The organism is Paenibacillus sp. JGP012 (assembly GCF_014203995.1).
Classification (GTDB): domain Bacteria; phylum Bacillota; class Bacilli; order Paenibacillales; family Paenibacillaceae; genus Paenibacillus; species Paenibacillus silvae.
In genome coordinates, this window is the sequence record NZ_JACHKG010000007.1 from 169,164 (window position 1) to 226,834 (window position 57,671).

Here is a 57,671-nt window from a genome sequence, read left to right on the forward strand (position 1 = left end):
ATGAAGGGCGATGAGCCCTCATTGGCCCCCAAAAAAATTGCAGGGCGAGGGTATCGGGATGGAGCGACTTTTGGATTTGCGGAGCAAACCAAGGGAAGCGAGAGACCGAAACCTGAGCCTACCGAGCGGATGGAGGGACATTAACCATGACCAACTTAAAAGTTTATCAATATAGCAAGTGCGGTACATGCCGCAAAGCGGTAAAATGGCTTGAAGCCAAAGGACATGAGCTGGAGCTGATTCCTATTTTTGATACACCGCCATCACAGGATGAATTAGCCAAACTGATCCAGAAGAGCGGACTGGAAGTGAAAAAGTTTTTTAACACCAGTGGTGAAGTATATAAGGAGCAGCAGCTGAAGGACAAGCTGCCGGGCATGTCCGAGGAGGAGCAGATCAGTTTGCTCGCTTCCAACGGCCGCCTGATCAAGCGCCCTATCGTAACCGATGGTGAGCGAGTGACGGTTGGCTTTAAGGAAGAGACGTTTGAGCAGGAATGGAATAACGCATAAATCCATATTTTGATCATGATATGTGCAAATTGCGCGATCCAAGAGTAAATACCGGATTAGCCTTGAATTGTTCAACATTCAGGGCTTTTTTGCTGAATCCGAGCAGGTGTAACTATGCTATAATGAGGGTTGGCGTAACCTTGCCAAGATGATAGAATTAGTTTCGATATTTTATACATGCTATTGGAGTTGGACATTGAATGTATGTGTTCAGCTTGCATAGATCAAGGAGAGAGTAAATTCAAGTGAATCAACGTAATGAACCTACTTTGTTACTGGTAGACGGTATGGCAGTGTTGTTCCGTGCGTACTATGCAACAGCTGCAAGCGGATATATCAGACGCACAAAGGCAGGGCTTCCAACCAACGCAGTCTATGGGTTTATCCGTTATTTCTGGGATGCAGTTCAGACCTTTGGACCAAGCCATGTGATCTGCTGCTGGGATATGGGAGGCAAGACGTTTCGCGGTGAAGAGTATGCGGCGTACAAAGGGAATCGGGCCGAAGCACCGGATGATCTTATTCCACAGTTTGCTTTGATTAAGGAAGTGATGGACAGCCTGAACATTCCAAATATCGGAGCTGCGGGATATGAGGCAGACGATTGTATTGGCACGCTTGCGAAGCATTACACCGAAGAGACCGATCTGAATGTGATGGTGCTTACCGGTGACCATGATATGTTACAGCTGATTAATGACCGGACGAGTATTATTATTATGAAAAAAGGTCACGGCAACTACATGGTGTACAATCCGGAAACGCTGATGGCCGAGAAACAGCTAACCCCGCGTCAGATTATTGACATGAAGGGTTTGATGGGGGATGCCAGCGACAATTATCCCGGTGTACGAGGCATTGGTGAGAAGACGGCTTTGAAGCTGGTACAAGAGTACGGCTCGATTGAAGGCATTTTAAACCATCTGGATCAACTAACCCCTTCAGTACGCAAAAAAATCGAGAGTGATCTCGATATGCTTCATCTGTCCCGCAAACTGGCAGAGATTCATTGTGCTGTTCAGGTGGCCTGTACGCTGGAAGGCTGTGAATTACGTCTGGACCCCGATACGGTGATGGACAAGTTTGAACAACTTGAGATGAAGAGCCTTGGCTCTTGGATGGGAGTGGCAATTGGATGACGAGCAGCAGGAGAATGAACAGAGTGAGTAAAAAGTGGTGGACCGGGGCGTTGGCCCTTGTCCTGGCTTTGCCCGTATTGCTTTCGGGGGCCGTAAGTGCACCGCAGACGGCGGAGGCCAAAGCCGCGATTAGTTCCAAAGTACAGAAAGTGAATGCAGCAGGACGAAGCTTTAGTGTGCAGACCGTAAGTATTCCCAAAGGTACACCCGTTACAGTAGGACTTGCCAAGAAGCAGGTGGGCCAGACAGCAACGTTGCCATCCATCGTGAAGGCATATGGCGCGCAAGCCGCAATCAACGGAGCTTTTTTTGAAGCCTATCAAGGAGCACCAGACCCATACGGCATGTTAATAGCAAATGGAAAAGTTATACATATAGGAAGATATGGTACTTCAATCGGATTTAAAGCAGATGGTTCAGCAATTATGGATTCACTTCAAGTAAGCTTGACTGGAAAGGTTACGGATGCGAACGGAAAATCACGCAGCTGGTATGCAACGTTTATTAATCGCACGCCTTCAGCAACTTCAAACATCAGCATTTTGTATACGCCAGAGCGCGGTGCAAACGTTGGTTTTAAAGGAGGCACCGCAGTGATTATGGAGAAAGGGGTAGTTACCAAAAAAGTACCGAACTCCAATGTTGCTATTCCAAAGAACGGTTCTGTGCTTGTGTTTACAGGCAATGAGAAATCCATGTCGGACCGTTTCACTGCAGGTTCCACCGTAGAGATGAATTACAGATACACCAACGCAGCCGGGCAGGATATTCCCTGGCAGGAGGTCGTTACGGCGGTTGGGGCTGGCCCACGTCTGGTCAAGGACGGCAAAATTGCTGTAAATCCGGCAAGTGAAGGCTTCAAAGACCCTAAAATTCTGAATGCATCCGGGGCGAGAAGTGGAATCGCAATTATGGCGGACGGTTCAGTAATGCTGGCTACCGTTTCCGGTGCTACAATAAAAGAATGGGCAGCAGTGATGCAGAAGCTGGGGGCCAAGCAGGCTATGAATCTCGATGGCGGTGCATCCTCAGGTTTGTATGCCAGTGGCAAGATGCTGACGTCTCCAGGTCGGCTGTTGAGTAACACATTGGTATTTGGCGGTTCTGTCCGATAAAAATCAGTACAGGAGGTATGATGCAAATGACACCTATATCCGATCTGACAACAGAAAAGGACAACACATCGGTTCTGGCCATTAATGTGGGACAGCCCAGACCGTTACCCGGTCAGAAACATGAGGTGCTGAGCGGAATCATGAAACATCCTGTCTCCGCCCCGGTGTTCCTGTCATTCACAGGAATGACAGGGGATGCTCAGGCGGACCTTGTTCATCACGGGGGTCCGGACAAGGCAGTTTGTGTATACGATTACAGCCATTATGCTGCACTTGAACAGCTGATGAATCGCAAGCTGGACTGGGGAGCTTTTGGAGAGAATCTTACGGTCACAGGCTGTGCTGAAGAAGAGGTGCGCATTGGGGATATATTCGAATTAGGCGATGCGCAGGTGCAGGTCAGTCAACCAAGGCAGCCGTGTTTCAAGCTGGGAGCAAGGTATGACTACAAGGAGCTGCCCGTTTATTTTCAGGAAAGTGGACATACAGGCTTTTATTTTCGAGTGCTGCAGGAAGGGCAGGTTGCTCCGGCATCCCGTTTCAGAAAAATACACACGGATCAGACCTCGATGACGATCCTTGATGCGAATCGAATTATGCATCAGGGGAAGCAAAATGTGGAGGGGATTCAGACATTGTTAGCCATTCCGGCACTTTCGGAAAGCTGGAGACAGACACTGCTCAAGCGACTGAACAAGCTGGTGAGTGACTGAGACGCAAGTCTACAATTCTGTATGTCTGAATCCGCAAATTGAACTTGTACCCACGAACCATTCAATCCACAAACTCAAGAGAGCAGCGCGCTAATTAAAACCAACCTGGGAGTGAAGCAAACATGACAGTTTTAGGTGCAATTGAAGCAGGCGGAACCAAATTTGTATGCGGCATTGGTACGGAGCACGGAGAGGTGTTAGAGCGTGTAAGCTTTCCTACAACCACGCCAGAGGAGACGATGGCGCAGGTCATTGCTTTTTTTGAAGGCAAAGGCATTGAAGCATTGGGTGTAGGTTCTTTTGGTCCGATTGATCCCATTGAAGGAAGCCCAACGTATGGTTATATCACGACTACGCCTAAGCCGCACTGGGGGCAGTACAACATGATTGGCGAACTCAAGGAACATTTTGATGTGCCTATGACGTTTGATACGGATGTGAATGGTGCTGCTCTGGGGGAAGCGACCTGGGGAGCTGCTCAGGGTCTTGATAGCTGTCTGTATATAACTGTAGGTACAGGTATTGGTGCGGGAGCTGTGGTTGGCGGTAAAATGGTTCATGGATTGTCTCATCCCGAGATGGGGCATATCATTGTACGCAGACATCCAGAGGATGCTTACGAGGGCTTTTGTCCTTATCATGGGGATTGCCTTGAAGGTTTGGCAGCAGGTCCGGCCATTAACAAGCGTTGGCGGCAGCCCGCCTATGAGCTGCCGTCAGATCACAAAGCGTGGGAGATTGAGGCGCATTATCTTGCACACGCATTGATGAATTATGTGCTGATTCTGTCACCACAGAAAATCGTGATGGGCGGCGGTGTTATGAAGCAGGAGCATTTGTTCCCGATGGTGCGAAGCAAACTGCAGGAACTGCTCGCGGGATATGTACAGCATCCGTCTCTTCATGCCGGGATTGATCAGTATGTAGTGCCCCCAGGTCTGGGAGATAATGCAGGATTATGCGGTTCACTGGCTTTGGCAAAATTGGCCTTGTCCAGATAGATAATATAGGGATTGACGAATTTTACCATTATGGTTATGATAGGTGCAACAGTATAGCACGGTTAATGAGGAAGCACCTCTCTTGCGGCATTTTCGCAGGAGGGGTGTTTTTTTGTGCTGTCCGGAGACAGCCGATGCTTTGTTAATCGAGCATGCTGCAACGTTATAAGGAGGGGAATACACATGGAAGTCATTTTCATGAACAAGTTATCCAGAACATCAGATCAACATGAGGACATTGCCCAGCTGTGGATCGGGGAGGAGGAGAGCGTGTGGCATCTGGGGTGGAGCCGGTACGAGGCCGGAGATCGTGAGGATACGATCTGGTATGAAGGCACGTCATGGGAGGAATTACTGCATATTTACCGTCATCAGCTTGCGATGCAGATGAGCGAGGGATATCGTCCATTGCTGCATGGATTGTATCATGAGAACGAAGAGATGAAACCTCGCAGTTATGCGGGGCAGCGGCTGCATTGCTTTAGCGAGCTGTATGGGAATGAGCAATTATATGATGATCTGTGTGCATGGCGGCGGCAGAAGGCTGCAAGTGACCGGAAAGCTCCTTATTTTGTAGCAACCAATCGTCTGCTCCGGCTGATCAGCGCTTTTGTCCCCCATACGATGGATGAACTCATGCAGCTGCCTGGTGTTGGTGAGAGCAAGGCATCGGAGTACGGGCTGGAATGGCTGGAGATGACAAGCGGGATTGAGCGTTCCAGATCGTTCCCGCTGGATTGGGTGTATACCGTTTTGAAGGAGGAAGAGTACGAAAGCTGGTTGTACAAGCAAAAGGAGCAAAAATACAAGCAGGAGCTGGATCAATTCCTCACGCGCAAGCATGTGCTGCAGGGGATGAAGGATGGTCAGACTTTGGAAGAGATTGTAATTCAATCTGGCTTATCCCGCCGTGAGTTAATTGAACTGCTGGAGACACTGGATCTGGAAGGTTACGATACGGACTCTCTGCTTGATGTCGAGCTGGCTGTGATGCCTGAGGCTGAACAAGAGGCGGTCTGGAGTGCATATGAGGAATTGGGCGATACGTTTCTGAAGCCTGTCTTACATAAAGTTTATGGAGGAGAGCGCCCGGAAGCAGGTAGCCTTGAGCAGGTATATGAACGATTGCGTATGATTCGCATCCGTTTCCGCAGACATGTAGAAACGGAACGTAATGTTGGTTAGCTCGGTAGTGCTTAGGAAAAATAGATACCAAAAAGACGAAGTCGTTCCCGGTGAGGGGCGCTTCGTCTTCCATTTCAAATCCAGTCTTTTTTGCGAAAAATAAAGAACATCGTCAGGCCGAGTGTAATCATGAGGCCAATGACAGCGTAATAACCATATCTCCAGTGCAGCTCAGGCATGTTATCAAAGTTCATCCCGTATATTCCGGTAATCACGGTCAGCGGCATGAAGACAGTTGTAATGGCCGTAAACACGCGCATGATCTCATTCGCCCGGTTTGCGATACTGGATTGATAGGCTTCTCGCAAGTTGCCCATCAGGTCGCGGTACGTTTCGAACGTTTCCGAAATTTTCACGGCATTCTCATAAATGTCACTGAAATATTTTTGCAGCTGATCATCAATCAGACGCAGGTCTTTTTTGTTCAGGGTGTTGATAACCTCTTTCTGAGGCCCAAGCACTTTTTTCAGCCACAATATTTCACTTCGCAAACCGATAATTTCATTCAGATGTGATTTCTTGGTGTGCATCAGAATGTCTTCTTCCAGCTTCTCGATGCGAGCTTCAATTCGGTCACCAACGGTGAAATAATTGTCTACAATCAAGTCAACCAGCAAATAGAGAAAGCGATCGGGACTGTTGATCTCCTGTTCCCACAGGATCGGCTTCAGCATCCGTAATTCACTGACCTTCTGTTTCGTTACACTGATAATGAAATGTCTGCCGAGAAACAGATTGACTGCCCGCAGAAAGATCTCTTCATCATCAAAGCGAATGCTGTTGATCACGATAAAATAATGATTTTCATAAATTTCAATCTTTGGACGCTGCTCCTCATCACTCAAGCAGTCCTCCACAGCCAGATCATGCATGGAGAACAGGGGCTGCAGCACAGCCAGATCATCTACGTCTGCATCGATCCAGTAAAAACCTTCAGCCGGTGGAGTCAGCGCTTGCTGGATGTCATCCACCGGAATAAATACACCGTTATTAACCAACCGGATTTTCATGTAATCTACTCCTTCTGCACCCGCCATCAAGGCGGATTTCATCATTAATATGGGCGCAAAAGAACAGATCAGCCGGTCGGCAGCGAAGCCCGATGTACAGGTCTCCGCTTGTTTACGTTCAATCTATAATCAAACGGAAAAAACGGCCCGCTGCCGATGCTGATATCCATTCTCTATGCAGTTGTTCGGAAATCGACTGCCAATTGGGCCTCGGGTCGCCATCCATTTAATATGTCACCTCTCACATAAGGGCTTATAAACACTTGTCTAGTATACCGCTGGTCCAGAGTGCTTTCAAGCGCAAAATGTGTCTATTTCGCGCTCTGAGGCAGTGTATGATTACGGAGTAGAATCGGTTCCGAATTCGGTATCAGAAACACCTAACTGCATCTTGACGTGAGGGCCTGAATGTTTTAAAGTAAAAGTTAATAAATTTGAATTATAATTGAATACAGCGAAATCTTATCAAGAGTAGGTGGAGGGACTAGCCCGATGAAACCCGGCAACCGGCGATATACCGCACGGTGCTAATTCTTGCAGCGACCAAGCATCCTTGTGGTGCTGTTGTAACTGAGAGATGAGAGAGGCGCATATCTGTTTACATATGACCTTTCTCGGAATCCGAGAGAGGTCTTTGTTGTATGCCCCAACTTCTCAGCAGTGATTTTCGCGGCAAATGTGATCTATGACGACCAAGGAGGAATCAACTCACCATGCCAATTAAAATTCCGGACACACTACCAGCTAAAGAAGTGCTTGAAGGGGAGAATATCTTTGTCATGGACGAATCGTCCGCATACAAGCAGGATATTCGTCCACTGCGCATTGCTATTCTGAATCTGATGCCTACCAAAGAGACTACCGAAACACAATTGCTGCGTCTGGTGGGGAACACACCCATTCAGGTGGATGTGGTGCTTGTGCATCCCAAATCTCATACCTCCAAAAATACGTCTCAGGAATATCTGGACATGTTCTACAAAACATTTGATGAGATCCAGCACCGCCGTTTCGACGGCATGATTATTACAGGTGCGCCGGTGGAGCAATTGGATTTTGAGGACGTTAATTATTGGAAGGAGATTCAGGAAATTTTTGAATGGACCAAAACCAATGTAACGTCGACCATGCATATCTGTTGGGCATCCCAGGCTGGTTTATACCACCATTTTGATGTACCCAAAGTTCCGCTGGATGAAAAATGTTTTGGGGTATTCCCGCATACGATCAACAAACCCCATGTTCCACTGCTCCGGGGATTTGATGAGGTGTTTAACGTGCCTCACTCTCGCCATACAGACGTAAGACGTGAGGATATCGAAAAAAACGACAGGCTTGAAATTTTAGCCGAGTCCGAGGAAGCAGGCGTATTTCTGGTAGCTACGAAGGATGGGAAACAAATTTTTGCTACAGGACATGCCGAGTACGATCCGTTCTCTTTAAAATGGGAGTATGACCGTGATGTAGCCAAAGGATTGGATATCGCACTGCCTAAGCATTATTATCCGAACGATGATCCGTCCCAAATCCCTCCGGCTACCTGGCGTGCACACGCCAACTTATTATTCTCTAACTGGCTCAATTACTATGTGTATCAGGAAACACCTTATGATATTGGTCCGCAAATCTAATCGTGATTACAGGAGGATGCAGTAATGGAAGATAACAAGTTGAAGATTGAAAGCCGTTTAGCTCAGATTGGGTCCATCAATGAACCGGTTACAGGAGCCGTTAACTTTCCGATTTATCAATCCACTGCGTTTCGCCACCCGAAGCTGGGACAAAGCACCGGGTTTGATTACATTCGTACAACCAATCCAACACGTAAAGTGCTGGAGGAGGCTGCAGCGGCACTGGAATCCGGTGATGCAGGCTTTGCCTGTAGCTCAGGCATGGCGGCGTTGCAAACGATCTTTGCGATGTTCAGTCAAGGAGATCATCTGATTGTTTCACTTGATCTGTACGGCGGAACATATCGACTGCTGGAGCGAATTCTGTCTCGCTTTGGCGTAACGGCAAGTTATGTAGATACGAATGATCTGGAAGCGCTGGAGAAGGTGTATCAGCCGAACACCAAAGCTGTATTCATAGAGACCCCAACCAATCCGCTCATGATGATCACGGACGTACAAGCCGTAGCCACCTGGGCCAAAAGCCATAACCTGCTGACGATCGTGGACAACACATTGCTCACGCCGTTCTTCCAGCGTCCGATTGAACTTGGCGCAGACATTATCATTCACAGTGCTACCAAATATCTGGGCGGACATAATGATGTTCTCGCTGGACTTATTATTACCAAAGGTGAAGCTTTGTCTGCGGAAATGGCTTTCCTTCATAATTCGATTGGTGCGGTGTTGTCGCCGAGTGATTCCTATCAATTGATGAAAGGCATGAAAACCCTTGCGCTTCGCATGGAGCGTCACGAATATAACGCACTGACCATCGCGAAGTTCCTGCTGGAGCATCCGGCGGTTGCGGAAGTATTCCATCCGGGATTGTCCGATCATCCGGGATACGACATTCAGCAGAAGCAATCTTCAGGCAATACCGGCATCTTCTCATTTAAAGTCAAGGATGCACGTTATGTGGAGCCATTGCTGCGTCATATTCAATTAATTGCGTTTGCCGAAAGCCTTGGCGGTGTAGAATCCCTCATGACTTACCCGGCAGTGCAAACGCATGCGGATATCCCGCTGGAGATTCGTGACGCTGTAGGTGTAGATGACCGTTTGCTGCGTTTCTCTGTCGGAATTGAACATGCGGAGGACTTGATTGCCGATCTGAATCAGGCGCTGCTGGCAGCACAGCAGGAAGTGGAAGGAGGCGTAATTTCATGAGTGATGCAAACCGCAAAAAAACGGAATCAGGATTGAAGTTTGAAACAAAGCTGCTTCATTTCGGGGATGAGATTGACCAGACTACGGGCGCATCCAGCGTGCCGATTTATCAGGCATCCACATTCCATCACTTTGATATTTTTAATCCACCACAGCATGACTACAGCCGTTCGGGTAATCCTACCCGTCAAGCTCTGGAGGACTATATCGCTTTGCTTGAAGGCGGAGTGCGTGGTTTTGCCTATTCATCAGGCATGGCTGCCATCTCCAGTGTATTTATGATGTTCTCTGCAGGAGATCATATCATTGTTACGGAGGATGTATACGGAGGCACCTATCGACTGCTGACGACCATTCTCAGCCGCATGCAGATCGAGACTACATTTGTAGATATGACGAATATCGAGGAAGTCAAGGCGGCCCTTAAACCGAACACCAAAGCTGTTTATATGGAGACTCCCTCCAATCCAACGTTAAAGATTACGGATATTGCGGCCGTGACGTCCTGGTCGAAGGAGCATGAACTGATTACGATTCTGGATAACACATTTATGACACCGTATTATCAGCGTCCGATTGAGTTTGGCGTAGATATCGTTGTACATAGTGCTACGAAGTTTCTGGGCGGTCACAGTGATGTGCTGGCGGGGCTGGCTGTTGCACGTACAGATGAGCTGGGCAGACAGTTGAAGCAGCTGCAAAATGGATTGGGTACGGTGCTTGGGGCTCAGGAATCCTGGCTTCTGATGCGCGGTATGAAAACACTTGGTGCACGCATGGCTCACAGTGAACAGAGCACAGCCAAGCTTGCGGCCTGGCTTAAAGGGCGCAAGGATATAACGGCTGTCTACTATCCAGGACTTGAGGATCACCCGGGTCGTGAAGCACATGAGCGTCAGTCTACGGGCTACGGAGCAGTTGTTTCTTTTGACGTAGGCTCGGGAGATCGTGCCAAAGCAGTGCTGAACCGCGTGAAGCTGCCGATTGTTGCTGTAAGTCTGGGTGCGGTGGAAAGTATTCTTTCTTATCCTACAATGATGTCACACGCGGCCATGCCGGCAGAGGTTCGACATGAGCGCGGAATTACCGATGGATTGCTGCGTTTCTCGGTAGGGCTTGAGGATATTGATGATCTGATTGCCGATCTGGAGCAGGCTTTGGATACCGAATAAAGTTAAAAAGAAAGAATATATTGAACTATTCTTTTGCACAGAAACTTGAGTTTATATGTAAAAATTTTAATTGATTTTTAAAGCACCTTTGTATAAGGTGCTTTTTTTCACATGTAACCTGTGTTACGATATGTATAGTAGACCATTACGATGTTGCCGACAGAAGTTGCTTATTGCAAACCAGCCGGATGGAGCATCGTATTATTTTCTCTTCATGAGGGAGGCTTTTTACGATGAGTACGGTGGACCGTATCTTAGATAAAGCCCTTAGGGGCGAACGTTTGGACCTGGAAGACACGATTCAGTTATTTGAATCCGACGAAGTGGACAAAATCGGGGCAGCTGCCAATGTGATCATGAAGCGTATGCACCCTGAACCATACAGAACCTTTGTAATCGGGCGTAACGTTAACTACACGAATGTATGTGACGTATACTGCCGTTTTTGTGCTTTCTATCGCAGACCTGGTTCTGAAGAAGGGTATGTACTGCCAGATGAGGTCATTTTCCAGAAGATTCAGGAGACAGAGGATGTTAACGGCACCGAGATTCTGATGCAGGGAGGAACTAACCCGAATCTTCCATTCAGTTATTATACTGATCTGCTGAAAGCCATCAAGGAGCGTTTCCCGAATATTACGATGCACTCCTTCTCGCCAGCCGAGATTATGAAAATGGTGGAAGTATCCGATGGGCTTACGCTGGAAGAGGTTGTACGTGCCATTCACGAGGCTGGACTTGATTCTCTGCCTGGTGGTGGTGCCGAAATTCTGGATGACCGTACACGCCGCAAAATCAGCCGCCTGAAAGGCTCATGGCGCGACTGGATGGACGTGATGCAGACAGCTCACCGGATCGGGATGAATACAACAGCAACGATGGTTATCGGTCTCGGAGAATCCATGGAGGAGCGTGCACTGCATCTGATGCGTGTTCGTGACGCACAGGATGAATGCATTGCAAACAAGTATGATTCCGAAGGTTTCCTGGCCTTTATTCCGTGGACTTTCCAGCCGGATAACACGAACCTCAAGCTGGAGCGTCAAACCCCGGAAGAATATTTGAAAACCGTAGCGATCAGCCGTCTGGTACTGGACAATATCAAAAACATTCAATCCTCCTGGGTAACGATGGGTCCCGAGATCGGTAAAAAATCGCTTGAATTCGGCTGCAACGACTTCGGCAGCACGATGATTGAGGAGAATGTGGTATCTTCCGCAGGCGCAACATACAAAGTAAACATTGAGTCTATTCTGCGTCTGATTCGCGAATCCGGTTATATTCCGGCGCAGCGCAACACTCGTTATGAGATTTTGCGTATGTTTGACGAAGAGAGCAGTGTGCCTAAAGATTTTGTAATGCAGAACTAATTGATATTTTACTAACAAACGACCATGCTTTTTGCTTGAGGAATAATAAAATAAGTAAACAAACAAGCTTACTGGCTCTTTCATCAGGAGAATAGGATACGCCCTTTAGAAAAATATTGGATCAAGTCTTGGTTCGGTCCAATGGATTCCTAGAGGGTGTATTTTTTTTAGCATTTAGAGGAATATACATAACGAAGATTAATGCATTTAAATTCAAAACGGAAATAATTACGTATATAATGGATTTAATACTATCTAAATTTACTTTTAATTATTATGAAACTTATATTTTTAAAAAAAAAACAAATATTTTTTCTCAAAAACAAAATAAATAGATTTACAAAGTTATTTGATTTAGCTATGATAAATATCATCAAATCAACAACAATAATACCTGGAGGAGGAATGGAATCTATCTAATGATGTCCAATGATTGTGTGAAAAAAAGTTGAGTGACGCTAACATTAGGGGGTTAAAGAATGGTTAACTTGCAGAGCGAGGAAATCAAGAAAAGAGTCATCAAGTGTATGCCGTGGATCTTGCTCTATGAATTTTTTCAAGTGTTTAATGAAAACGTATTCAATTTGATAACACCTAATTTATCTCAGGAATACGGTGTGAGTCCATCCACTGTAAGTTTGATTGTCACGCTGGGGAAATTGTTCCTGGGTATTGCCTCCATCGTATTTTCGGCTTTATCAGATATTGTGAGTACTCGTAAATTGATGTTATTTACCTGTTTTGTATTTCCTGTCGTAACCTTGATCGGTTTTTTCTCGCCGAACAGCTTCTCATTGTTAATTACAGCACGGATAATGTTTGCTTTAACCATTGCTATTCCACTTGCACTGCAAGTTATTATTGCTCTTAAGTATTTTGACAAGCTAACTGCGGCCAAATATTTTGGCTACAATACAGCAATATTTCAGCTTGCTTCTGCAGCAGGACATTTCTTTGGCGGTTATATAACCGACTATTTCCACTGGAATTATATTTTCCTTTTCCCGCTTCTTACACTACTAGGAATACCTACACTTATGAAAAATTTACCTAAAGATGCAAGTAAAAAAGGGTCCTTTGATTTTGTAGGAATGTTGCTAGTCACAATCATTTCAACGTTGTTAATCACATTCATGACCTTTAAAATGCAGTATCCTTTATTACTTATTTCTGCTCTTGTGTGCTCCGCCATTTTTATGATCTACACAAGGAAAAGCAAGAACCCCTTCATCAAACCTGAGTTATTCAAGGTTAAAGGGATTGTTTGGTCTTTGATCGTCTGTGGGCTGTTCTATGGAACACAGGTAGGATTCGGATTTATCTTCCCGTTTATCGTTCATAAGGCTTATGGCTTTCCAGCGAGTACAATTGGCTTGTTCTACTCATTAACCAATATTGCGGCATTTATTGCTGGGATCAATTCTGGGCGTATCATCAGTAAAATTGGTTATCGAAATATTGCACTGCTGGGTGGCTTGTTTATTTTCTCGGGACTAGCTATGGTTGCTTTTTTAGTGGGCTTTTCAGTCGTATTTGTATTCGTAGGAATGGCATTCTTTAACATTGGATACGCGTTGTTCTTCTCAGGATATCTCAGTAACTACACTCAGTTGCTTCCGAGTCATCAGCATGGATCAGGGGTAGGGGTTGAGAGGCTTGTACTTAATATCGGGAGCTCGCTCGGTGGGGCATTAATTGCTATGTTGTATGGTCAACCTTACATGATGAACAAGATAGTTGATCTCTCATCGAATCCATTATCGGCTCAGTACAGTAATCTGGCTCTGTTACTTATGATGATGATTGCTCTTGCCACGTTCATTTTCACCAAAGTATTCCATAAAAATTTTAATCGCGTTGAATGATTGGAACGGACACCAGAAACCTCCCGATACAGGTACAGGGAGGTTTTTGGTAATCCTGATTTAAACACGCTTGGGTTCGGCATGAGCCGGCTTTTCTTCCAGAAAATAATCAAATATCATACAGCCTGCTCCTACAGCGACAGCATTATAACCAGTTGATGCTCTAATGATTTTAACCTGCAGGTTTTTATAGTGCTTTGTACGCTCCTGCACTGTTTTTAAAGTCATTTCATAGAAATCAATATTACCTCCCAGTCCACCCCCGATAATGACAATATCCGGGCGGAGTAACTGGACCAGATTGGTAATGCCAATACCATAATAATAGGCAGCATCCCGCACAATATCTGAACACAGCGGGTCCCCCTGCTTCAATGCATCCAATATATGATGGAATTTAATCTCATCTGCTTGGAGAGGTATGTCCAGAAGTGAAGAGGGTTTCCCGCGTTTTATTTGACGAATCACTTCATCTCTAACAGCAGGTAAACTGCTGTATGCTTCCAGACATCCATATGCTCCGCAAGCGCATTTTCTTCCGTGGACATCTACAGTGATGTGACCGAAAGATTCATCCATATCCAGTTTGCTGCCTACGACTTGTCCTTGCAGAATAATGCCACTTCGGATGCCAATTCCCGAGGAGGTATACACAAGATTTTCGGTTTCTCTCCAGTAATTGCTTCGATATTCACCCAAAGCAGCTAAATTAGCTCCATGATCAAGGAGAACCATTGTCGAGAAGCGTTTTTCTAAACTCTCAATGATCTTTAACTGATTCCATTCATTCGAAACTTCGTTTTTGAATTGAATCGCTCCACTCTCACGTTCAATTGATCCAATAGCACCTACTCCGATTCCAAGCAAGTGCTGTTGCTGCACCTGGTGCTTGAAGAGTATATTCTCGATGCTTTCATTGACTAGATCTAGTGTAGATTGAGGGGGAGAATTAAGGTCCATCTTAAACTTAACTTCATCTAAAACCTGTAAATTCAAGTCCAGGAGTAAAATAACAATAAATAAGCTGGATATCTCGACACCGACTAAATAATAAGAATCAGGTGTAATGACATAAAAGGCAGGCTTTCGGCCAACTTTGGGTTCAGCTGCTCCGCTATCGTAGATCAGACCTGCTTGTACTAATTCTTCAATAAGTCTCGAGCAGGTTGAATGTTTATATCCGCTTAGTTCAACCAACTCATTAATGCGAATCGGACCATGTTTGCGGACTAATGAGTACAAATTTTTTAAACTTTTGGTCTTGGGAGACATTAGACCTACAAATTCCTGTAACATAAAAGTCCTCCAATAATTAAAATATACGATTTATCTCTATTTTACCTTATTGTTTGTCACTCTCCTATATAGATTACTCTGCTTATATAAAATAAAGGAATAAAAAGGAAAAATCAAGTTGTTTATTTTTATAAATGAGAAAAAATAAACCGTTTTTTAAGTTTTTTTAGTATTTTTTTAAAAATAATTTCTTTTATGGCTCTATATTTTAATTTATGAATAATATTTTTTATCATTTTGAATTTAATTGTATTTACAAACTATAAAATGTGATCTATGATGTGATTATGAAAGCGATTTAAAAAATGGAGAGGGTGCGTGGCATGCAAGATGTAAAACGGAAAATTCAAGAAGCTGCAAGATTCATTGAGAATGAAATAGATAGCCTCCCGGAGATCGGTTTAATTCTTGGTTCAGGATTAGGTATACTTGCTGATTTAATTGAAAATGCAACAGTGATTCCATATCAATCCATCCCGCATTTCCCGATGTCTACGGTAGAGGGTCACGCAGGAGAATTGGTGTTTGGAAAAATTCATGACAAAAGCGTTGTGATGATGAAAGGACGTTTTCATTTATATGAAGGGTATGAGGCTCAGGATGTGACACTGCCAGTCCGTATTTTGAAAGCACTAGGCATTAATCATTTAATTGTAACCAATGCAGCTGGAGGAGTTAATGCAAGCTATGAGGTAGGAGATTTGATGCTGATTGTGGATCATATCAACAATATGGGGAAAAATCCACTGATTGGTCCAAATGATGCAGATCTCGGAGAACGTTTTCCAGATATGAGCGAAGCGTATAGCCGACGACTGATTCAAATTGCTCAAAGTGTAGCGAGAAAACAACAGTTTACTTTTAGGGAAGGCATCTACATGGGGAATTTGGGCCCAACTTATGAAACACCTGCTGAAGTAAGAATGGCACGTTTGGTGGGTGCGGATGCTGTGGGGATGTCTACGATTCAGTTATTGTTGCGAGACATGCGGGTATCGAGGTGCTGGGTATTTCATGTATTACAAACAAAGCAGCAGGGCTACTGCAACAAGCACTTTCTCACGAGGAAGTAATGGAAGCAGCAGAACAGGTAAAGCCCACATTCCTGAAGTTGGTACTCGAAATTATCAAGGAAATGTAATATGCATGGGAGGGTCTATGAGCGATAAAAACTATAAACGTGTATGTTTAATTGTACTGGATAGTGTGGGGATTGGTGAACTCCCTGACGCTAAACAGTTTGGAGATCAAGGTGCGCATACATTGGGTCATATTGCAGAGCGTGTACCGAAGTTCTTGCTTGAAAATTTGCAAAGTCTGGGGCTAGGAAATATAACTCGTATGTCTGGAATTGAGCCAATGGAAAACCCTAAGGCCTGTTACGGTAAAATGGCTGAAGTTTCAGTGGGGAAGGACACGATGACAGGACATTGGGAGCTCATGGGCCTAAAGATCACTTCGCCATTTAATGTTTACCCAAACGGATTTCCAGCAGAGCTAATCCGTTGTTTTGAGGAACGAACCGGGCGCAAAGTAATCGGCAATAAAGCAGCGTCTGGTACAGATATTCTTGACGAATTAGGTGAAGAGCAGCTCCGGACAGGAGCATGGATTGTGTATACTTCAGCGGATAGCGTGTTTCAGATTGCAGCCCACGAGGAGACAATTCCATTAAAGGAATTGTACGAGGCGTGCGAGATTGCCCGCGAACTGACACGGGATAGCGAGTTTAGCGTTGGACGTGTCATCGCAAGGCCATATACTGGAGAACCAGGTCATTTTGTGCGTACGGCAAACCGTCACGATTATGCGATATCTCCTCCGGCTCCCACTTTAATGAATGCAATGAAAGATGCTGGACTTGATGTCATAGCTGTCGGAAAAATCAATGATATTTTCTGTGGTCAGGGCGTTACAGAGGCAATTTCAACTAAAAATAATCTGGATGGCGTTATGAAAACAATCTCTGTACTAAACAAAGAGTTTACAGGTCTGTTGTTTACGAATTTGGTCGATTTCGACTCACTGTACGGGCATCGCCGTGACCCCGAAGGTTATGCAATGGCCCTGGAGCAATTCGACGCTCTTTTGCCTTACATTATGGAACACATTACAGCAGATGATTTATTAATTATTACAGCTGATCACGGTAATGACCCGACACATCCGGGAACGGATCATACACGTGAATATGTTCCTGTGCTCTTATATAGTCCTGCAATCAAAAATCCATCCAGTGTAGGGATTCGTGAAGCATTTTCTGACCTGGCAGCTACGCTGGCTGAGAACTTCGGTGTTCCGAGTACAGGTCAAGGCACATCCTTTTATAATTATTTGAAATGATATCTAATCCGATGGGGGATATTTTAATGTCTGATAAAAAAACATTGACGATTGTATACACAAACGACTTTCATGCTCAAGATAAACCCGTTCGTGCAACTTGGATTGAAGGCAGTCCGATGATGGGCGGTGCTGCTTATATGGCCAGCTATATAAACAAAATTCGCAATACGGAGCCGAATGTACTTGTGCTGGATGCAGGGGATATTATTACAGGGCCACCAATCAGTTTTTTGACGAATGGGGAAGCGCCGCTCGATCTTTATAATACCATTGGATTTGACGCTTCTTGTGTTGGAAATCATGAATTTGATCATGGTGTCCCCAATGCAAGGAAGTTGATTGCGCAAGCTCAATTCCCATTTTTGTCTGGAAGTATTTTTTACAAAGGAACGAATATCTTGTTCGCCAAGCCTTATGAAATGATTGAAAAAGATGGATTAAAGATAGGTATTATCGGCATACACGGAAAAAAGGCTGGTTACGAGACGATTCAGGTAGATCTCGTGAAAGAACTTGAATTCCGCGAACAGGAGTCGTTGCTTCAGGAATACGTTCATCTTCTGCGTCCTCACGTTGATTTAGTTATCGTACTTGCTCATGAGGGAGTCCCCGCTGAGCAATCAACGACAGATCGCGTTGTTGACGTGGAAGAGGATTTTGAAGAGGATGTGCGCATGTGCAACAACGTGAAGGGGATTGACTTGATGATTACGGGTCATGCACATAAATCCATCATCAAACCTTACGTAGCTTCAGAGACAGGTACATTGCTCTGTTCTACACGTGGTTTGGGGACTTTTGTGGGCTATTTACAATTACAAGTGGATCAGACCGAGAAGAAAATTATATCTTATGAAGGTCATCTGGAACCGATTTATACTGATCTTATCGAACCTGATCCTGTTGTCGCTGCCCGAGTGGAGTATTGGGATAACCGATTGAAAGAGCTGATTGAAGAGAAAATAGGATATGCGGAGTACGATTTGTCCCGTAACTATTTTGGAGAATCATTACTCGGCAATATCGTTACAGACGCTGTTCGTTTATATACAGGAGTGGATGCAGTGTTTACTGCTCCAGGTGGTTTGCGTGCCGATATTGATCAGGGAGAGATCACGGTTGGACATGTTATTAATGCAGTGCCGTTTAATAACAATATCCTTGTGATCGAAATGACTGGACAGGAACTCAAGGAGGTACTTGAGCAGAGCGCAAGCATGACAGCGGGTATATTGGAGCAATCAGGCATTGAATTTGTTATTGATCCTGAAGCTGAGAAAGGTTGTCAAGTGTCTGGTGTTATGATCAATGGTCAGCCTCTTCAAGAGGACCGCATTTATAAAGTGGCTTCCGATGATTTCACTTGCAAGGGTGGAGATGGTTTCACAGCTTTTCTCAAAGGGAGCAATATACGAGACACGTCCATGATTATGCGTGATATTGTAATTGACTACATTCGTAAGACGGGGCAAGTCAAGCCGCTGATCGAGAAACGTGTCAAATTTAAAGATTCTGCGGTCTCTTCTTCATAGCTGAGGGTACTGGAAGGAAGGTTATATCGCGTGCTCGAGAACGAAGAAAGGTCGATCGTAAAGGTGAATTCACTTAAAAAGGAAATTCTTTCAGGAGTTATATCGTTTTTTACTGTTGTATACATTATTGCCGTTAATGCATCTATACTACATGACGCGGGGATTCCGCTGGAAGCTGGTGTTATTGCCACAGTGCTTACATCATTTTTAGGCTGTCTTGTTATGGGAATTTGGGCAAATGCTCCAATTATTCTTGTACCCGGCATGGGTATCAATGCATTATTCACGTATACTATTGTTCAGTCTATGGGACTCTCTTGGCAAGAAGCACTGGGTGCAGTTTTTATTTCGGGACTACTGTTTATAGTTGTAGCATTTACACCAGTGGCAAGGTGGCTTTCGGTTTCGATACCTGATGCATTGAAAGAGGCAACAACAATAGGTATTGGTCTTTTTCTCACCTTCATCGGGTTGCAGAAAAGCGGCATTGTTGCTGCGAGCTCTACTACGTTTGTAACCCTTGGTGACTTTAGCAAACCCAATACCATCCTTACACTGGGAACTCTGGTTATAGCATTAATATTGTTTATTCGGAAGGTTCCTGGCAGCTTCCTAATTACAATTATTGCAGGAACAGTCCTTGCAATGGCTTTTGGTCAAGTGCACATCGATTTCCAGGAGACCAACTCATTCTCGATACAATCCTATTGGAATGTTGTCGGTAGTATGTCCTTTAATGCAATAGGTTCAATGACATTCTGGGTCGCTACCTTAACGTTAGCCTTGGTCATTGTTTTTGAAAATATTGGTTTGGTATATGGACATTTGAATATGATTGAGAAGCCTGAGAAATTTGAACGGTCATTACAAGCGAATGCATTATCATCAATCTTTGCAGGTATTTTTGGCACAAGTCCTACGGTGTCCACAGTAGAAAGTGCCGCAGGAATTACAGCAGGTGGCAGATCAGGGATCACTTCCGTTGTGACCGGATTAATGTTTCTGATATCCCTGTTTTTTATTCCCCTGATTAAACTTATTCCGGACAGTGCCATTGCCCCTATCCTAATCATTGTTGGGGGGTTGATGATTTCCAATGTTCAACGTATCAATTTCAAGGAATTCGCCGAAGGCTTCCCTGCCTTTCTGATCATTGTGCTGATTCCTCTCACTTACAGCATTGTAGATGGTATGGCCTTTGGCTTCATCAGTTATACCATCCTTAATCTGGCTGCTAGCAATAGAAAAAAGGTACCGTTCGCTTTATATATGATTTCGACTTTATTTTTAGTTAATTTTATCGTGCATTGGGTTTGAAGACTGGAGCTGGTGCAATGAATTGGTTCAGATACATGGATGTCCGTAAATTAATTCCTATCTTCGTCGTTTTTTTCAAATTGGGGCCTTCCACTTTTGGCGGGGGATATGCGATGGTGGCTGCGATAGAGCGCGAGGTTGTTGACAAAAAGCAGTGGCTAACCTCTTCAGAGATGAGTGATATGATCTCGATTGCAGGCTCCGCACCTGGCGGGGTAGCCGTTAACTCCGCTGCTTTCGTTGGATACAGGCTGGCAGGAATATCAGGTGCAGTCACCGCTGTATTGGCGATTACACTGCCCACGTTTTTTATCGTATTTATATTAAGTATATTTGGGATGATGTTTAAAGATGTTCCTAAAGTAGAGGCTGCTCTGAAGGGTGTCCATGCAGCAGTTGTGGCTTTAATTATTGTTGCTGCCTATAAAATGGGAAAAACCTCGATTATGGATTTTGCTACGTTAACGATTACGGGAAGCTGTATTGCCATGCTTTTATTTACTAACATCCATTCTCTCATTCTTATTCTAGCTGGGCCAGTTGTCGGTATTCTAATTATTGTTATAAAACGAGTCATTGGCATTGCAGCACCTACAGAAAAGGAGAAACAGGTCCAAAAAACGAATCTGAATTATCCTGAATACTACATTTAGAAGGTGATGATTGCATTGCTGTGGGAGCTATTTTTTGTATTTTTGAAAATAGGGGCGTTTTCCTTTGGTGGCGGATATGCCGTTATGACTCTCATAGAGCAGGAGGTCATAGCTCGGGGGTGGATCAGATCAGAGGATTTCCAGGAAATTGTTGCGATCGCAGGTATGGCGCCAGGTTCGATTGCCACCAATACAGCGACTTTAATTGGATATAATCATCTAGGAATCCCAGGTGCAATCATTTCAACAGTTGGCATCATTTTTCCATCGCTCGTTATTGTTGTTGCGTGTTCCTCCATATTTTTAAAACTACAGAAAAATGTATGGCTACGTTCATCCTTCTATGGGCTGCGTCCCGTTGTTACTGGATTAATAGTTTATGCAGCAATTCATTTCGGGATTGGGAGAGATGAAGGAGCGATTTTTAATTGGTCCACCTTTGGAATGATCGTATTATGTGCCGGCAGTCTGATTGCTGTAATGAAATATAAAATCCATCCATTTGCAGTTATTTTATTGGCTGCTGGAGGTGGCATTATTCTTTTTTGAGAAAAAGAACGAAAAAACATCTTAAAGCTCCTGATTTAAGGCAGGTAGCGTTAAGGTGTTTTTGGTTTGCGGTCGCATTCAAGATCATTAAACAGTACATATTACGCATTTGACGATATGTTATATAGATTTTTAACTGATACAATGAAGGGACAGTTGTGTAGTAAAACCGCTGGGAGGAACGAAGGAATGGAAAAAAGGAAACTGGGAAAGACATCGCTGGACGTACCTGTTTTGAGTTTTGGGGCATCTTCGCTTGGTTCTGTATTTCGTGATATTGATCGCGAGGAAGGCATTCGGACCGTTCATGCGGCTGTGGATGCAGGCATGAATTATATAGACGTTTCGCCGTATTATGGCTTGACCAAGGCAGAGACGGTGCTTGGTGAGGCGATCCGCAGCTTGCCGCGCAGCTCATATACGTTATCCACCAAAGCTGGACGTTACGGTGAGAACGAGTTTGATTTTTCACGCAAACGTATTCTGGGTAGTGTGCAGGAAAGCCTGGCTCGACTGCATACCGACTATATTGATATTTTATTTCTGCATGATATTGAATTTGTGGAACCTGAAATTATTGTTGAAGAGGCTTTCCCGACGCTGTTGGAGCTGAAAGAGAAAGGCATTATTCGTTATGCCGGTATCTGTGGCTTGCCGCTGCAGTTGTTCGAGCAGATGCTGCCGCAGGTCAATGCGGATGCGATTATTTCTTATTGTCATTATGCCTTGAATGATACTTCGTTGTTATCCCTTCTGCCTTTGCTGGAGGAAAAAGGGGTTGGACTTGTAAACGCTTCACCTCTATCGATGGGATTGCTTAGCACACGCGGGACACCCGAATGGCACCCGGCGGGTGATCGGGTGAAAGAGCTCTGTCTGAAGGCAGCTCGCTTCTGCCAGGAGCAGGGGAGCGATATCGCCAAGCTGGCCGTGCAATTTTCCACAGCCAATGAACAGATTCCGACAACGCTGGTGAGCAGTGCAAGTCAGCGTAACATTATGAATAATGCGAGCTGGATTGAAGAGCCGATGGATCATCAGCTTTTGGAAGAGGTGCTGCGTATTCTGGCTCCGTTGAACAACGAAACGTGGTCAAGCGGGCTTGCACAGTATAATACGAACATAAACACAACGCTGAATGCAACCAAGGAGGAACAGGCATGAGAGCTATCGTATGTGAAGAAATAGATCGTTTGGTGCTGAAAGAGCTGCCGCAGCCAAAAAGAGCTGAAGGAGAAGCGCTGGTCGCGATTCAACGTATCGGCATCTGCGGTACAGATCTGCATGCGTACAAAGGCAATCAGCCGTTCTTTACGTATCCACGTGTGCTCGGTCATGAGCTGGCTGGTATTATTGAAGAGATTGGCCCGAATGCGGCGGGCTTGCAGCCTGGAGATCAAGTCAGCATTATCCCTTATCTGCACTGCGGACATTGTATTGCTTGTCGTTCAGGCAAGACAAATTGTTGTGCATCGATGCAAGTGATGGGAGTACACGTTGATGGGGGCATGAGAGAACGCATTACAGTACCTGTTTCTCATCTGCTGAAGGCAGATGGTTTAACACTGGATGAGACAGCCATGGTGGAACCGCTTAGCATCGGGGCTCACGCCGTTCGCAGAGCCGCACTCCAGCCGGGAGAACGTGTAGTCGTCATTGGTGCAGGGCCTATCGGACTCGGTGTGATGGCTTTTGCCAAGCAGGCAGGTGCTTACGTTATTGCAGTAGATCGTAATCTGGACAGGCTGGAGCTTAGCCGAACCTGGGCCGGAGTAGACGAGACGGTACAGGCGGATGATCAGGCATTACAGCGCGTGTCCGAGATCACTGACGGAGACTATGCGACGGCTGTATTTGATGCAACAGGTAATGTTCATTCCATGAACGGCGCTATTCCCTACGTGGCACACGGCGGGCAATTAATCTTCGTTGGTCTGGTTAAAGCAGACATCACGTTCCATGACCCGGAGTTTCATAAACGGGAGATGAGTATGCTAGGTAGTCGGAACGCAACACGTGAGGACTTTGAACTGGTGCTCTCCACGCTGCGCAGCAAAAAATTAAGTATGGATGGCTATGTTACACATCGTGCTGCATTTGATGAGCTGCCAACAGCAATGGATGCCTGGCTGTTGCCCGAAACTCAAGTGGTGAAAGCTATTGTTGAATTATAATTTCATATAAATTTATATTTGCGGCAGGTTAAACGAAGAACGCTCTCTTCCCATGTGATGAGTATGGATATTAATCCATCTCCTCATCAGGGGAGAGAGCGTTTTGTTATAATGCTTGTGTTTTTTCAATCCGTACAATGCAATGTTATTTTTCCGGGTTATTTTTCTGGATTCGCTACAATGCCTGCATACGGATCAATATGGCGAACGATCGTTTTCAGCCAGATCATCTCCAGGAAATGCACTTCGTAATAAAGTGCTCCTGGAATCTGACCGATCCAGCCTGCTGCTCCAGCGATGGGGGAGGACTCCGCAGCAGGGAGGCTCTGTGGTTCCCTGCGCAGGCGCTTGCGCACAGCTTTTTCAACTTGAGTGCTTTGTATCGTGAGAATGCATATGCTGCGTTTCGTGGAGAATCCCCGGAATGCAAGGTATACCATTTCATAGGCAATCAGATAAGCGATGACAGAATACATGGCCTGATCCCAGCCAAAAACAACACCAGCAGCTGTCAGGATGATCAAGTTAAGCAGTAAGATTATTTTTTCGATAAGCAGCCGTTTCCCGCTAAAGACACGTTCAGGCGGCCGGGAGGACGGATCACCGATTTCCAGCGTATCCAGTGTCCCGCCATACCGAACGACCAGCCCGATTCCGAGCCCCAGACATAAACCGCCAAACATGGCAGCAGCCAAGGGATGCTCGACGAGCGGCGGCATCGGATGTAGCACAATGGCACCGATCGAAAAGACAACAAGACCCAGAACAGTAACCAGTACAAATTTTTTCTTCACAATTCTGTATGATAAAAATATAAACGGAACGTTGAATAGAAACAGGAATAATCCGATTCGAAGCTCAGTCCAATGTGCAAAAAGGGAAGAGATTCCCGTTATGCCGCCAATAATGATTTTATTGGGATGCAGAAACAATTCAAGTCCCACGGAGGCCAGAATCCCGCCAACAATGACCAGAAACAGGTTTAACCAGCGGTGAGAAGGCGATATGCTGGTCTTCTTGGCAGTGTGTGGCGCCGGATTAGCCGATATCAGAGGTGCTTTCACAGGTCATCCTCCTTATGTGCGGCTTTCGAGCCATTCTCCCTGGGGTGTTCACAGAAAGTTCGGCGTGCAGCCACTTAGTTACTTGATTCGTTCAATTGTCTGCTCTGTACAAACATGGAATTTATCCTTCTTTCTGCAGCACTTTAGGTTCCTCTTTCTTTTTGCGTGCATCTTTGAACTTAAATATTTTATTCAACAAATTAAATACATGTTTGGATTCCTTGGTTAACAGTGGTCCAAGTATAGCCAGAATCAATACATATAGTGCAGCAAACGGCTGAAGTAATGGTAACAGTCCGCCCGCTTTACCCATGTTTGCCATAATAATTGAAAATTCTCCACGAGATACAATCGTTAATCCGATATTAGCGGATGCCTTCGGTGACAGACCTGCGCTTCGCCCAGCCAGCATGCCTGCAAGGAAGTTACCAAACAATGTGATCACAACGGCAATCAATGCGAGCCATACGGCTTCACCACCCAGAGATAACGGGTCAATAGAGAGTCCGAAGCTGAAGAAAAAGATCGCTCCGAAGAAATCACGGAATGGCAGGATCAAATGTTCGATCCGTTTCGCATGCTCGGTTTCGGCAAGCACAAGACCGACCAGCAAAGCACCGATCGCTTCAGCAACATGAATCGTTTCGGAGAAGCCGGCAACCAGGAACAATGCACCGAAAACAACAAGTGAAAATAATTCGTTGGAACGGATTTTGAGCAGTTTATTCAGGAGCGGTGTAGCTTTGCGTCCGATAATGATAACAATCAGCATGAAGCCAAGAGCGATCAATGCAGACAGGATTACACCTCCGATAGAGGATGAATCACTGAGTACTAGTCCGGAAAGAATCGAAATATATACCGCGAGGAAGACGTCCTCAAACATAATAATGCCAAGAATCATTTCCGTTTCCGGATTCGCAGTTCGTTTCAGATCCACCAGCACCTTGGCGACAATTGCACTGGATGAGATCGTGGTAATCCCTGCAATCACAAGAGCTTCAGCTGCCGGGAAGCCGGAGGCGAAACCAAAGACTAATCCCAATGTAAAGTTAATCCCGATATAGATCGAGCCGCCGACTACTATGGAGCGACCCGACTTGACCAGACGGCCTACAGAGAACTCCAGCCCCAGATAGAACAGGAGGAACAGGATACCGATGCGGCCCATAAAATCAATAAACGGCTGACTTTCAATGAAACGGAAGTCCAGATGCCAGATTTGCATGGCATGTGGCCCCACGGCCATACCGATCAGAATATAAAAGGGTACAACCGAAAATCTCAGTTTTGCGGATAAAAGGCCGGCTGCTGCAATGAGCACCAGTGCCAGACCTACTTCAAAGATCAAATGATCCATCGAGTTACCCCCTTCCCGTCAGGAGGAGGGACTTGAAAAGCTTCTGCTGGTTGCGTTCGCCAACGGCAACAACCGTCGAATCTGCACTAATCACAACCTCCGGACCTGGGCTGATGTGTTTTTTGTGATTTTTCTCCACAACAGCAATGACCGTTGCGCCAGAGTTTTGACGTACATTCAATTCTCCAATGGATTTGCCAATGCATCCGAACGAGGCTTCAATTTTATACCACTCGATAATCAGGTCGTCAAACGTTACTTCAATATTTTCAAGCTGTTTTGGTTTATAGGTTAGTCCACCCACGATGGCTGCAATTTGTCTCGCTTCATTGTCGTCCAGCGTAATCATGGAGATGCTTTGATCCGGATCTTCATATTCAAAATGATACATCTCCCGGCGTCCATCATCGTGAATAATAATAACGATTTTGTCACCGCTGCTTGTTTCAATCTGAAATTTCTTGCCGATTCCCGGCAAATCTGTTTCGCGTACATCCATGGATAGTATGCCTCCTTAGTAGTTGAGGCTGGCCATAGAAGGAAGCCTTGCTTCCCGATATCAGGTCATCTGCTGCTCAAGCGGAACATCAAATGGTGCGGGGAAACAGAGCCAGTAATTCCTGACGCAGCCGAATATATGATGTAAAAAGGATTTAGTTTGCAAATTAAGGTACAGCAAAATAAGAGCTGCAATTGTGTGTTTCCGATGATCGTGTGTTTCAAATCTAACGTTCACATAAAGGGTTGTAGGTTATGCACGAGAACACCGTCTTCATGGAAGAGGTGGCTCCATGCGCAGGCATCCGGTAAAATACGGCAAACAGGCTCTTATCGAGCGCTGGCGTATTTGGGTGCCATTGGAGAGAGGGATAAATACATACTGGTATACTTGATTGGCAGCAGAAATAATCTGCGTTTGAACAAACAATACCACGGTTTGAAAGACAGACCTGCAGTGGGAATTCGCAGCACAATCAAGAGTGCGAGGACAAGAAATACAGGCTTGGTTTGCGTTACAGCAGCAAGCTTGGACATGACTTGTGTATTTTTGCGAATGGCAGGTTTGTGCTGTGACTCGGGTATTTGAACCAGTACTTCGAGCACTTCTTTATTCGAAGTGGCGTCAACGGATACACCAACGGCAGATTCAGACTGCATTGGAATGGGGAAGCACAGCGCCTGAAAAACGCACAAAATGATGATAATCGCGTGATGAAGCAGTCTAGGATGTGGTCTCATTGTTGGCTTCCCTCCTTCCGTGAAACATACTGTTATAAAAATAATAACACATTTTTGTCTTAACTCCAAACCATTCATTGCATGTTTTCAAAACGTTCATTTTATGCTGAGAAATCATGACACCCTTTCCATCAAACCGCTTCGTATATCCCTGTAGGCCTTGCCATATACTTTGAAGAGAAAGGAAAGGAGTGATTTGAATGGAACTGTTTGCAGTATGGACCGATGTGTCTGGACAGGTGGAGGCAGATCGCTTTTATCAGTGCATCAAGGAAAAAGTCAAAGGTTTACATATAAGCAAGAGAGGTTTTCGTCTCAGCTTCAAACAAAAAGATGGCAGAGCAGTCTGGATATGCAGGGGCAATGAAAATCACGAGCATTTTCAGCAGTGGCTTCCCCAAATCAGTGATCTGTTATCCTATGGCATTGCGGATTTTATTATGGAGATGCACGAACGAACCATTGTAGAGGATATGATTGCCAAAACATGTTCAGTTATGGATGAGCACGAAGTGGAAAAGGTTCATCGGATCTGTATGCCCCTGCTGTTTAACGGTGATCTGGATCAGCCCGGCCTTCGCGAGCGGCGCCGTGAAACACTGGCCAAAAGTCTGCGCCAGGATCTGGAGGAGGTTCACTTTTTTCCTTTGGAAGGTCTGATGAATTTTCGTATCCGTTCCTACAAGCAGGAGCTTCAGGAGCTGGTGGAATACGCGCTGGATGAATTCTGGATGGATCGGCAGTACGAGGAGTTCATGGGCCTGCTTAAATACTTTGTATTTTTCCAGGAGGCAAAGGTTCCCTTGATCCATCTGATCCATAAAGACAAACATGAGTTCCAGGTGCTTGATGCAGGTTTTAATCTGCTGCCGGTCAAGAAGGATGAGCAGGTAGTCGTTGAGATGCCGGGCATCGAACTGGAGATGGATATTGAAGATATGATCGTGAGTACGCTTATTTCGATATCACCGGAAAAGGTCATGCTGCATACCAGCACACCGGAGCTGCCGATCATCTCCACGATATGCCAGATTTTCGAGGACAAGGTTGAGATATGCCATCAATGTCCCGAGTGTGAAGTGCTTCGGTCGGTATTGCTGACAGGTCTTGACGCAGGCGATCTCGGCAATTATAATAACTGTTGATCCGTGATTCGTTCACGGAAAGGTGCAATACAATGAACTTGATAAGCAAAAGCGATGACAAAGACAAGAGCCACATGCCTGATCGGTGCAGAGAGAGGAACCTGGGCTGAAATTTCCTCCGGATATCACATATGGTTTACCCCTTTGGAGCTGCAATTTTGAAAATAAAACCGGATTATTCCACCATCTCAGTAGATGGGCGTGTTTTGTGAGTAAGGATCTGCCGGGTCATGCCCGTTAACGACATGCCAATGAGGGCTGCTTTCCTTCTACAGGAATAATCAGCTGAATTAGGGTGGAACCACGAGTATAACACTCGTCCCTTGACCGGGACGGGTGTTTTTTGCGTTCCTGCCGTTATGCTGGGCATCGGGAGGCGCATTAGATGACTAAGTCCAAAATGAAAGACAATGAAGATGTACGATGTTTATTTTACAGGAGGATGAGACAAATGGCAGTTAACATTAAACTACCGGATGGTTCGGTACGTGAGTATGCGGATGGCAGCAGTATTGAGGATGTAGCCGCTTCGATCAGCAGCGGTCTTCGTAAAAATGCGGCAGCAGGCAAGCTGGATGGCATCGTTGTGGATTTATCTACTCCAATTCATGAAGGCGCACTGGTGGAGATCGTTACGCTGGATTCCCCCGAAGGTCTTGAAGTGATGCGTCACAGTACAGCGCACTTGCTGGCTCAGGCGGTTAAACGTTTGTACGGAAACAAAGAGGTGCATCTGGGCGTAGGACCCGTCATTGAGGATGGATTTTATTATGATATGGACCTTGAACATCCGCTGAACCCGGAAGATTTGCAGAAGATTGAAAAGGAAATGGAACGCATCGTCAATGAAAATCTGCCAATCGTGCGCAAGGAAGTCAGCCGCGAGGAAGCGATTAATATTTTCAATGAAGTCGGTGACCCATACAAACTGGAGTTGATTAATGCTTTGCCGGAGGATAGCGTAATTACGATCTATGAGCAAGGCGAATTTTTTGACTTGTGCCGTGGACCACACGTGCCATCGACAAGCAAAATTAAAGTGTTCAAGCTGATGAACGTAGCTGGCGCTTACTGGCGTGGAGACAGCAAAAACAAAATGCTGCAGCGTGTATACGGTACGGCTTTTGTGAAAAAAGCACAGCTGGACGAGCACCTGCACTTCCTCGAGGAAGCACGTAAACGTGATCACCGCAAACTGGGTAAAGAGCTTGAAATGTTCACCTTCTCCCAGCTTGTAGGTCAAGGGCTGCCGATCTGGCTGCCGAATGGTGCCAAGCTGCGCCGTACCTTGGAGCGTTACATTGTGGATCTGGAAGAAAGCCTTGGATATCAACACGTATATACGCCGGTTCTGGGTAATGTTGAGCTGTACAAAACCTCTGGTCACTGGGAGCACTATCAGGAGGATATGTTCCCGAAAATGATTATGGATAACGAAGAACTGGTTCTTCGTCCGATGAACTGTCCTCACCATATGATGGTGTACAAATCCAACATGCACAGCTACCGTGATCTGCCGATCCGTATTGCCGAACTCGGCATGATGCATCGTTATGAGATGTCAGGTGCGTTGACAGGTCTGCATCGTGTCCGTGCGATGACATTGAATGATTCTCATATCTTTGCACGTCCAGATCAGATCAAGGAAGAGTTCGCTCGTGTCATTGAGTTGATCCAGACGGTGTATAAAGACTTCGGTATTCACGAATATCGCTTCCGTCTGTCTTATCGTGATCCGAAAGACACCGAGAAATACTTCCAGAACGATGAGATGTGGGAAATGTCCCAGCGCATGCTGCGTGAAGTTGTGGAAGAGCTGGATCTTCCATTCTATGAGGCCGAAGGCGAAGCGGCATTCTATGGTCCGAAGCTCGACGTTCAGATCAAAACAGCACTGGGCAAAGAAGAGACATTGTCTACGGTTCAACTGGACTTCCTGCTGCCTGAGCGCTTCGAACTTGAGTATGTTGGTGATGATGGACAGAAGCATCGTCCAGTTGTTATTCACCGTGGCGTAATCAGTACAATGGAGCGTTTCACTGCATTTTTGCTGGAGAACTTCGCAGGTGCATTCCCGCTCTGGCTGTCTCCTGTTCAAGCCAAAGTCATTCCGGTATCCGGCAACTATGACGAGTATGCGCGTGAAGTTGAAGCGAAGCTGAAACGTGCAGGCATCTCGGCCGAAGCGGATCTTCGCAACGAGAAGCTGGGTTACAAAATCCGTGAAGCGCAGCTGGAGAAAATGCCGTACATGTTCGTTGTGGGCGAGAACGAGAAAAATGCAGCATCGGTATCCGTTCGTAAACGCGGAGAAGGTGATCTGGGTATGAAGCTGGTGGACGAGATCGTTGCCCAGTTGAAAGAGGAAATTTCTTCAAGACAAGTTTAATGCCTAATGCCTTGTGAAACAAACGTAATATAAATATGTATTTTCAAAATAAAACGGAAGCCGTCTGAGAAACAGGGAAGCACCCCTGTGTATCAGACGGTTTTTTGACGTGTAATCATGCGCTCTATATTGGACAGGGTATAGAATACATGTTTTTTGGTAACCCTTTGCAAGTGAGGGGGAGGTTATACCATGAACATGAAAAAGTATGTTTCAAATGTGAATGAAAACAAGTTCATCATCATGTGCTGCTTTATCTTTGCTGGAATTTTGATGAGTTTCAATCAGGCCCAGGCCTATATATTTGAAGAGGAAAGTACGGTCCTGCATGTACAGCCAATTAAAACGGATGAAGATCACGAAGTGGCCCAAGGTGCAGCATTGGAGCGACCATCCAGGTTAGGCCAGGCTCAACCGCTGCATACGGACGAGGCCCAATTAACGACTTTAGCATACATGGCTTTGATGTGGTCGCCGCAGCCGATTGTGCTTCCAAAGCCCGAGCTTCAGGCGAAACGAGTGGTTGACCCGGTTGATCCGGGCATGCCAGTGCTTGCGCCGCGTTCGGAACAAATTTTGGGCACGAAAAAAGTGACTGCAACGGGGTATACAGCAGGTGTTGAATCAACTGGCAAAACACCGAAGCATCCTCAATACGGCATCACATATTCAGGTGTAAAGGTACGTCGGGACAAGGAAACGGTCTCTACTATCGCTGCTGATCCGAAGCTGTTTCCGATGGGCTCCATTTTGTATATTCCCGGTTACGGTTATGGAATTGTTGCAGATACCGGGTCGGCGATCAAAGGAAACAAAATTGATCTTTACTTTCCAACGACAAAGCAGGTATACAAAGAATGGGGCAAAAAGGATGTAGAGGTTCAAGTGATCAAGCAGGGCGGCGGGAAATGTACGGAGGAAATGCTTAAAGAGCTGTCCAAAGCCATTGATGTCTACAAAACCGTTCCGGATTCCTGGCTTGATAAGGCCATCTGATATGGAATGTGTTGCCTGAATAACAGCAAGCCGCTCTTCACATAATATTGACTGGGGACGAACCCCGCACTGCCATGTGCAGTGTAAATATGAAGAGAGAGGTGATTCGTTGTGGCTAAAAAATCACAAGGGTACCAAACGCCTAACGAGAAGTATGATGCTGAGTTTGGTCAGGAGAATGGAAGTGCTGCTTCTAAAGTGAAGCAAGCTGCTCAAAACAAAGTACAAGACAATTTCCAAACACCTGATGAAAAATATAATGCCGAGTTTGGTGTGGAAAACACAGGTCAAACGGGCCGTGCAGGCAAACTGAAAAAGTAAGTTTTGCCACTCATCTAATGGGATGCAGTGCAAAACGAATGATATTACGAAGTACAAAACATCTAATGGTATGAAATGCAAAATGGAGTCGGTATAACACCCTGGGGCAGCAGCTCCGGGGTGTTTCTATGTATTCTTTTCTTTATTGTGTATTCGAACAAATATTAATAATTATTTAACATAATGTTCCTCCAGGCTCGGTCTCGGGACTGAGACAACTTCCACCTGTCGGCGCTGTTAACATCATCTCGTCTGATGTACACTGGATTTATAATAACGACGAAGGAGAAATGAGTGATGAAACGATCTACGCTTGAACGCTGGTGGGTTGGCATACCTCTTATCGCTATTGGTGCAATGATCTTGCTCAAACAATTGGGATATGACATTGATGTAGGATATATTTTCAGAACATATTGGCCGGTATTCCTGATCTGGTGGGGAGTCAAAGGGTTGACGGAGATTCGGCGTCATGGTGGATATGCTGCTTTTGGGCCAGTAATCGTCTTGTCCATAGGGGGATTTTTCCTTGCACGCAATTTGGGTGTGATCGGATACTCGATCGGAGAATTCATTCGTTATCTGATCCCGATTCTGTTGATCGGTGGCGGTTTGTATGTATTGATCGGACCTGGGCAGCGTGACCGGAAACATCATGGAAAAGGAAGTATGACCCCGCCTTCACCGCCTGAGCAGCCATATCAGCCTTTGTCTGAGAAGGATTTGGAGATGCCTTCGTCATTTGACGAAGAGTTCGAGAAAACGTTTGGCAAGCCAAATCAGGAGTCCATTTCAGGCAAGCAGCAATCGTTTCATTCGGGTGAGCAGCAGAATGTAAACAGCGGTGGTAAGGATTCGTTTGACAAGCACTACAATACCCATTCGGGAGAACAGAAATATGGAGGTTTCGGTCACTCCCATAGCTATGGTTATCATGAAGATTACGGGACCAAAACATTTAATAAATCTACGTTTATTGGCGACTTTCATATGGGTAAGGAAGTATTCTCGCTGAAACCGATGAATATCTCCTCATTTATTGGGGACACGGTGATTGATTTAACCAAGGCGCAAATTGCTTATGGAGAGACCAAAATTGTCATTTCACATTTTATCGGTGATGTGAAGGTATTTGTTCCAGAGGATATGGATCTGGGCATCTCGTTAACAACGAATTCGTTTATCGGAGACATGAAGCTTCTGGATCACAAACGTGGCGGTTTTATGAGCAGCGCGCAGGAAGAAACTCCACATTATATGGAAGCTGGTAAAAAAGTGCGAATTATTGCCAGTGTGTTTATCGGTGACGTCAAAGTGAATAAGGTGGGTTAACACATGATTCGAACGATTCTCAAAGCGAATAAATGGGAACTGATGACGTATTTTGTGTTAACCGGGTTGATCACACTGGGCGGATTCTATCTGTTATATGGGGATGTGCTTGCAGGTACGAATCGCAATCGGGCATGGACCTTTATTGGAATTGTCGTTGCAGGCACGATTGTTACGGGATATATCGCGGCGCTTCGCCTGCAACGGAAAATTGATCTGCTCGATCTGAACATGCTTAAAGTGTCCAAAGGCAATATGGCCGTACGTATGCCGGAGGCTGATGATGCTTCATTTGGGCGGGTGTATCAGGAATTTAATGTGATGATGGAATCCATTGAAAATAAAATGAGATTGCTTCAGCGGCTGGGCGAGCAGGAAGTCATTGAGAAGGAGCAGGCTTCTGAACGTGCAGTGATCGAGGAACGCAAGCGAATGGCAAGAGACCTGCATGACACCGTCAGTCAGCAATTGTTCGCCATGCATATGTCGGCTTCATCGCTGCCGCGTCTGATGGAGATGAATCCTGAGCATGGACGCACTGTGCTGCACCAGTTAATTCAGATGTCTCATACTGCACAGCGTCAGATGCGCGGATTGATTGCCCAGCTTCGCCCGGTAGAACTGGAAGGGCGTGATCTGGCAGCTGCGCTGGACAGCTGGTTCCCTGACTACTGCCGGCAAAACGGACTTAAAGGTGTGAAAGAGCTGGAACTGGATGGCGGAGTCTCGGATGCCATTGAGCACCAGCTGTTTCTCATTATTCAGGAGGCTGTAGCGAATGTTGTCAAACATGCGGAAGCCGGACTGGTCAGCCTGGCGATTCGGGAATCTGAGCATCAGATCAGCATGAGCATCAGTGATGACGGGCATGGTTTCCTGCAGCAAACCGAACGTCCAGGGTCATACGGTTTGTCTACGATGCGGGAACGTGCGGAGAAGCTCGGCGGACAGGTACAGATTATATCCAAGCCTGGAGCCGGTACAACGGTACGGGTGCTCATCCCGAAATTTCAGAATGTGTCAGAGGGGGAAACGGAATGAACGGCAAAGTTAACGTAATGATTGTGGATGACCATGATATGGTTCGGATGGGTTTGAAAACATATCTGATGCTGGAGCCTGCTTTTCATGTGATGGCAGAAGCGGGGAATGGTCAGGACGCGCTGGAACAGCTTCGTCAGATGAAGGATACGGATAAGCCGGACCTGATTCTCATGGATCTGATGATGCCAGTCATGAATGGAGCTGAGGCGACTAAGGCCATCATGTCCGAATTTCCAGGTATGAAAATTGTGATGCTGACCAGTTTCCTAGAGGATGACCTTGTTGTTCAAGCGATTGAAGCAGGAGCGGTCAGTTATGTGCTGAAAACCGTCTCTGCCGAAGAACTGATCTACGCTCTTCAAGGTGCAAACAGGGGCATGCCGGTGATGACGGGAGATGTGTCACAGGCGTTGACGAGGGGAATCCGGCAGCGTACAGCAAGAGAAAGCGAATCTGGACTTACGGAACGGGAAAAGGAAGTGCTTCTGCTTGTTGCAGAGGGAAAAACCAATAAAGATATTGGAGAAGAGTTACATATCAGTATCAAAACCGTCAAAACTCATGTAAGCAACCTGCTGATGAAATGTGAAATGGATGATCGCACGCAGCTGGCCATCTATGCTCATCGACAGGGCTGGGTGAAGAAAAATAGCTGAAAATGCTGCTATGACGGGAAAAAACAGCAAATATTGCATGCTTTTATCTCCTTTTTAATTGTTTTTAAGGTGCGATTAAGGTTCAAAGTACAAAATAAGGACAGTTAAAGAATATCTCTTGCGAATAAGAGATTGGGAGGTAGAGAGGCATGGACGACCGTAATTATAGATCAAACCGACAAGATGAGGAAAAGGAAACAACACAAGCGGAGAATCGCAATTCTGCCGGAAATAATGATTCCTCTTATTATTATTCTTATGGACCGTTTCAGTCCGTGAATCAGGAAGATACAGCTGGCTCCGATGGGGCACGCCAAGAAGGAAATGTGGAGATTACCAGACCAGATCCGGTCAAGCCTGTTCCGACCTACTATAACAGCGGAGCTTCGGATCAGGCAGGCAGAATCTCTGGTGGCAGCGGTTCCGGGACTGGTGGCGGTCAGGGGAATGGCGGCAATAATGGTGGATGGAATTACAACAATCGCAGACCAAGGTCTTCTGTAAGATCCCTTCTGTTCTCATTTATTGCCGGTATGTTGGTCATCACGGTGCTGATGTACACAGCAGACAGAACGAACATGTTTACACCACAGGCCGCATTGACGAATAACGGAACAGAATCTGCTCAAGAAACACCAAGCAATACAGGTGGAGGTAACAATGTGACGGCGTCCTTGCTGCCAACAGGTAAAGAGGATGTATCCTCTGTGGTGAAACAGGCTAGTCCGGCTGTCGTGAAAATTGAAACGTTGGCAAAACAGTCCACACGTGGTTCCGGACAGGGTGGAGCCAATACCAATGATCCGCTGTATCAATACTTTTTTGGCGGCGGTAATGATAACGGGCTTGGTGGCAATCAAGGTCAGAGCGAGCAGCCTCAGGCCAGCAATCAACTTGTTCCGATGGGGATCGGTTCAGGATTCATTTTTGACAAAGACGGTTATATCCTGACCAATCAGCACGTTGTTCAGGGTGCAGACGTCATTCAGGTAACACTTGAGAACAACAGCAAGCCTTATGAAGCTAAACTTCTGGGCAGCAGCTTTGATCTGGACCTTGCGGTGCTGAAAATTGAGAAAAACAGCGGAGATAAAGACTTCCCGGTTGCGCCGCTGGGCAACTCAAACAATACCCAGGTTGGTGAATGGCTCGTAGCGATTGGTAACCCGGAAGGTTTTGAACATACTGTTACTGCGGGTGTTCTGAGTGCCAAAGAACGTACGATCAGCATTCCGGATCAAGAAACAGGAAAAACTCGTGAATACAGCCATCTGCTGCAAACAGATGCTTCGATCAACCCAGGTAACTCTGGTGGTCCATTGCTTAATCTGAATGGTGAAGTTATCGGCATGAACGTTGCTGTGAGTGCGGATGCACAGGGGATTGGTTTTGCAATACCATCCAGTGTGATCTCTGAAGCTGTGAAATATCTGAAAGAGAATAAGGATGTTCCCAAAGAACCTGTACCGTTCATTGGTGCTTCCCTTATGAATCTCACTCCAGAAGTAGCTAAACAAATGGGAACCAACATTACGGAAGGTTCGGTTGTTGCTAGCACGGTGTACCAATCGCCAGCCTATCAGTCTGATCTGAGACCATATGACATTATTACCGGCGTAAACGGTACTCCAAAAGCAACAAGCCAGGATCTGATTGACTTTATCAAGACTCAGAAAGTCGGCGGGGAAGTTACGCTGAATGTCGTTCGTGACGGCAAGAAGATTGATGTGAAGGTGAAAATTGGCAACAAGAACGATTTCAATACAACACAAACACAGCAGCAATAAGAGTGCATGATGCAAAAGAGCAAGCATAAGAACGGAAGGGTTTGACCGCCCTTCCGTTTTTTGCACTGTGCCCTTATTATAGCTTCGAACCACGCTTGAGATGGAGAAGGTGCGAATCAAGCCTGGGCCTGTTACAATGGGAATACAAACGTTAGGGTAAAGGAGAAAGACCATGCGCTCAACTATTTTGATTGTAGATGATGACGAAAAAATTGTGTCTATGCTACGCCGGGGGCTGGCATTTGAAGGATATGATGTACAGACAGCTTCCAACGGGGCAGAAGGCCTTAGCAAGCTGATGGACAAAGAACCCGATATTGTGGTGCTTGATGTGATGATGCCACAAATTGACGGCTTTGAAGTATGTCGCAGATTAAGGGAAGCTGGAAGCACAGTTCCGGTCTTGATGCTCACGGCCAAAGATGAGATTCAGAGCAGAGTCACGGGACTGGATACCGGCGCTGATGATTATTTGGTAAAACCGTTTGCGCTGGAAGAGCTGCTCGCTCGTGTCCGTGCTTTGCTGCGCCGCAAAGCCGATATCAGCAGTGTGGCCGATAACCGTCTGGTATATGAAGATATCATTCTGGATAATGATTCGCGTGAAGTGCTCCGGGATGGAAAACGTCTTGAGCTGACTGCAAAGGAATTCGAATTGCTGCATCTCTTTATGCAGAATCCTAGGCGAGTGTTGTCTCGAGATCTGATTATGGACAAAATCTGGGGATACGATTACAGCGGAGAATCCAACGTTCTGGAGGTCTACATCGCTATGCTGAGACAGAAGACGGAAGAGCATGGCGGTAAACGTGTTATTCAGACGATCCGGGGGGCCGGTTATATTTTGAGAGGTGACTCCTGACATGTCCATCCGGTTGAGACTAACCGCATGGTACTCTGGGATTCTGGCAGCCGTGCTGATTTTTTGGGGTGTCGTCATTTATGCGTTTGTATATTTTAATACGTACAATGAAGTAGAGCAGCAGCTGAGGGAAAAAAGTCTGAGGATCACTGAGCAGATCGGGTTTAATCCGTTATCACAGACTCTTGATCTTGATCCGTATGCAGAGAGTCAGCTGCAAGAGGCTCAGATTTATATTCAATTGGTCGATTACCGCACGGGATCATACAAGTCCTCGGGCAATCTGGAGAAAGCAGGAATCGTTTTCCCTATCGTCAATATCCATAATATTCGCGATGAAATTGGCATTTCCAAAGTTACAGTACACGGCATCCCTTTTCTGGTGAACCAGCAGGCTTTATCTCTTCAGGGGACCAATGAGATCAGAGGTTTGCTTCAGGTGGGTGCGAATGTCAGCTCACAGGAGCGCCTGTTGGAAGCGCTGCGGAACATTCTCGTCTTTGGCTGGCTGGTAGCCATGGCGCTTGCCATTACATCCGGTTTGATCCTGGCTCGCAAGTCGATGCGACCACTGGTTAATGTGATTGATGCAGCCAATCAGATTCAATCCGGTGATGATCTCAGCGTTCGTATTCAGTACAACGGGCCAAAGGATGAGATCGGACGTCTGATCGAGACGGTGAACAACATGCTGGAGCGTACTGAATTGTCTTTCCGTGGGCTGGAAGAGACAAATGCGGCACAGCGCCGTTTTGTATCAGATGCTTCTCATGAACTACGTACTCCACTGACAACGATTCGGGGAAATGTAGATTTCCTGAAAAAGCTGTGGGATCAAGAGGGCGGGGATCGCCCGAATCTGGATGAAGAAACGATCAAGCAGATGTCTCTGGAAGCCATTGAGGATATGGCTGATGAGGGCAAACGTATGAGCCGTCTGATCAGTGATATGTTGTCACTGGCGAGAGCGGATACAGGCCAGAAAATCGAGCTTAATCCGATTCCTTTGCAAATTCTGGTACAGGAAGTGGCGCGCAGAGCACAATTTCTGGATCGGCAAGCAGAATGGTCGCCAGGTGATCTGTCGATTCTGAACGGTATTTATGTGAACGGAAGCAAAGACTATTTGCAGCAGATGCTGTTTATTTTTATCGAGAATGCGTTTAAGTACACACCGGAGGGGTCTGTAACCCTGGATGCTGTCTTGTACAAAGGGCAGGTTGGACTGCGCATCAGCGATACAGGGATCGGCATGGAACGGGATCAGGTGCCGTTTATATTCGATCGCTTCTACCGTGCGGATGAATCCCGCGGGGCGACGCCGGGCATTGGACTCGGTTTATCCATTGCGAAATGGATCATCGAGGAGCATAACGGGTCTGTAGAAGTTGTGACAAGACGCGGCGAAGGAACAACGTTTATCATCTGGCTGCCGGTTGTCTTTGCCCCGCCTATTGAATAAAGGTATAATAGAAAAGACTGCAATTACAACGGCTGTACAGCCGGGAAAGAAAGCGGGTGGCAACCAAGTGGAAGTACTGCGAATTTCGCCGCGGGGATATTGTTACGGAGTTGTGGACGCCATGGTGCTGGCGCGTCAGGCTGCACGTAATCTGGATTTACCACGGCCGATTTATATATTGGGCATGATTGTGCATAACCAACATGTGACAGATTCTTTTGAAGATGAAGGTATCATTACCCTTGACGGTCCGAATCGGATGGAGATTCTGAATCAGGTGCAGAGCGGCACGATCATTTTCACAGCGCACGGGGTATCGCCGGAGGTGCGTAAGCTGGCTCGGGAGAAAGGTCTGACCACAGTGGATGCAACATGTCCTGATGTGACCAAAACACATGATCTGATTCGGGAGAAAACGGCCGAAGGATATGAGATTATTTACATCGGCAAGAAGAACCATCCAGAGCCAGAAGGGGCAATCGGTGTTGCGCCAGGCCATGTGCATCTGATCGAGAAGGAAGAGGAGATCGAAGGTCTTTGTGTGCCTGCGGGCAAAATTTTGATTACCAACCAGACAACGATGAGTCAATGGGATATCAAACATATAATGAGCCGGCTATTGGAGAAGTTCCCTGGTGCCGAGATTCATAATGAAATATGTCTTGCTACACAGGTACGTCAGGAGGCAGTTGCTGAACAAGCGGGTCAGTCTGATCTTGTGATTGTTGTAGGTGATCCGCGCAGTAATAACTCCAATCGTCTGGCACAGGTGTCAGAGGAGATTGCGGGTGTGACTGCATACCGTGTGTCGGATGTGTCCGAAATCCGGCAGGAGTGGCTGAAAGGTGTACAGAAAGTGGCTGTGACATCAGGAGCTTCAACACCAACACCAATTACGAAGGAAGTTATTCAGTACCTGGAGCAGTATGAGCATGATCAGCCGGAGACTTGGGAAATCAAGCGTACGGTAAACATGAGTAAACTATTGCCTCCGGTAAGAGAGAAAACTCGCACCACATAATCTCCAGATGAAATATCTGAAATAGATAAATATATAGACTAAAGAAACGGAAACATTCTGTTTTGTCATTCCTTTGTTGGATATGGCGAGCGGGATGTTTTTTTTTATACTCTGTGGAGACAAGAGCAGGTATGTTCATCCATGTTTCATCTTGACGAAGAGAAATAACTGTGATATATTTGCTTTAGTGATTAAAAGCTTAAAAGCGAACAAGCGTTTAAGCGCGACAGAGTTTGATCTGAATTTATATTCACAAATTAACACAACCAGACGAACGAAATACACACAGGTGCTCTTATAAAAGGAAGGATGGGAGAAATATGATCGTAATTGCAGGCAAGAATACTTCGGAGGATCAAATCCGGGATATCGTTAGTGTTATTGAAAAGGAAGGGCTTCAGGCACATGTCTCTCGCGGAGAGGATCGCACCATCATCGGTCTGATCGGTAAAGTGGAGCCGAAAATGCAGGAACATCTGCGCCAGATGAAGGGTGTAGAGAATGTGGTGAAGATTTCGAAATCGTACAAACTGGCAAGCCGTGACTTCCATCCGGAAGACACTGTCATCTCTATTAAAGGTGTGGATATCGGCGGCAAAGAGCTTGTCGTCATGGGCGGGCCTTGTGCCGTTGAGTCCGCAGCACAGATTGATGAGATCGCTGGACTTGTTAAAGCCGCGGGCGGACAGGTGCTTCGCGGAGGTGCCTTCAAACCACGCACAGGCCCTTACAGCTTCCAGGGAACAGGTGTAGAAGGTTTGATCATGATGGCTGAAGCAGGACAGAAGCATAACCTGCTGACAATCACAGAGGTGATGACACCGGAGTATGTAGATATCTGTGCGGAGTACGCGGATATTTTGCAGGTAGGGACACGGAACATGCAGAACTTTGATTTGCTGCGCAAGCTGGGCGAGTGTGGTAAACCTGTATTGCTGAAACGTGGATTCAGTGCGACATACGATGAGCTGCTTAATGCAGCAGAATACATTCTTGCAGGCGGTAATCCGAATGTAATGCTGTGTGAACGCGGTATCCGTACATTTGAGTCTTACACGCGGAATACGCTTGATCTGTCAGCAATCCCTGTATTGCAGTCTCTGAGCCATCTGCCAGTTATCTCTGACCCGAGCCATGGAACAGGCCGTCGCGAGCTGGTCGAGCCAATGACCAAAGCTTCGGTAGCTGCCGGAGCAAACGGTCTGATCATTGAGATGCATACCGATCCGGATAACTCTATGACTGGAGATGGGGTGCAATCCCTGTTCCCTGATCAGTTTGCCAACCTGCTGCAGGATCTGGAGAAATTAGCTCCGATTGTGGGCAAAACGTTTAACACAGCTAAACAGCCTGCTGACTTTTTCCCGGCACGTGTAGGGGTATAATTCAACTGCATAACGGAAAATAAGCCATTCAAACCGGACTTTTGCCTCGAATTGTTCTTTGTGAACAATTGAGGGAGATGTCCGGTTTTTCGTCTATTTTGCGCGGATGAACATATTTATTAACAAAGGTGATAAGAAACATTTATGATGTTACGTTTTTCCATCATTTAGGAGATTTTCGTGGTTACTTCACCGCATTAAACCAGTCAAATATAAACAAAAAACGTTGTTATATGAATTTATATGTATTCCAAAATGTAAGTATACCTAACATACCTGCAAAAAATACCTTACATAAGTATTGACGATGTCACATTTGAGATTTTATAATGACGACAGAAAAAAATTCGAATATATAGACATTTTCTTCGTGGGGTTGTTTAATGTTCGGAATATTTGGGAGGACGAATACATGTCGGTTGAAAACGTATTGAAATCAATTCAAGAGAACAACATCGAGTGGGTAGATTTTCGTTTTGTAGATTTGGCTGGTCGCGCGCATCACATCTCTTTGCCAGCTTCGGCTGTTGATGCAGACACGTTCGTAAATGGAGTAGCGTTTGATGGTTCTTCGATCCAAGGTTTCCGCGGTATTGAAGAGTCCGATATGGTTATGATGCCGGACCCTGAATCGACTTATGTCGATCCGTTCACTGCACACCCTACACTGAATGTTATGTGCGACATTTTCACACCGGATGGCGAGCGTTATGAGCGTGACCCGCGCAGCATCGCAGTGAAAGCTGAAGCTTTCCTGAAAGAAAGCGGCGTAGGTACTGCGGCGTTCTTCGCACCGGAATCCGAGTTCTTCATCTTCGACGATGTTCGTTATGAGAGCGGTACTAACAGCTCCTCTTATTATGTAGATTCCGAAGAAGCAGCATGGAACACCAACCGCAAAGAAGAAGGCGGCAACCTGGGCTTCAAAGTTCGCACAAAAGGCGGATATGTTCCGGTAGCACCAGTGGACACTCAACAAGATATTCGTAGTGAAATGTGCCGTTTGCTTGAAGAAGCCGGCTTGTCTATCGAGCGTCATCACCATGAAGTAGCAACAGCTGGTCAAGCTGAAATCAACTTCCGTTTTGATACGTTGAAGAAAACAGCAGATAACCTGCTTGTATACAAATACATCGTTCATAATACAGCACGTCAATATGGCAAAGTTGCAACGTTCATGCCAAAACCATTGTTTGGCGACAACGGTAGCGGAATGCACGTTCACCAATCCATCTTCGATGGTGACTCCCCATTGTTCTATGACAAAGGCGGATATGCAAACCTGAGCGAAATGGCTCTGCACTACATTGGCGGTATTCTGTACCACGCTCCGGCGCTGATCGCTTTGACAAACCCGAGTACAAACTCGTTCAAACGTCTTGTACCTGGTTATGAAGCACCAGTTAACTTGGTATACTCCAAAGGTAATCGTTCCGCAGCTGTACGTATCCCGGTTGCTGCTGTAACCCCTAAAGGCTGTCGTATCGAGTTCCGTACACCTGACTCCACAGCTAACCCATACCTGGCATTCTCTGCAATGCTGATGGCGGGTCTGGATGGAATCAAACGCAAAATCAACCCGACTGAGCTTGGATATGGTCCACTGGACAAAAATATCTATGACCTGTCTGATGCAGATAAAGAAAACATCCGCAGTGTACCAGCTTCCCTCGAAGAAGCATTGGATGCACTCGCAGCTGACCATGAGTTCTTGACTGAAGGCGACGTATTCACAAAAGAATTCATCGATAATTACATCAATCTCAAGCGCGATGAAGCTAAAGCTGTTGCAATCCGCATTCATCCGCACGAGTACAGCCTCTACTTCGACTGCTAATCGGTCGAGGTCGGAACCTGAGTGGTTCCAGCTCAAAGCCTCCGGGAGTTGCTCTCGGAGGCTTTTCCTTGAAGCAAACAGTGCAGTGCTTTAACTTTTTAGGGTGATAAAGGAATTCGATAGCCTGAAATGCGTTTTCAGTGCATATTTCCCTTGAAGCGGTCAGGGAATACTGATATCATAGCGATAATATTTACTTCATATGTCAGTTAAGGATGGAAAGGGCGGGGGATTTTTTGACAAAGAGAGCGTATAACTTTAATGCAGGACCAGCAGCATTGCCATTAGAAGTATTGGAGCGTGCCCAGGCGGAATTTGTAGATTTTCGTAATACAGGTATGTCGATTATGGAGATGTCTCACCGCGGAGCCGTGTACGAGTCTGTACATAATGAAGCGCAGGAGCGTCTGTTGTCGCTGTTAGGCAATCCTAAAGGATATAAAGTGCTCTTCCTGCAGGGCGGTGCAAGCACTCAGTTTGCGATGCTGCCGATGAATTTGCTCGGGGCGGGTCAGACAGCCAGTTACATCATGACAGGCAGCTGGGCTAAAAAGGCACTGTCTGAAGCGAAGCTGATTGGTGAGACGCAGATCGCTGCATCATCGGAAGCTGATAAATTTATGAAATTGCCGAATGTTTCGAACCTGGAATTGCCTGAGCGTACGGCTTACGTGCATATCACTTCCAACGAAACGATTGAAGGCACACAGTTCAAGTCGTTCCCTGATACGGGATCTGCACCGCTCATTGCAGACATGTCGAGTGATATTTTCTGCAAACCGTTTGACCTGAATCAGTTTGGCATGATCTATGCAGGCGCACAGAAAAACCTTGGACCTTCGGGCATTACGGTTGTAATCGCACGTGAGGAACTGGTAAGTGAGTCTCCAAAAACCATTCCAACGATGTTCCGTTACAGTACACATGTGGACAACAACTCCCTGTACAATACACCGCCATCCTTCTCGGTTTATATGGTGAACGAAGTGCTGAAATGGATTGAAGAGCAGGGCGGTCTGGCTGGTGTAGAGCAGAAGAACATCAAAAAAGCCGAGCTGCTCTACAATACAATTGATTCCTCCGGTGATTTCTACCGTGGCTGCGTTGTGCCAGAAGACCGCTCGTTAATGAACGTGACGTTCCGTCTTGCATCCGAGGAGCTGGAAAAGAAATTCATTAAAGCTTCTGAGCAGGAAGGTTTTGTTGGTCTGAAAGGGCATCGCAGTGTAGGCGGTCTTCGCGCTTCCATCTACAATGCTGCACCATATGAGAGCGTTAAGGCACTTACTGACTTTATGAACCACTTCCAGCAAACAAACGGATAGTTGCAAATGTAAGAAGACCAAAACTTACAGCAGTGAGCCTTCGAGAAGCGGTTCCACGGTTGAGCGGCTGCTGTTCCAATGCCTTCCACATTGACGTGTGGAAGGCTTTTCTTTAGAATTAAAGGATTGTTGTAATTACGAACCTGAACTAAAAAGGAGATCTAACACATATGGCATTACACATCGTTCTTGTTGAACCGGAGATTCCAGCTAACACAGGCAATATTTCGCGGACGTGTGCGGCAACGGGTACCCATCTGCATCTTGTTCGTCCATTGGGATTTCGGACAGATGATGCTACTCTTAAACGTGCCGGACTGGACTACTGGCATGCGGTTCATATTGAATACCATGATTCGTTTGCTGAGGTGCAAGAGAAGTATGCGGATGCGCGTTTTTTCTACGCAACAACGAAAGCGAAAAATCGATATAGCGATTTTGAGTTTCAAGATGGAGACTTTCTCGTATTTGGCAAAGAAACAAAAGGGCTTCCGCCTGAGTTAATTGCTGCAAATCCAGAGACTTGCATGAAAATGCCGATGACGGGAGACGTACGTTCGTTAAATCTTTCCAATTCGGCGGCAATTATTGTGTATGAGGCGCTGCGCCAGCTGGATTTTCCCGGTTTGGATTAGCAAAAATGAGCTGCAAAATGAGGTTAGAATTCGCTGAAAAAACATTTTTCAAAAAAAAGGACAAAAAATGTTTATTTCCAGCAGGATTCGACAAAATTTTGGCGAATCTATAGATATAGTACTAATGTACCTAGAAATTCAGAGTAAGATAGGAGAGGTGTGCCGTAGCTATGAAGCCAGCTGGAGTAGTTCGCAAAGTTGACCAATTGGGTAGGATCGTATTGCCTAAATCTTTGCGTAAAAGGTATCAAATGAATGAAGGAGATCCTGTAGAAATTCTAGTGCAAGGGGATCATATTATTCTGGAAAGATATCGCCCGAAATGTATTTTCTGCGGTTCGATGGAAGATGTCAATGACTTTAAAGAGCGTTACATATGCGCACAATGCTTGGAAGAAATGACTCAGCTATCATAAGAAAATCAGATACAAAAACGCCATTGAGCTCTGAAGCTCAATGGCGTTTTTGTATCTTGGTAAAATAAATCAGCAGATGAAATCGGCTCCTCCTCGATCACTTTGTCATCGTAGTAACCGTGTGATCAGCTCTATTTCAGTTTAATATAGGCAGAATTTGCGCCCAAACGGCATCCAGAATGCCTTGCATATTCTCTTCCTGGCTATTGATGCTGATGACTGCATCTTTGGAAGGCAGCATAATGCAGAATTGACCATAAGCTCCATCAGCACGATAAGCACCATGCGTGCACATCCAGAATTGATAACCATAGCCTTGTCCCCAATCTCCGTTTCCATTCCCGCTTGTATCAATTTGCTTCCGCGTAGCTGCTCTGATCCACTCGGCAGGAACAAGCTGCTGATTATTCCAGAGCCCTTCCTGAAGAATGAACTGACCGAATCGGCTTAATTCCTCATTAGTCAGCCATAGACCTGCACAACCGAGGGTCACGCCAAGAGGAGAAGTTTCCCACACAATATTATGCATACCGAGTGGTTCAAACAGTCGTGGAATGAGGTAATCTTTAACTGTTTGGCCGATTGCTGCCTGCAGCATGGCTGAAATCATAAATGTATCACCGCTGCTATATGTAAAATGCGCTCCAGGCATTCTATCAAGTGATAGAGACATGTAATGTTTCGCCCAGTCTTTTTCCTGCAAGGAAGCTCGTTCGTCTGCCCAGAGCGGGGGGGAATCATGGCCTGAAGACATGCGCAGAAGATCCCGCAGTGTAATCTCTCGCGGGGAAGGAAGCTGTGAAGAGCTGCATTGTACTTGATCATAAGGGAAGTAATCGCCCAGCTTTGCGTCCAGATGAATAAGACCTTCCTGAACGGCCAGACCGACTGCCATGCAGGTGAAGGATTTGCTGACAGAATGCTGTACACGGCGGCGATCGGTATCCTGATGCCATTCGTCCAAGAGCTGTCCATGCTGCAGTACACGTACAGAATGAACCTGAAGCTGCTGCGTTGTAATGGTGTCTATAAAGCCTTTCAGTTGTTCAGACATGATACCCTCCTGATTTAAGGATAAATCCGATTTGTTTCCATCAAAAATGCATTTGATTTTAATCTAGTGAAACGTTTCCGTAATCTGATCACAAAATTAGAACTCATGTTAGTACAAACTTGCTTCAATGTCAATTCAGGTGCAAAAATGAATGGTTAAACTTTAACATGCTCACAATAAAAGTGTCTTTTGGATCAAAATTGAAGCTGTTAAGTCACTGTTTTGATAAAATAACGCGAAAAATGTAAAAAGGTTATTGACAGGATTTACTCATCGGGATTATGATTTATTCGAAACGATTCGAAGAAATCGCTTCCAAGTAAAATGTTGATATTTTAAGTCTTAGTAAATCAACGTTGGTTATGTTTGAAACGATTCGAGAGAATCGTTTCGATAACAGAGCTTTCACGGGGAGCATGAGAAAACGTTACAGCACACAGAGAAAAAGAGATTCGCAGTAAGCCGTAGTCAATAGTGGCAAAGCTGAAAGGGGTTACGAAATGGCGCATATTACGATCGAAACCGGATCGCCTACATTATGCATGAATACCAGCATACATGTGGTGTCCAGTGACTCCGGAGAGACTTCAGGCGGTACACTATATCTGCTCCACGGGGCTGGAGACAATGCGAGCACATGGCAGCGTCTAACCACCATTGAGATGTACGCAGCCCAGTACGGCTGTACCGTCATCATGCCGGAAGCAAACCGTAGTTATTACACCGATATGGAATACGGCCTGAATTACTTCCACTACATCACTAAGGAGTTGCCCGAAATATGCGGAAAACTGCTCCGGCTTAATACCGATCCGGCCAAAACGTTTGTTGCCGGGTTATCCATGGGTGGTTACGGCGCTTTAAAATGCGGCCTGACTTATCCTGAGCGATATAGCAAGATCGTATCGTTATCCGGGGTGACGAATCTTCAAGCAAGGCTTCATGATCCGCACATGCCTGAAGGCATGGTCAAGGAAATGAAAGCGGTTTTTGGGGAACGGTTACAGGTAAAGGCGGATCAGGATATTTACGCATTGTCAGCCAAGCTGCTGGAGCAGGGAGCCCCCTTGCCCAAGATTCTGAGCTGCTGCGGTGACCATGATCCGTTTGTGGACATGAACCGGGACTATGCGGAGTACATGCAGGGAACTGCATTTGATTTTCGGTATGTGGAGACACCGGGGACGCATGAATGGAGATTTTGGGAACAGCATCTGAAAACGATGTTTGATTTTCTTTACAACGACAACACCATAGTAGAGTGAGGAGATGCAAATTGAAACCTGCAGCCGAAGGACCTAGCAAAAAGCTGAAGGCAAACATGAGAGGCAAGTCGCTTTGGACTGAAATCTGGAAGCACCGAATGACGTATACCCTGCTTGTACCCGGGCTTGTCTGGTTGATCCTGTTCGCTTACATGCCGATGGGCGGCCTGTCACTGGCATTTAAGGATTACAAGGCAAACCTGGGAATCTGGGGAAGCCCTTGGAGTGGATTTGAGAATTTCAAATACGTCTTCCGTGATCCAACCTTTATCGATGCCGTATGGCGGACGCTTTACATTAACATTTTGAAACTGATTATTCAGTTCCCATTCCCGATTATTCTGGCACTGCTGCTGAATGAACTGCGGATGCGCAGAGGGAAAAAGTGGTTCCAGACCATTCTGACATTCCCGCACTTCCTGTCCTGGATTATCGTATCCGGGGTTGTGATCAACGTGCTTGCTTATGACGGATTGGTGAATAGTGCACTCTCGTTACTGGGACTGCCAACGATTAATTTTCTGGGATCTGAATCCAACTTTGTTCCGATGCTGCTTCTGACGGATATCTGGAAATCGAGCGGCTGGGGTGCGATTATCTTCCTCGCGGCAATCTCGGGTATCGATCAGGACCAGTATGAGTCTGCACAGATTGACGGGGCATCCCGGATGCAGCAAATGTTCCGCATCACCCTGCCAAACATCCTTCCTACGATTACGGTTATGTTTATTTTGTCCGTCGGCGGATTGATGTCCTCTGGTTTCGACCAGATCTTCAACTTGGCGAATGCAGCAACGAAAAATGTATCGGAAGTGCTGGATGTATATATTTACCGGATTACGTTCCAGTCCTCAACCGACTTCTCATTCTCGACAGCGGTCAGCTTGTTCCGTTCCCTGGTGAATATGGTGCTGCTGCTTCTGGCTGACAGATTTGCCAAGTGGCTTGGCGGAGACGGTTTGTTCCGATAAGAAAGGAGGAGTAACGAAATGAGTAAGAAAGCTGGAAGAAAGCCGAAGATTGGCACGGAACGAATGACCGTTCTTGATTATGTGATCTTCGCGATTTTGTTAGTGTTGGCACTGATGATTCTGATTCCATTCTGGAATGTTATTATGATCTCGTTTGCAACACAGAAGGAGTATGCCGAAAATCCGTTCCTGATGTTCCCGAAAGAATTCACGCTGGACTCTTACAGAGCGTTGTTCGCTGACGGAAGCATCCTGTCGGGTTACAAAAATACATTGATTCTGCTTGTAATCGGTTTGCCGCTCAGCTTGTTCCTGACAACAAGTATGGCTTATGGTCTGAGCCGCAGCAATTTCCCGTTCAAAAAGTTTCTCTTTTTCCTGGTGTTGTTCACCATGATCTTTAACGGAGGTATCGTTCCACTGTACCTCATTATGAAATCCTTGCATCTTACAGGTACGTTATGGTCCGTCATTCTGGCGGGAAGCTTCAGTGCCTTTAACATGATCCTGATGATGAACTACTTCTACACCTTGCCTGAATCGCTGATGGAGTCGGCAAGGCTGGATGGCGCAGGGGAATGGAGAATTTTGTTCTCCGTTGTTCTTCCGCTGGCAACACCAATTATGGCAACCATCACTCTCTTCTACGGGGTAGCCTACTGGAACAGCTGGTATGATGCGATGATCTTCCTGCGAAAAGCAGATCAGTTGCCGCTGCAAAACGTGCTGAGGAACATCATAGTAACTTCTACAACGAATGCATCCAACGCATCCAGTGTCGATGCCGTTAAGCTCAGCAGCTTCTCGATGGGGATGAAGATGGCTGCGGTATTTGTCACAATGGTACCGATTATGTGTTTCTTCCCAATGCTGCAAAAGCACTTTGCCAAAGGGGTATTAACAGGGGCTATCAAGACCTGATTATACACATAGGATTTCCAAAGAAATTCGACTAAAAACATGGGGGTAAAAGCATGAAAACGGACAAAAAGCTGTCAGTCAAATCGTTATTTGTGATCACACTCTGTCTCTTGATGTTGGTGGTATCCGCTTGTTCCAACAGCAGCAAAGGTTCAGATGGTGGCAACGAAAAGGATGCGGAAGGAAATTACAAAGATAACCTGACCATTTCTGTAGCGAACCTGACTGAAGTAAAGAACGGAAATATGGACAATGAATTCCACAAATTCTGGGAAGACAAGTTCAACATTAAATGGGATTACAACTACATTGACTGGGATTCATGGGGTGAAAAGCTTCGTCTGTGGATCAACTCTGGCGACCTGCCGGATGTAGCGGTATGGAACTATGTACACGGCGATGCAATCAACAATATTGATCAAGGCTTGTTCTACAAGTTTCCGGATGACTGGAAAGAGCGCTGGCCAAACGTTGCTGCAGCTTACAAGCTGACAGGACTTGGCGATAAGCTGGAAGAACTGACAGGCGGTACGTATGTGCTTCCTAGACCGATTTATTTTGAAAACAAACCGGCTGACCCATTGACGAACCAAATTGGTGTTATCGCTCTTCGCAAAGACTGGGCTAAAGCCGTTGGTTTTGAACTGAAAGATGCGTACACAACTTCTGAATTGAATCAGTTCGCTGAACTCGTGAAAGAAAAAGACCCGGGTAAGGTAGGTAATAAACTGGTGCCATTGTCTTACAATGCTGCCGATGCAATGACAAACATCATTATGCCTAACAATGTTCATGCAATTACAGATGTTCCATTCTACAAAGGTGAAGATGGTCAGTTCCACTGGGGTCCTGCAGACCCGGAAACACTGACAGGTCTGAAATTAATGCAAAAAGCATACAAGGATGGTCTGCTTAACCCAGAGTTCTACACTTGGAAAAACAATGAAGGGCAAAACAACTTTAAAGTAACAGGTACAGCGGCGGTAACCAGTCTTGGTGGACTCGCTTCTTACAGACAAGGTCTGGATTCCGATATGAGAAAAAATCTTGGCGTCGACAGTGATGATCTTGTTCACACAGCAATCGTGCTGGGCGATGATGGTAAATACCGCAACATGGAACAAGCCAACTTCTGGTCTGCTCTGATCTTCAATCCGAACATCAGTGACGAGAAATTCGAACGCATCATGGATCTGATCGATTACTCCGCAACCCAAGAAGGACAACTGCTCATCAATATGGGCTTTGAAGGAAAAGACTGGAAATACGATGACAACAAAGAGCTGGTAAGCTTGCTGCCTGAGGGAACTGTACTGGAAGACAAATATCCTGCACGTTTTGAAGGACTTTATCTTCTTGGCGATGACTTCAGTGTTGTGAATCCTGCAATCAAAAAAGATTACCGTGACAGAGCTGTGGAATTGTTCCAAGAGAAAGCGAAATTGGGTACAGAAGGAAAATCGTTGGCACCATACGATTGGGATGTTAACCTGTACGATTCCAAAGCGAAGAGTCAAGCTACTTTCGATTACCAAAACGAATATGCCAACTTGATCCTCAAAGGCGGAGACCTGGAAGCCAACTGGAAAGAGTGGGTTAACAGCAAAATGTCATTGGTTCAACCATATCTGGATGAACTGAACGAGAAGTTCAAGTAAAAACGTAAAGCAGTAAAGAACAGAATGGGGATGGCAGGAGCGTTCTGTCTCTCCGTCCGATTGAACCCGGTGCGCGGTCTCTCCCCGAACGCAGCCGGGTTCTTTCAATTAAAATGTAGTGGAGGATGGTTACGTGAATAATCAGCAGTTGATGGACTTGGTGAATCAGATGACGCTGGAGGAGAAGGTAGCCCAGCTGCTGCAGCTGACGGCCAACTTCTATGAAGGAACAGATACACAGGGTCAGATTACAGGGCCGATGGAAGAGATGGGTATTACAGAGCAATCGGTCAACGCAAGTGGCTCGATTCTTGGATTGTCCGGAGCACAGGCCATCATGGATGTGCAGCAAGCTTATTTGAAAAAAAGTCGTCTTGGCATCCCGCTGCTGTTTATGGCTGACGTGGTGCATGGTTTCAAAACGATCTTTCCCATTCCGCTGGCAATAGGCTGCTCATGGGATCTGGAGCTTGCGGAGAAAAGCGCCGAGATTGCGGCACGTGAATCTGCGGTATCCGGGCTGCATGTTACCTTTGCACCGATGGTTGACCTGGTGCGTGATCCACGATGGGGCCGTGTAATGGAAACAACGGGTGAAGATCCGTATCTGAACAGCTTGTTCGCTGCTGCTTTTGTACGCGGTTATCAGGGAGACAACCTGACGGAAGAAGTGGATCGTCTTGCGGCCTGTGTCAAACATTTCGCAGCGTATGGTGCAGCTGAGGGCGGTCGTGATTATAACACGGTGGATATGTCCGAGCGTCAGCTTCGGGAGTATTATTTGCCAGCATATAAGGCGGCACTGGATGCAGGTGTGGAGATGGTGATGACATCCTTCAATACGGTTGACGGTATCCCGGCCAGCGGTAACGAGAAGTTGATGCGCGGCATTCTGCGTGATGAATGGGGCTTTGACGGGGTGTTAATCTCTGACTGGGCGTCTATCCGCGAGATGATAGCCCATGGCGCGGCAGAAGACGATCGTGAGGCAGCATATCGTGCTATTCGTGCAGGTGTAGATATGGAGATGATGACACCATGTTATGTTAATCATCTGCCAGAGCTGATTCAGAAGGGTGAATTGGAGGAGCGGCTAGTGGATGAAGCGGTGCTGCGAATTCTGCAGCTCAAAGACAAGCTGGGGTTGTTTGATAATCCGTTCCGCGCTGCTGACCCTGTACGTGAACGCGAGATTGTTTTCTCCAAGGAACATCGTGAGGTGTCGCGGGAACTTGCCGCGAAGTCCGCTGTACTGCTGAAAAATGAAGCGCAGGTTCTACCGCTTCAGCCCGGTGCAAACGTTGCGTTAATCGGACCGTTTGCCCAAAGTGAGGATATTCTCGGCTGGTGGGCTTGTGAAGGCGTTAAGGCTGATGCAGTGAAGCTGGGGACTGCACTTCAGGAACGTCTGCCGCAAGGTACGGTTCGAACAGCGCAGGGCAGTGATGTACACACGATTACGGACGAGCAGGTTGCTGCAGCGCTTGAGGTTGCACATCAGTCGGATGTGATTGTGCTTGCGCTCGGTGAGGATTCCGAGATGAGTGGGGAGGCTGGATCGCGGACAGATATTCGTCTGCCAGCAGCGCAGCTGAAGCTGGTACAAGCGCTGAAGGCAACGGGTAAACCGATTGCCAGTGTTATTTTTAACGGTCGTCCATTAGACCTGCACGGAGTGGTGCATGAATCACATGCTGTGCTGGAAGCCTGGTTCCCTGGTAGTGAAGGTGGGGCAGCTATTGCTGATGTGCTTACAGGCGCGGTGAATCCATCAGGCAGACTTACGATGTCTTTCCCTCAATCGGTCGGACAAGTGCCGGTATATTACAATCATTTTAATACGGGTCGCCCAATCAACCCGGATAACACCGAGAATCGTTATGTTTCCAAGTATTTGGATAGTGTCAATGAACCGCTGTTCCCGTTTGGTTACGGTCTTTCTTACACTTCATTCGTATATGGTGACGTTGAGGTTTCGGCTGAAGAGATGACGGCAAGCAATCCGCTGACTGTTCAGGTTTCTGTAACAAACACCGGTGATCGTCATGGTGTGGAGACCGTTCAACTCTATGTTCGCGATGTGAGCGGTGATGTCGTTCGTCCGATGCGTGAGTTGAAAGATTATGTGAAGCTGTCTCTTGCGCCGGGTGAGAGTGGAACAGCGACCTTTACCTTGTCTGAGACCCAGCTCCGTTACCACCATGCCGATCTTGGATATCGCAGTGATCGCGGAGAGTTCCGTATTATGGTAGGACCAAATAGCAACGATACACAGAGCCGTACGTTTAAGCTCGTTTAAAGCTTTTTGTTCTAAGGTGTAACACCAACCATAAGCTATATTTAAAAAATCAGGTCTTTCAGTAGCGAAAGGCCTGATTAACATAACAGAGGAGCGAAGAATATGGTCAGTATCAAGGATATCGCCAAAAAGGCGGGAGTTTCCATCTCGACCGTATCATACGCGCTGAATGGAAGCAACAAAGTGACCGATGAGACCAGTTCCAAAATACTGGCGATTGCCAAAGAGCTGAATTATGTGCCCAATGCGGCAGCCAGAACATTGAAGAAGCGAGAATCGCGGATTCTGGGTGTGTTTCTTACGGATTTCAGCGGCGATGTATACGGGGATCTGTTAAGTGGCATGAAGGCGGTATGCAATGCTCAGGGATATGATCTGATCGTATGCAGCGGCAAGCAGTCCCATCGGATGTTGCCCGAAAGAATGATTGATGGTGCGATCATTCTGGATCATACGTTTGCAAGTGAGGAGCTTATGCAGTATGCCGATCGAGGGCATAAGATCGTTGTGCTTGACCGCGAGCTGGAGCATGCCAACATTAATCAGGTGCTGCTGGATAACAAGGCTGGAGCTACACTGGCGATGGAATATTTGATAGAAAAGGGGCATAAAAAGATCTATGTCGTGACGGGTCCGGAAGGTTCATTTGACTCGGTACAGCGCTTGAAGGCCGTAAGACAGGTAGCAGAGCGTGAAGCGGAGGTGGAGTGGATCGAGATTGTCGGTGATTTCGAGAAAAGCGGAGGGGAACGAGCTGCAGATCAGATTGTGCAGACGTATACGGAACCGGCCGCTGTATTTTGTCTAAACGATGAGATGGCGATTGGATTATGTGACCGTCTTGCGGAAAGTGAATTAAAGGTGGGCAGGCAGATTGATGTCATAGGCTTTGACCATATTGAACTCAGCAATTACATGCAGCCTAGGTTGGCAAGCATCGATTATTCCAAACGCAAGTGGGGTGCGCTTGCAGCAGAGCAGTTAATTAAGATCATAGCTGGAGAACCTGTAGATCACGAGCGAATCTATGTCACCTTGGTAGAGGGAGAGTCTGTAACGGGGCCGAAACAGGCCGATTCCCTGTTGTCCATGCCTGGTGAACGTGCAGTAAGCTATTGATCAGATATGGCGTCTCGCCCGGTGACTGCCTGTCAACATTAGAACGTTATAGCAAGAGACAAGCTTTGGAGGAATGGCGCTGTTCTTTCAAGACTTGTCTTTTGCTGTATGCGGAGACATGAAAAAAGCCTCTCCGGGGAGAGGCTTTGCCTTACAGGCCTTTTGTTTTGTCTTGGTTGTAGGATGAAGTGAGAATGCCTGTGATAAATAGCGTTAGTACAACTGCAATAATCCAGAATGTCAGTGAAAACGACATGCACTTTGCACCTCCTGCACAACCTCATTTACTTCTATTATAACCATAATAGGTAGAAAAGGAATGCTTTACCCTGTCATTTGTAAAATAAAAAGTGGGTAGGTACAGGTCTCAGATTGCCATCTGAAGGTTTATTGATGACCCGGTTGTTCAGAATCAGGGAGGAGGAGCCGCCCCCATCCAGATTATAAGCGTCTATTACACCGAGCTTGGCCAATCTGCCCTGCATCTCTTCCAGTGTTGCGCCGGAGCTTCCATTTTCATTATATCCATCAACCACAATGATTAATAGCTGATCATCCTTGTAGTTGCCAATGACGGTTCGAGGTGCACGCTTGGGAGATACCTTCCATTTGTCCGGAATAATCGTTTTCTGTCCATTTTTCATAAGCACGGGTACAAAGGTTGCTCCGAATTGCGGCCGCAAGCGGTCCAGGGAGCTTTGATCAAAAAATTTGCCTCCGACAAGCTTGCCAGCATCGTTAAGCCCGACGAAGAATAGGTCCTTGAAACTGGCTTGAAAACCGTTCACATACTTTCCGTTCATTACAGTTGTACTCAAAGGGTAACGTTTGCCGCCGCTGTCTGCGAATCCGCCAGCGTTAATACCCGCAATGGCTCCGCTTCGTTTCACGGCCTGCATCGTTGTCTCGGATCGTCCAGGCTCACTGTTCAATGCCATCTGCATCGCGCTGTGATCCTTCAGTTTGACCTTCATCGCATATCCGGTATAGGTGCCCGGATTGACTCGATACATCTCAATCGTAATCCGGTCGCTGTCTACTCGTTCAAATGGCACACCAAGTTTGGAGGTGATCCGCTTGTTGTAGATCGTTTCTGGCCTGGATGCCTGAACGGAAGCCTTTTGCACAATAGTAGACATGGTACTGGTCGTTTGGTTATAAAGCTGAGTTGTTCTTTTAATAGAAGAAGACGTTTGAATCGCGGCCTCTTTTGCTCCTGCCAGTTCCTTGCTTATTGTTTTGGTCTGAGCAGTAACATGCTCTTCAGGCAAGTTAGCAGGAAGCAGAGTGCCTGTATCAAGTTCTGGACGTAATAGCAGCAAACAGAAAATTAACCCAATGAAAGGAGCGAGCGCAAGCATAAAAAAACGATTAACCTGTTTGACGGGTGTAATCATTTGAGCAGGTCCATCTTTTTCTGGAGTGCGTCCAGTTGTTTTTTTACTTCGCTCAGTTGGGTATATAATTTGTTGCTGTTATCCGTTTTGTTGCTCGCATTATCCTTTGTAAAAGTGAGCAGTTCATTGAAGGATTGAACCTGTCCCTGCAATGCGGCTACTTCGGATGAAATGGTAGAGAGCTGCTTTTCATAATCGGTTTTCAAAGCATCGATCTGCTGCTGTGTATGAACCTGAAGCTTGCTGATCATCTGTTGCTGAAGATGGTTGCTATAGTAGTAGGTACCTACAACTCCTAAAGCAATGAGAATGATCCACATGACCAGAAACAATTTGACGGATGATCCAGCCTTGCCTTTGGCGCTCCGGGTGTGATGGATGTCAGAAGACGGATCGGATAAATTCATAACATCACTCCTGGTTTTGATATTAAGGTTAAAAAATTACCAATTCTCATTCTATCATGCTGTTATTCATTACGCAAAAATGAAATTCTTTAAATAATAGAATAAAAAGAGATTGCATCGGAAGGAAGTCCTAGGATACAATTTCTTATAGATGCAATAAGTAGGAACTTTGGGCGGGGTTTTCGACTTTTTTAGATAGAAATGCAGGAAAAATATACTAGGTTTTGATTATTTCAGGCATGTAAGAGTATCTATCTGGGCATTTTCGTAGTGAGATACAGTCAGGAAACAGAGCTTTTGAGCGTCTGAAACCTGCATTTTCCTATTATTCGACACAATCCGACTTTTACTTCATCTATACTCGGACTGTCGCATGAACTGCGAAAAGGATATGGATGGTTAACAGAAGTCAATTGTCCAATACATAACAGGAGGAACCACAATGAAAAAAGTATGGCAGGTGGTCATCGTAGATATCCACCCCACCAGCATGCTGGGTACAAAATTAATTTTGG

The 57,671-nt window shown here is 46.0% G+C and carries 51 protein-coding genes, 1 pseudogene and 1 riboswitch (2 of these 53 cut by a window edge); of the genes and pseudogenes, 43 read left to right on the forward strand and 9 right to left on the reverse strand.

Translation table 11 applies throughout. From position 1 onward, the window contains the following. The 7 genes from HNR77_RS11805 to HNR77_RS11835 all read left to right on the forward strand — a co-directional run. Positions 1-144 carry the 3' portion of a hypothetical protein gene (locus HNR77_RS11805; RefSeq protein ID WP_184184074.1) on the forward strand. The gene continues 24 nt to the left of window position 1, outside the view, so 144 of the gene's 168 nt are visible here — the last part of the coding sequence; its start codon lies beyond the left edge, outside the window; its stop codon occupies positions 142-144. 2 nt (positions 145-146) lie between these two features. Continuing rightward, complete coding sequence (locus HNR77_RS11810) at positions 147-512, forward strand: arsenate reductase family protein (RefSeq protein WP_184184077.1); 366 nt, start codon at positions 147-149, stop codon at positions 510-512. A gap of 245 nt (positions 513-757) precedes the next feature. Next, complete coding sequence (locus HNR77_RS11815; protein WP_184184080.1) at positions 758-1,651, forward strand: 5'-3' exonuclease; 894 nt, start codon at positions 758-760, stop codon at positions 1,649-1,651. A gap of 14 nt (positions 1,652-1,665) precedes the next feature. Continuing rightward, positions 1,666-2,766, forward strand: a complete 1,101-nt coding sequence (locus tag HNR77_RS11820) for a phosphodiester glycosidase family protein (protein WP_184184240.1) — start codon at positions 1,666-1,668, stop codon at positions 2,764-2,766. A 26-nt stretch (positions 2,767-2,792) separates the two neighbouring features. Next, positions 2,793-3,479, forward strand: coding sequence for an MOSC domain-containing protein (locus HNR77_RS11825; RefSeq protein WP_184184083.1), 687 nt, complete (start codon positions 2,793-2,795; stop codon positions 3,477-3,479). A gap of 122 nt (positions 3,480-3,601) precedes the next feature. Continuing rightward, positions 3,602-4,480: an ROK family protein gene (locus HNR77_RS11830; RefSeq protein WP_184184086.1), complete on the forward strand. Its 879-nt coding sequence runs from the start codon at positions 3,602-3,604 to the stop codon at positions 4,478-4,480. 183 nt (positions 4,481-4,663) lie between these two features. Beyond that, complete coding sequence (locus tag HNR77_RS11835; protein ID WP_184184088.1) at positions 4,664-5,665, forward strand: HRDC domain-containing protein; 1,002 nt, start codon at positions 4,664-4,666, stop codon at positions 5,663-5,665. A gap of 74 nt (positions 5,666-5,739) precedes the next feature. Here the strand turns inward: HNR77_RS11835 and corA are convergent, their stop codons facing one another. After that, entirely contained in the window at positions 5,740-6,675 is a 936-nt protein-coding gene (corA, locus tag HNR77_RS11840; protein ID WP_184184091.1) for a magnesium/cobalt transporter CorA, read from the reverse strand. A gap of 459 nt (positions 6,676-7,134) precedes the next feature. Next, positions 7,135-7,259: riboswitch (SAM riboswitch) on the forward strand. Positions 7,260-7,388: 129 nt separating this feature from the next. Here corA and metA point away from each other — a divergent pair. From metA to HNR77_RS11865, 5 genes are all read left to right on the forward strand, one after another. Continuing rightward, positions 7,389-8,306, forward strand: a complete 918-nt coding sequence (metA, locus tag HNR77_RS11845) for a homoserine O-acetyltransferase MetA (RefSeq protein ID WP_184184094.1) — start codon at positions 7,389-7,391, stop codon at positions 8,304-8,306. A gap of 24 nt (positions 8,307-8,330) precedes the next feature. After that, on the forward strand, positions 8,331-9,515 hold the full coding sequence (locus tag HNR77_RS11850; protein WP_184184097.1) for an aminotransferase class I/II-fold pyridoxal phosphate-dependent enzyme: 1,185 nt from the start codon (positions 8,331-8,333) through the stop codon (positions 9,513-9,515). Then, complete coding sequence (locus HNR77_RS11855; protein ID WP_184184101.1) at positions 9,512-10,687, forward strand: trans-sulfuration enzyme family protein; 1,176 nt, start codon at positions 9,512-9,514, stop codon at positions 10,685-10,687. Before HNR77_RS11850 ends, HNR77_RS11855 begins: the two co-directional genes overlap by 4 nt. A 233-nt stretch (positions 10,688-10,920) precedes the next feature. Next, positions 10,921-12,057: a cyclic dehypoxanthinyl futalosine synthase gene (gene mqnC / locus HNR77_RS11860; RefSeq protein ID WP_111272323.1), complete on the forward strand. Its 1,137-nt coding sequence runs from the start codon at positions 10,921-10,923 to the stop codon at positions 12,055-12,057. Positions 12,058-12,536: 479 nt separating this feature from the next. Continuing rightward, the gene (locus HNR77_RS11865; RefSeq protein ID WP_184184104.1) at positions 12,537-13,922 is read left to right on the forward strand and encodes an MFS transporter; all 1,386 of its coding nucleotides are present in this window, start codon (positions 12,537-12,539) and stop codon (positions 13,920-13,922) included. A gap of 60 nt (positions 13,923-13,982) precedes the next feature. Here the strand turns inward: HNR77_RS11865 and HNR77_RS11870 are convergent, their stop codons facing one another. Next, positions 13,983-15,218, reverse strand: a complete 1,236-nt coding sequence (locus HNR77_RS11870; protein ID WP_184184108.1) for an ROK family transcriptional regulator — start codon at positions 15,216-15,218, stop codon at positions 13,983-13,985. 305 nt (positions 15,219-15,523) lie between these two features. Between HNR77_RS11870 and HNR77_RS11875 the strand changes: the two are divergent. From HNR77_RS11875 to HNR77_RS11910, 8 genes and pseudogenes are all read left to right on the forward strand, one after another. Further along, positions 15,524-16,359: pseudogene (locus tag HNR77_RS11875) on the forward strand (purine-nucleoside phosphorylase). Positions 16,360-16,376: 17 nt separating this feature from the next. Continuing rightward, a complete protein-coding gene (gene deoB / locus HNR77_RS11880; protein ID WP_184184111.1) occupies positions 16,377-17,561 on the forward strand; it encodes a phosphopentomutase in 1,185 nt (394 codons plus the stop codon). A gap of 26 nt (positions 17,562-17,587) precedes the next feature. Further along, on the forward strand, positions 17,588-19,096 hold the full coding sequence (locus HNR77_RS11885) for a bifunctional metallophosphatase/5'-nucleotidase (RefSeq protein WP_184184114.1): 1,509 nt from the start codon (positions 17,588-17,590) through the stop codon (positions 19,094-19,096). A 30-nt stretch (positions 19,097-19,126) separates the two neighbouring features. Beyond that, on the forward strand, positions 19,127-20,413 hold the full coding sequence (locus tag HNR77_RS11890; protein ID WP_184184117.1) for an NCS2 family permease: 1,287 nt from the start codon (positions 19,127-19,129) through the stop codon (positions 20,411-20,413). A 17-nt stretch (positions 20,414-20,430) separates the two neighbouring features. Next, positions 20,431-21,066, forward strand: coding sequence for a chromate transporter (locus HNR77_RS11895; protein WP_184184120.1), 636 nt, complete (start codon positions 20,431-20,433; stop codon positions 21,064-21,066). Between the two features lie 6 nt (positions 21,067-21,072). Then, a complete protein-coding gene (locus HNR77_RS11900) occupies positions 21,073-21,615 on the forward strand; it encodes a chromate transporter (protein ID WP_311768611.1) in 543 nt (180 codons plus the stop codon). 189 nt (positions 21,616-21,804) lie between these two features. Beyond that, the gene (locus HNR77_RS11905) at positions 21,805-22,779 is read left to right on the forward strand and encodes an aldo/keto reductase (RefSeq protein WP_184184123.1); all 975 of its coding nucleotides are present in this window, start codon (positions 21,805-21,807) and stop codon (positions 22,777-22,779) included. Further along, complete coding sequence (locus tag HNR77_RS11910; RefSeq protein ID WP_184184126.1) at positions 22,776-23,789, forward strand: zinc-binding alcohol dehydrogenase family protein; 1,014 nt, start codon at positions 22,776-22,778, stop codon at positions 23,787-23,789. The genes HNR77_RS11905 and HNR77_RS11910 overlap by 4 nt, the downstream gene beginning before the upstream one ends. 158 nt (positions 23,790-23,947) lie before the next feature. On the opposite strand, the gene HNR77_RS11915 is transcribed toward HNR77_RS11910, so the two are convergent. The 4 genes from HNR77_RS11915 to HNR77_RS11930 form a co-directional block, all read right to left on the reverse strand. Continuing rightward, positions 23,948-24,853 (reverse strand): YitT family protein, encoded by a 906-nt coding sequence (locus HNR77_RS11915; RefSeq protein WP_184184129.1) that lies wholly within the window; start codon positions 24,851-24,853, stop codon positions 23,948-23,950. Between the two features lie 121 nt (positions 24,854-24,974). After that, the gene (locus tag HNR77_RS11920; RefSeq protein WP_110893929.1) at positions 24,975-26,213 is read right to left on the reverse strand and encodes a cation:proton antiporter; all 1,239 of its coding nucleotides are present in this window, start codon (positions 26,211-26,213) and stop codon (positions 24,975-24,977) included. Between the two features lie 4 nt (positions 26,214-26,217). After that, a complete protein-coding gene (locus tag HNR77_RS11925) occupies positions 26,218-26,712 on the reverse strand; it encodes a cation:proton antiporter regulatory subunit (protein ID WP_110893927.1) in 495 nt (164 codons plus the stop codon). A gap of 329 nt (positions 26,713-27,041) precedes the next feature. After that, entirely contained in the window at positions 27,042-27,452 is a 411-nt protein-coding gene (locus HNR77_RS11930) for a hypothetical protein (protein ID WP_184184132.1), read from the reverse strand. Positions 27,453-27,652: 200 nt separating this feature from the next. Between HNR77_RS11930 and HNR77_RS11935 the strand changes: the two genes are divergently transcribed. The 16 genes from HNR77_RS11935 to HNR77_RS12010 all read left to right on the forward strand — a co-directional run bounded on the left by HNR77_RS11935 (position 27,653) and on the right by HNR77_RS12010 (position 46,065). Further along, positions 27,653-28,597: a putative sporulation protein YtxC gene (locus HNR77_RS11935; protein ID WP_184184135.1), complete on the forward strand. Its 945-nt coding sequence runs from the start codon at positions 27,653-27,655 to the stop codon at positions 28,595-28,597. 451 nt (positions 28,598-29,048) lie between these two features. Beyond that, a complete protein-coding gene (gene thrS, locus HNR77_RS11940) occupies positions 29,049-30,986 on the forward strand; it encodes a threonine--tRNA ligase (RefSeq protein WP_184184138.1) in 1,938 nt (645 codons plus the stop codon). A 456-nt stretch (positions 30,987-31,442) separates the two neighbouring features. Continuing rightward, on the forward strand, positions 31,443-31,982 hold the full coding sequence (locus HNR77_RS30630) for a 3D domain-containing protein (RefSeq protein WP_184184245.1): 540 nt from the start codon (positions 31,443-31,445) through the stop codon (positions 31,980-31,982). 111 nt (positions 31,983-32,093) lie between these two features. Then, positions 32,094-32,303 (forward strand): hypothetical protein, encoded by a 210-nt coding sequence (locus HNR77_RS11950; protein WP_184184140.1) that lies wholly within the window; start codon positions 32,094-32,096, stop codon positions 32,301-32,303. Between the two features lie 297 nt (positions 32,304-32,600). After that, a complete protein-coding gene (gene liaF / locus HNR77_RS11955; RefSeq protein WP_184184143.1) occupies positions 32,601-33,635 on the forward strand; it encodes a cell wall-active antibiotics response protein LiaF in 1,035 nt (344 codons plus the stop codon). A gap of 3 nt (positions 33,636-33,638) precedes the next feature. Continuing rightward, positions 33,639-34,676, forward strand: coding sequence for a sensor histidine kinase (locus tag HNR77_RS11960; RefSeq protein ID WP_184184146.1), 1,038 nt, complete (start codon positions 33,639-33,641; stop codon positions 34,674-34,676). Then, positions 34,673-35,335, forward strand: coding sequence for a response regulator (locus HNR77_RS11965; RefSeq protein ID WP_184184150.1), 663 nt, complete (start codon positions 34,673-34,675; stop codon positions 35,333-35,335). Before HNR77_RS11960 ends, HNR77_RS11965 begins: the two co-directional genes overlap by 4 nt. Positions 35,336-35,484: 149 nt before the next feature. Further along, positions 35,485-37,122, forward strand: coding sequence for a S1C family serine protease (locus HNR77_RS11970; RefSeq protein ID WP_184184153.1), 1,638 nt, complete (start codon positions 35,485-35,487; stop codon positions 37,120-37,122). A gap of 172 nt (positions 37,123-37,294) precedes the next feature. Further along, positions 37,295-37,984, forward strand: a complete 690-nt coding sequence (locus HNR77_RS11975; RefSeq protein WP_184184156.1) for a response regulator transcription factor — start codon at positions 37,295-37,297, stop codon at positions 37,982-37,984. A gap of 1 nt (position 37,985) precedes the next feature. Next, positions 37,986-39,446: a sensor histidine kinase gene (locus HNR77_RS11980; protein WP_184184159.1), complete on the forward strand. Its 1,461-nt coding sequence runs from the start codon at positions 37,986-37,988 to the stop codon at positions 39,444-39,446. Positions 39,447-39,513: 67 nt separating this feature from the next. Further along, positions 39,514-40,467, forward strand: coding sequence for a 4-hydroxy-3-methylbut-2-enyl diphosphate reductase (locus HNR77_RS11985; RefSeq protein WP_184184248.1), 954 nt, complete (start codon positions 39,514-39,516; stop codon positions 40,465-40,467). A 320-nt stretch (positions 40,468-40,787) separates the two neighbouring features. After that, positions 40,788-41,852, forward strand: coding sequence for a 3-deoxy-7-phosphoheptulonate synthase (gene aroF / locus HNR77_RS11990; RefSeq protein WP_111272448.1), 1,065 nt, complete (start codon positions 40,788-40,790; stop codon positions 41,850-41,852). Positions 41,853-42,264: 412 nt separating this feature from the next. Beyond that, complete coding sequence (glnA, locus tag HNR77_RS11995; RefSeq protein WP_111272309.1) at positions 42,265-43,689, forward strand: type I glutamate--ammonia ligase; 1,425 nt, start codon at positions 42,265-42,267, stop codon at positions 43,687-43,689. Positions 43,690-43,925: 236 nt separating this feature from the next. Further along, complete coding sequence (gene serC / locus HNR77_RS12000) at positions 43,926-45,014, forward strand: 3-phosphoserine/phosphohydroxythreonine transaminase (protein ID WP_260410524.1); 1,089 nt, start codon at positions 43,926-43,928, stop codon at positions 45,012-45,014. Positions 45,015-45,184: 170 nt separating this feature from the next. After that, positions 45,185-45,649 (forward strand): tRNA (uridine(34)/cytosine(34)/5-carboxymethylaminomethyluridine(34)-2'-O)-methyltransferase TrmL, encoded by a 465-nt coding sequence (trmL, locus tag HNR77_RS12005; RefSeq protein ID WP_184184165.1) that lies wholly within the window; start codon positions 45,185-45,187, stop codon positions 45,647-45,649. Positions 45,650-45,819: 170 nt separating this feature from the next. Further along, complete coding sequence (locus HNR77_RS12010) at positions 45,820-46,065, forward strand: AbrB/MazE/SpoVT family DNA-binding domain-containing protein (protein WP_090919903.1); 246 nt, start codon at positions 45,820-45,822, stop codon at positions 46,063-46,065. 136 nt (positions 46,066-46,201) lie between these two features. Here HNR77_RS12010 and HNR77_RS12015 read toward each other — a convergent pair whose 3' ends face one another. Beyond that, entirely contained in the window at positions 46,202-47,119 is a 918-nt protein-coding gene (locus HNR77_RS12015; RefSeq protein ID WP_184184168.1) for a serine hydrolase domain-containing protein, read from the reverse strand. Positions 47,120-47,661: 542 nt separating this feature from the next. On the opposite strand from HNR77_RS12015, the gene HNR77_RS12020 reads away from it, so the two are divergent. From HNR77_RS12020 to HNR77_RS12045, 6 genes are all read left to right on the forward strand, one after another. Beyond that, a complete protein-coding gene (locus HNR77_RS12020; RefSeq protein WP_260410525.1) occupies positions 47,662-48,384 on the forward strand; it encodes an alpha/beta hydrolase in 723 nt (240 codons plus the stop codon). A gap of 11 nt (positions 48,385-48,395) precedes the next feature. Further along, positions 48,396-49,355: an ABC transporter permease gene (locus HNR77_RS12025; protein ID WP_111271454.1), complete on the forward strand. Its 960-nt coding sequence runs from the start codon at positions 48,396-48,398 to the stop codon at positions 49,353-49,355. Between the two features lie 18 nt (positions 49,356-49,373). Then, complete coding sequence (locus tag HNR77_RS12030) at positions 49,374-50,276, forward strand: carbohydrate ABC transporter permease (protein ID WP_184184174.1); 903 nt, start codon at positions 49,374-49,376, stop codon at positions 50,274-50,276. Positions 50,277-50,329: 53 nt separating this feature from the next. Continuing rightward, entirely contained in the window at positions 50,330-51,934 is a 1,605-nt protein-coding gene (locus HNR77_RS12035; protein WP_184184177.1) for a type 2 periplasmic-binding domain-containing protein, read from the forward strand. A 133-nt stretch (positions 51,935-52,067) separates the two neighbouring features. Then, entirely contained in the window at positions 52,068-54,233 is a 2,166-nt protein-coding gene (bglX, locus tag HNR77_RS12040) for a beta-glucosidase BglX (RefSeq protein WP_397366645.1), read from the forward strand. Between the two features lie 102 nt (positions 54,234-54,335). Continuing rightward, positions 54,336-55,352 (forward strand): LacI family DNA-binding transcriptional regulator, encoded by a 1,017-nt coding sequence (locus HNR77_RS12045; protein WP_111271458.1) that lies wholly within the window; start codon positions 54,336-54,338, stop codon positions 55,350-55,352. 332 nt (positions 55,353-55,684) lie between these two features. On the opposite strand, the gene HNR77_RS12050 is transcribed toward HNR77_RS12045, so the two are convergent. Further along, positions 55,685-56,749 (reverse strand): phosphodiester glycosidase family protein, encoded by a 1,065-nt coding sequence (locus HNR77_RS12050; RefSeq protein ID WP_184184180.1) that lies wholly within the window; start codon positions 56,747-56,749, stop codon positions 55,685-55,687. Beyond that, the gene (locus tag HNR77_RS12055) at positions 56,746-57,156 is read right to left on the reverse strand and encodes a hypothetical protein (protein WP_184184183.1); all 411 of its coding nucleotides are present in this window, start codon (positions 57,154-57,156) and stop codon (positions 56,746-56,748) included. Before HNR77_RS12055 ends, HNR77_RS12050 begins: the two co-directional genes overlap by 4 nt. 442 nt (positions 57,157-57,598) lie before the next feature. On the opposite strand from HNR77_RS12055, the gene HNR77_RS12060 reads away from it, so the two are divergent. Beyond that, positions 57,599-57,671, forward strand: partial view of a response regulator transcription factor gene (locus HNR77_RS12060; RefSeq protein ID WP_184184186.1) — the start only. 584 nt of this gene lie beyond the right edge of the window; the window shows 73 of its 657 coding nt (coding positions 1-73); it begins with the start codon at positions 57,599-57,601; its stop codon lies beyond the right edge, outside the window.

Bases quoted from the DNA above. Each gene is read 5' to 3' on its own strand.
- HNR77_RS11895 (WP_184184120.1), top strand. From the start codon at position 20,431: ATGAATTGGTTCAGATACATGGATGTCCGTAAATTAATTCCTATCTTC.
- HNR77_RS30630 (WP_184184245.1), top strand. From the start codon at position 31,443: ATGGCTTTGATGTGGTCGCCGCAGCCGATTGTGCTTCCAAAGCCCGAG.
- HNR77_RS11975 (WP_184184156.1), top strand. From the start codon at position 37,295: ATGCGCTCAACTATTTTGATTGTAGATGATGACGAAAAAATTGTGTCT.
- HNR77_RS11850 (WP_184184097.1), top strand. From the start codon at position 8,331: ATGGAAGATAACAAGTTGAAGATTGAAAGCCGTTTAGCTCAGATTGGG.
- HNR77_RS11930 (WP_184184132.1), bottom strand. From the start codon at position 27,452: ATGAGACCACATCCTAGACTGCTTCATCACGCGATTATCATCATTTTG.
- mqnC (WP_111272323.1), top strand. From the start codon at position 10,921: ATGAGTACGGTGGACCGTATCTTAGATAAAGCCCTTAGGGGCGAACGT.
- HNR77_RS12035 (WP_184184177.1), top strand. From the start codon at position 50,330: ATGAAAACGGACAAAAAGCTGTCAGTCAAATCGTTATTTGTGATCACA.
- HNR77_RS11935 (WP_184184135.1), top strand. From the start codon at position 27,653: ATGGAACTGTTTGCAGTATGGACCGATGTGTCTGGACAGGTGGAGGCA.
- HNR77_RS11980 (WP_184184159.1), top strand. From the start codon at position 37,986: ATGTCCATCCGGTTGAGACTAACCGCATGGTACTCTGGGATTCTGGCA.
- HNR77_RS12020 (WP_260410525.1), top strand. From the start codon at position 47,662: ATGAATACCAGCATACATGTGGTGTCCAGTGACTCCGGAGAGACTTCA.
- HNR77_RS12050 (WP_184184180.1), bottom strand. From the start codon at position 56,749: ATGATTACACCCGTCAAACAGGTTAATCGTTTTTTTATGCTTGCGCTC.
- corA (WP_184184091.1), bottom strand. From the start codon at position 6,675: ATGAAAATCCGGTTGGTTAATAACGGTGTATTTATTCCGGTGGATGAC.
- HNR77_RS12015 (WP_184184168.1), bottom strand. From the start codon at position 47,119: ATGTCTGAACAACTGAAAGGCTTTATAGACACCATTACAACGCAGCAG.
- deoB (WP_184184111.1), top strand. From the start codon at position 16,377: ATGAGCGATAAAAACTATAAACGTGTATGTTTAATTGTACTGGATAGT.
- HNR77_RS11835 (WP_184184088.1), top strand. From the start codon at position 4,664: ATGGAAGTCATTTTCATGAACAAGTTATCCAGAACATCAGATCAACAT.
- HNR77_RS11920 (WP_110893929.1), bottom strand. From the start codon at position 26,213: ATGGATCATTTGATCTTTGAAGTAGGTCTGGCACTGGTGCTCATTGCA.
- thrS (WP_184184138.1), top strand. From the start codon at position 29,049: ATGGCAGTTAACATTAAACTACCGGATGGTTCGGTACGTGAGTATGCG.
- HNR77_RS11830 (WP_184184086.1), top strand. From the start codon at position 3,602: ATGACAGTTTTAGGTGCAATTGAAGCAGGCGGAACCAAATTTGTATGC.
- HNR77_RS11825 (WP_184184083.1), top strand. From the start codon at position 2,793: ATGACACCTATATCCGATCTGACAACAGAAAAGGACAACACATCGGTT.
- trmL (WP_184184165.1), top strand. From the start codon at position 45,185: ATGGCATTACACATCGTTCTTGTTGAACCGGAGATTCCAGCTAACACA.
- HNR77_RS11865 (WP_184184104.1), top strand. From the start codon at position 12,537: ATGGTTAACTTGCAGAGCGAGGAAATCAAGAAAAGAGTCATCAAGTGT.
- HNR77_RS11885 (WP_184184114.1), top strand. From the start codon at position 17,588: ATGTCTGATAAAAAAACATTGACGATTGTATACACAAACGACTTTCAT.
- HNR77_RS11960 (WP_184184146.1), top strand. From the start codon at position 33,639: ATGATTCGAACGATTCTCAAAGCGAATAAATGGGAACTGATGACGTAT.
- glnA (WP_111272309.1), top strand. From the start codon at position 42,265: ATGTCGGTTGAAAACGTATTGAAATCAATTCAAGAGAACAACATCGAG.
- HNR77_RS12010 (WP_090919903.1), top strand. From the start codon at position 45,820: ATGAAGCCAGCTGGAGTAGTTCGCAAAGTTGACCAATTGGGTAGGATC.
- HNR77_RS11925 (WP_110893927.1), bottom strand. From the start codon at position 26,712: ATGGATGTACGCGAAACAGATTTGCCGGGAATCGGCAAGAAATTTCAG.
- HNR77_RS12045 (WP_111271458.1), top strand. From the start codon at position 54,336: ATGGTCAGTATCAAGGATATCGCCAAAAAGGCGGGAGTTTCCATCTCG.
- HNR77_RS11810 (WP_184184077.1), top strand. From the start codon at position 147: ATGACCAACTTAAAAGTTTATCAATATAGCAAGTGCGGTACATGCCGC.
- liaF (WP_184184143.1), top strand. From the start codon at position 32,601: ATGAAACGATCTACGCTTGAACGCTGGTGGGTTGGCATACCTCTTATC.
- HNR77_RS11870 (WP_184184108.1), bottom strand. From the start codon at position 15,218: ATGTTACAGGAATTTGTAGGTCTAATGTCTCCCAAGACCAAAAGTTTA.
- HNR77_RS11965 (WP_184184150.1), top strand. From the start codon at position 34,673: ATGAACGGCAAAGTTAACGTAATGATTGTGGATGACCATGATATGGTT.
- metA (WP_184184094.1), top strand. From the start codon at position 7,389: ATGCCAATTAAAATTCCGGACACACTACCAGCTAAAGAAGTGCTTGAA.
- HNR77_RS11905 (WP_184184123.1), top strand. From the start codon at position 21,805: ATGGAAAAAAGGAAACTGGGAAAGACATCGCTGGACGTACCTGTTTTG.
- HNR77_RS11855 (WP_184184101.1), top strand. From the start codon at position 9,512: ATGAGTGATGCAAACCGCAAAAAAACGGAATCAGGATTGAAGTTTGAA.
- HNR77_RS12055 (WP_184184183.1), bottom strand. From the start codon at position 57,156: ATGAATTTATCCGATCCGTCTTCTGACATCCATCACACCCGGAGCGCC.
- HNR77_RS11910 (WP_184184126.1), top strand. From the start codon at position 22,776: ATGAGAGCTATCGTATGTGAAGAAATAGATCGTTTGGTGCTGAAAGAG.
- HNR77_RS11820 (WP_184184240.1), top strand. From the start codon at position 1,666: ATGAACAGAGTGAGTAAAAAGTGGTGGACCGGGGCGTTGGCCCTTGTC.
- HNR77_RS12030 (WP_184184174.1), top strand. From the start codon at position 49,374: ATGAGTAAGAAAGCTGGAAGAAAGCCGAAGATTGGCACGGAACGAATG.
- HNR77_RS11970 (WP_184184153.1), top strand. From the start codon at position 35,485: ATGGACGACCGTAATTATAGATCAAACCGACAAGATGAGGAAAAGGAA.
- HNR77_RS11900 (WP_311768611.1), top strand. From the start codon at position 21,073: ATGATTGCATTGCTGTGGGAGCTATTTTTTGTATTTTTGAAAATAGGG.
- aroF (WP_111272448.1), top strand. From the start codon at position 40,788: ATGATCGTAATTGCAGGCAAGAATACTTCGGAGGATCAAATCCGGGAT.